Raw genomic sequence first — 57,671 nt, 5'->3', positions numbered from 1 at the left:
AACTTGCTCCGCCGGAATGCCGAGCGACGCCGACAGGGCGTGTCGCTGGCGCTCGGCACACCGCGCGAGGCTCCTGGCCGTGGACACCACCGGCGGCGCCGCACAGGAAATCGACCAGTACTGACCGTTCCACTGTGCTGAGCTCACGTACCGCTGCCGTGTCGTGCTCATCCCGCCGGCCCCGCCTGGTCAGCACGATGCCTGACAAACCGGCCCTTCGCAGGAACGACGTCAATCAACCCACGTTCAACGAGCACGTCCATCGCACGCCGAACAGTACTGACCGAGACCGCGTACTGCTCAGCGAGCGCCACCTCCCCCGGCAGACGTGCGCCCGGAGACAACTCACCCAGGGCGATCTGCTTCTCAACGTCGCCGGCGAGCCGGACGAAGAGATATCCAGGCGTGTCTGCATCAGGTTCGAGCGGATGCAAGCCCTCATTCACCGCTACCACCGCCCCGCGAATACTTGCTCGGCCTTGTCGGCAGCTGCGTTCAAAGCTGTCGCCGCGGCCCGCACGGCGTCCTCGCCGTCAAACACGACACGGGCGTCCAGGAAGCACGCGACAACCTTGCGATGAAACCAGTCCAAGTAGACATCGAACTCTCCGGAGTACAGCTCCTCCAGGATCGGTTCACATGCGCTCATGCGCCGACCATCGATGGTGGCGAAGATCCGGCCGATTGGTTGCAGCTTGAGCCGCTCCAACGCGCCACGGAAGTCTTCGCCGTCATACAGCTCCGTGTATGCGACCAGGTCCATCGACAGATCTACAACGCGAATGGCCTGTCCAGATGTCCTAGCCGTGTACATCGGCAACCGCCTCGGCTAACAACCGTCCTCGCCGCATGCGGTCCGGGACGACCGTCACTCGCCGATTGCCGTCCGGCCACATCAGTACGACGAGTTCCTCGCTCGGCTCGATACCGGGACAGGCAGGGTCAGATACCGTACCCATTGGGTCTCCTCCTGCTAGCTCAGGTGGGGATCAAGGGACCGTTCGGAGCGCCAACTCCGGGCGGTCCCGCTCTTCACTTGTCGCCCGTCACATCCGAACGAATAGGACGAACACAAGTGACTATACGGCGACCCGCCGTACGGCGCAACGCTGCACTCTATTCTTGGGCACGTGCCGGAACAGGAAATCTGGAGCGTCGCCGAGGTCGCTGAACACATCGGTACTACCCCAAGCACCGTACGGACTTATCTCAGCCGCGGCCAGATGCCTGATCCCGACTTCCGACCCGCAGTCGGCCCCCTATGGTGGCCGTCAACGATCAAGACCTGGCACCAGAACCGCCCGAGCCAACTCACCGAGCGACATAAACGCCCGGAGTAGCCGGATAAGCACGGCTGTCAACCAGTTCCCTGTGCGAGATCGATTGCTTCATGGGACCGAACATGCACCGGTGCAATCGCCGCAGCGCCACTCACGACTGACCTCCCGCGCCGCGTACCTTCCAGGGGCCTAGACCAGAGCATGTGTGCGCCCTGCGACGTCTCCCGGCCGGTGCGGGGACCCGCGAGCCGCGAGCCCCAAAGGCGAGGAGGGCAAGTGAGCACGTACAAACGCTGCAAGTGCAAGGACGAAGGCGGTCGCGAACTGGGAAGTCAGTGCCCGGATCTGAGACGCGACGACGGCTCGTACAGCAAGACCCACGGGCGTTGGTATTTCCAGGTGGAGCTAGACCCAGAGCCACTGTTAGACACAGACGGACGGCCAGTGTTTGGCCCGGATGGACTGCCCGCGACGCGTCGTCGAAAGATCCGCCGCGGCGGATTCCCCACACGCACGGCCGCGAAGGACGCGGAGGACGAAGTCCTGTCAAAAGTCCGCAAAGGTGTAGATGTCGCCCGGAAGTCGAACTTGGCAGAAGAGTTCGACGCCTGGCTGGCCGGCAAATCCGATCTCCGCAAGACCACCCGCAACACTTACGCCAGCCACGGAAAGAACCACATCAAGCCTCATCTGGGGCGAATCGCACCAGACAAGCTACGTAAGCGCGATGTCGACCAGATGTTCGCCGCCATCGACGCGCGCAACGAGGCGATCCGCGCAGGCAGGAAAAAGGGGCGAACCGTTGGCCCAGCGGGCAAGCAGAGGATCCGCGCGACTCTCCGGGTCTTCCTTGGCGACCTTCAGCGAGAGAGCATTGTCGAAGTGAACGTGGCAAAACTGGTCAAGCTCCCCTCGGGAAAATCTCCGAAGGGACGAACGTGGACGGACGCCAGGGTCCGGCAGTGGTCGGCCCAATTCGAGCGGCGCCTGGCGACCGCGCGAGCGACCGGCCGCAAGGTAGACGAGTTCGCCGTCTGGCACGACACCTCCGCGCGCCCCTCCCCTGTGATGGTGTGGACACCTGCCCAAGTCGGCCACTTCCTGGACCACGCGACGGGTCACCCGTTGTACGCCCTGTACCACCTGACAGCGTTCACAGGGCTGCGCCGCGGAGAAGCATGCGGTGTCCGCAGGCAGGATCTCGACCTAGACGCCGGGACCCTAACGGTTGCATGGCAGATCACACAATCGGATTGGGAGACCATCGAGGGCGAACCCAAGACAGAGGCCTCCGATGCACCCATAGCCCTCGACTCCGGCACCATCGAGGTACTCAAGCGTCACCTCGCCTCGCAGGATGCGCTGCGCCTACGACTGGGACGCGACTGGGTCGAGACACTCTACGTTTTCACCCAAGATGACGGCAAACCGCTGATTCCCGCCAATGTGACTGACGAGTTCGAGCAGCTCGCGTTCGCTTCGGGCCTGCCACCTATCCGCTTACACGACCTTCGCCACTCTGCCGCATCAATCATGCACGCGGCCAAACTCGACATGAAGATCATCCAGGCGCGGCTCCGCCATTCGTCTGGCGCGCTGACTCGCGACACCTACACGAGCGTCTTCGAAGACGTCGACAAAGAGGCTGCCGAAGCGGCCGCCACAGTGGTCCCGCGGACACCACGAGCGACGTCCGGGCTCCCCGCGGGCTCCCCAGCGGAGTTCAATACCGCCGACCACGGCCGCGGAGAAGGCATCACCGCAGGTGACGACCATATTCGTAAGTGGGCGCAGCTGGGTTCGAACCAGCGACCCCTGGTTTGTAAGACCAGTGCTCTTCCACTGAGCTATGCGCCCGCGTCTGTACTGCCGTCCAGACCGCTACCACCATACCCAGTCGATTCACCGGGCCGACGCGGAGGTTCGTGGCCTGGCGTAACGCTCCGGACCTCCAATGAGGCTGCAAGCGTTACGGGAGGCCACGAAGCTTCGGGTGGAGCGGCCAATCCGAGCTGGGCGGTTCCGATTACCGTTGCCGGTTCCGGCGGAACCGTGCACCCTTGTTCCGCTTGTCGTCCGGCTGCCGGCCCCGTCCCTGCCCCGGTTCGGAACCGGACCGCGGTGGGCCGGCCCGGGAACCGGGCGAGGAGTCTTGATGATCCCCGTACTGCATGGGTTCTGGGGCGGGAAACTCCGCTCCCGCATCGCCGTCTTCCGGCGGCCGTTTGGCGTGCCGGCCCAGGACCCGGTCCAGCGCGGTGGCGACCTCGGCCGTCAGGTCTCGGCCGTCGTCCGGGCGCCGGTGTTTGCCCGGCGCGGCACCGACGGCGATGCCGCGGTCCATGGTGCTCTCCACTGCGAGGAACTCCGCGGTGGCCGACGACTCGCACGAACGGCAGACGGTCTGCCCAAGACGCCGGACCAGATTGGTGCCGTTACAGGCCGAGCAGTGATCAACCTCGGTCGACCAACTACTGCTCTGCTGGCAGTCAGGGCACACAAGCACCTGGACGTCGGACCTTACGGCACGCACCCACAGGCGGGCCCCACGGGCCGGATCAGCCTCCCGGGCACCACAGCGGTAACAGGGCATGGCACCTCCTCCCGTTCGCTCTCACGCCGCTGTCAACTCTCTCAGCGCGCGCCGGTACTCCTCGACGTTGCGTGCGACCGGGCCGTTGTTGACCACGCTCCACCTCACGACGCCGTCGGCGTCGATGAGAAACGTGCCGCGCCGGGCACAGCCGCGTTCCTCATCGAAGACACCGTACGCCGAAGCGACCTCCCCATGTGGCCAAAAATCCGACAACAACGGGAAATTCAGCGCTTCGTTCTCGGAGAACACCCGCAGCGCGAACATGGAGTCGCACGACAACCCGACGACCTCAACGGTGTCGGCAACAGATGGAACGAAATCGTCTCGCAGCTCATGTAGCTCTCCGGTACACACACCCGTAAAAGCAAACGGGTAGAACACCAGGACAACCGGCCGGCCATGGTGCGCCGAGAGCCGCCATCCCGAGCCATGCTGATCCTTCAGATCAAAATCCGGGGCCAACTCGCCGATCAAACTCATCCGGTCAGATTAGCCCTTAGGTGCGACAAGCTTGGTTCCAGACCATTCCTCAGTCACCGCGACTGTGGTGGTGGTCGACAACCCTGCAGTCAGCGCGGCGTCAGCCACGTCGCTGGGATCCACGTGCCCGTTCCGTCCAACCTTCGGAGTCAGCAGCCACACCACGCCGCCAGGAACCAGCTCTGTGACGGCGTCGACTAAGGCATCCGTGAGGTCGCCATCGTCGTCACGCCACCATTGCAGAACAGCGTCTGCGACCTCGCCGCTGCCCTGATCGATGAGCTCGTTGCCGGTCGTGTCCTCGATATCGATCCGCAGATCATCATCGCAGTCCTCGTCCCAGCCGAGCTCTTGAACGATTTCTCCCGCACGGAACCCAAGCCTGCTGGCCGGCCCGTCGCCTTGAGCCGACTGGCCCGCGGTCTGGCCCACCGATTGTCCTCCTCACATCGTGTGATCCGCCCCATGCGGACCACCCTCCGCCACGTAGTCCACCCAAGGACGCCCAATTGCGCAAGTGAACCCGCCGAAAGGTTCGAGCACAAAGCATGTGTACAGCCTGGCATGCCGACCCCGCAACAGGCGCACCGGGAGGCCTGATAAGTGGCCCAGTACCTACCCCGATGGTGACGAACGGCGACAGAGCGAGCAGGATAGGACGTGAATACCAGTGACCCTGAACATTTGAGGCGCGGCCTGGAACTCAGTGCCGACGCTGACCGACCTCGAAGGGATCGTCGTGGCAGACCGCTCCCCGATCATCATCAACGGCCTCCCCAGTCAGCTTCCTGATGCCGACACGGAGGAGACGCAGGAGTGGCTGGACTCGTTGGACGCCGCCATTGAACACGGCGGAAAGCACCGAGCCCGGTATCTGATGCTCAGGTTGCTCGAGCGCGCCGGCGAGCGGCAGGTCGGCGTCCCTAGCCTGCGGAACACCGATTACATCAACACCATTCCGCCGGAGTCGGAGCCGGAGTTCCCGGGCGACGAGTTCGTCGAGCGCCGCATCCGCGCATACGTCCGGTGGAATGCCGCCATGATGGTGCAGCGGGCGCAGCGCCCGGGCGTCGGCGTCGGCGGGCACATCTCCACCTACGCGTCGTCGGCCAGCCTGTACGAGGTCGGCTTCAACCATTTCTTCCGCGGCAAGGACCATCCCGGCGGCGGCGACCAGATCTTCTTCCAAGGCCACGCCTCGCCCGGGATGTACGCGCGCGCGTATCTGGAAGGCCGCCTCGGTGAGGACCGCCTCGACGGATTCCGTCAGGAACTCTCCCATGCCGGCTTCGGCGGCGGGCTTCCGTCGTATCCGCATCCACGGCTGATGCCGGACTTCTGGGAGTTCCCCACCGTGTCGATGGGCCTGGGCCCCATCAATGCCATCTATCAGGCACGCTTCAATCGGTACCTGCACAACCGTGGCATCCGCGACACCAGCCAGCAGCACGTGTGGGCCTACCTTGGTGACGGCGAGATGGACGAGCCGGAAACCATCGGAGCCATCGGTGCGGCAGCCCGCGAAGAACTCGACAACCTGACCTTCGTGGTCAACTGCAACCTGCAGCGTCTCGACGGCCCCGTCCGCGGAAACGGCAAGATCATCCAGGAGATGGAGGCGCTGTTCCGGGGCGCCGGATGGAATGTGATCAAGGTCATCTGGGGCCGCGAGTGGGACCCGCTGCTCGCTCAGGACACCGACGGCGCGCTGGTCAACCTCATGAACGCCACCCCTGACGGCGACTACCAGACGTACAAGGCCGAGTCCGGCGCTTACGTACGCGAGCACTTCTTCGGCCGTGACGAACGCACCGCCAAGATGGTCGAGCGTCTCAGCGACGACGAGATCTGGGGCCTCAAGCGCGGCGGCCACGACTACCAGAAGCTCTACGCGGCGTACCGGGCAGCGACCGAGCACACCGGACAGCCCACCGTCATCCTCGCCAAGACCATCAAGGGCTGGACGCTGGGTTCGCACTTCGAGTCCCGCAACGCGACGCACCAGATGAAGAAGCTGACCGGCGACGACCTCAAGCTCTTCCGCGACCGCCTCTACATGGAGATCCCCGACTCCCAGCTCGAGGACGTCTACAACCCCCCGTACTTCCATCCGGGCAAGGACTCCGACGAGCACGCGTACATGATGGATCGCCGGTCCAAGCTCGGCGGATTCGTCCCCGAGCGGCGCACCGCGGCCAAGCCCCTGGTGCTGCCTGGCGACAAGGTCTACGAGGTCGCCCAGCGCGGCTCCGGCAAGCAGGCCATCGCCACCACCATGGCCTTCGTCCGGCTCCTCAAGGACCTCCTCAAGGACAAGGAGATCGGGCCCCGGCTGGTTCCGATCATCCCCGACGAGGCCCGGACCTTCGGCATGGATTCGCTCTTCCCCACGCTGAAGATCTATTCGCCGCACGGGCAGAACTACACCTCGGTGGACCGCGAGCTGTTCTTGTCGTACAAGGAAGCCACCGACGGCCAGATCCTGCACGAGGGCATCAACGAGGCCGGCTCGGTCGCGTCGTGGACCGCTGTGGCGACGTCGTACGCCACCCACAGCGAACCCATGATCCCGATCTACATCTTCTACTCGATGTTCGGGTTCCAGCGCACCGGCGACGGCTTCTGGGCGGCGGCGGACCAGATGGCCCGCGGCTTCGTCCTGGGGGCAACAGCCGGCCGGACCACGCTCAACGGTGAGGGCCTCCAACACGAGGACGGCCACTCGGTCCTGCTCGCCGCCACCAACCCGGCCGTCGTGCACTACGACCCGGCGTACGGCTTCGAGGTCGGCCACATCGTCAAGGACGGACTGCGCCGGATGTACGGCGAAGACGCGGAGAACGTCTTCTACTACCTGACCGTCTACAACGAGCCCTACGTGCAGCCGCCGGAGCCGGAGAACCTCGATGTGGAGGGCTTGCTCAAGGGCATGTACCTCTACAAGCCCATGGAGGTCGCGCCCGGCGACAAGGTGCCGCACGCGCAGATCCTCGCCTCCGGCGTGGCGATGAACTGGGCTCTCGAGGCACAGCAGCGGCTGGCCGACGAGTGGCAGATCGCCGCCGACGTGTGGTCGGTCACCTCATGGAACGAGCTCCGCCGCGAGGCGCTGAACTCCGATGAGTGGAACCTGCTCAACCCGGACCAGGAGCCACTGGTGCCGTATGTCACGCAGCGACTGATCGAGACCAAGGGTCCGGTGGTCGGTGTGAGCGATTACATGCGTGCCGTACAGGACCAGATCGCGCCGTATGTCCCGAGCGACTGGGCGTCGCTGGGCACTGACGGCTTCGGCATGTCCGACACCCGTGCGGCGCTGCGCCGGCACTTCAAGGTGGACGCGCAGTCGATCGTGGTGAACGTGCTCACGCTTCTTGCCCGGCGTGGCGAGATCAGCTGGGACGTCGTGAAGAAGGCGCAGGAGCAGTACAAGCTCGAAGATGTGAACGCCACCACCGCTGAAGAGGCGGGCGGCGAGTCCTGAGCGGATGCCTTCTTGATCATTGTCCTCGTTTAGGTGCTATAACGCCTAAACGAGGACAATGATCAACGGCCGACGTGTGCGTGCATCTCCCACACGATGATCTCGGCCGCGGTCACCGCCCTCACCCGGCGTCCGCCCTCGTCGGTCATCCGCGCCGCGTCGCCCTCACCCAGCTGACCGACGCCTTCGACCTGCACAACCCCACGCGCCACGTACACATGGACGAACGGCGCCGCGGGCAGAGTGACGCCCAAGTCCGTGCAGCTGTCGCCCAACTGTGCCACGTGCATCGCTGCCGAACTCTGTCCCAGACCGATCGCGGCTTCTCCGGCATGGCGGGGCATCCCGGAAGCGACCACGACCAACCGTCCGCCCGACAGCTCAGCTCTCAGGTCGCGCTGCTCGTAGCGGGGCTCCATGCCCGGCTCGTCCGGCGGCACCCACATCTGGACGAACCGCAGAGGCGCTGTCGGCGTTCGGTCGCCGGACGATGACGCCTCGCCCGCGACCGACGACGAGGGCGCGTCGTTGAACTCCGAGTGCACGACGCCCCGCCCCGCGCCGAGCCGTTGCGCCAAACCCGGGTGGATCACACCTCCGGCACCGGTTGAATCGCGGTGCGCCAGAGCGCCTTCGAGCACCCAGGTCACGATCTCCACGTCGCGATGCGGGTGGGTGGCATACCCCGCCCCCGGCTGCACAACGTCGTCGTTGTTCATGACCAGCATGCCGAATCCGACATTGGCCGGGTCGTAATGCCGCCCGAAGGAGAAAGAATGCCGCGACACCAACCCCGGCTCGCTGCTCACGAACCGGTCGATCCCACGCATCAGTTCCACGTTCGTCACCGCGCCATTCTCGCGTACGCGATCACCTCGATCGGAGCCGGAAGGCAGAGGTCAGTGAGCCGGCATACCAACCCCGCACGGCGCGGCGAGTGTTCTACAGGCCAGTTCGGGCGCCGTTAGCCTCGAGACGGTCTTTCCACAAGTCCAGCCTGGACCTGGTAGGCCCGAGAGACAACAGCGCCGCGGTGGCGAGGATGCCGCCCACCATGGCCGGCATCCAGGCACCGACCACGAAGCTCACCACAACCCCGACGAGCACCGGCGTCTCCGCCAGAGCCAGTGCGAGCATGCTGCTGGTCCGCAGCGTGCGGGCCGCCTCGGCCGGGTCGGCCCGCTGGCCCGGATCCAATGGCTTCAGCCGGGTTGTGGGCAGCAGCCACGCCGCGACGAGCGGCGGCAGACCGAAAACGAGGACGGCGGAAAGTTCGACAGCTGTCCCGGTCTCTGTGAACGTCAGCAGGACCACGACGATCATCAGCACCGCTCCCCCGGCCAAGGCCAGGATGACAGGGCGGAGCTGGGTCCCGAGCGTATCCAGCGATCGCTGATCGCGCGACCGCCCCGAGGGCGCCGAGGTGGACATAGGGCGTCAGCCTAGCGGCGACGCTGGCCGGTTCCTAGTGGCCATTCAGCCGAAATTGGTGCCACAACACCGCAATTGTGCCTTTACCACAATGTGCGGTTCCCAGACGTGGCGAGCGGCCGCGTACGCTGCCGCATATGTCTGCACGCCGCGACACGAAGCGTCACGAACGTACTGTCCACTTGCTCGAACGCGCGACTGGCCCGCTGGCCACCACTGCGATCACCAAAATGGAGGAGGAGCTCTCGTGGTACCGGGCAATGCCACCAGAGCAACGTTCCTGGGTCGGCTTGCTCATCCAGGCCGGCATCGCGGCGTTCGTCGACTGGTACCGGAACCCACAGCACGCCCGCCCGTCGCCCACCACGGACATCTTCGGCACCGCGCCCCGGGACCTGATCCGGGCGATCAGCCTGCAGCAGACCGTCGAGGTCGTCCGGGTGGCCATCGAGGTAGTCGAGGAGAACGTCGTCGACGTGGTGGGCGACGACGACGCGCCGGCCGTTCTCGAAGGCGTCCTACGGTATTCGCGGGAGGTCGCCTTCTCCGCCGCCCAGGTGTACGCGCGTTATGCCGAAGCACGTGGTTCGTGGGATGCCCGGCTGGAAGCAACCGTCGTCGACTCGCTTCTGCGCGGCGAAGTTGACGAAGGAGTACGTTCTCGCGCCTCTGCCCTGGGCTGGACCGCTCAGAGCGGCGTCGTCGTCACCATCGGCCGTCCCCCTGCGGTCAGAGACAACACCGTCGATGACATCCGGCGCAGCGCCCGGAAGGCGGGTTACGACGTGCTCACCGGCGTGCAGGGAGATCGGCTCGTAGCGGTCCTGGGACGCGTCGAGGACCCGGTACGCGCGGCCGAATGCCTGATCAGCCATTTCGGTCCGGGTCCGGTGATCGTCGGCCCCCTGGTGCCTGACCTGGTGTCCGCCGCTGTGTCGGCGCGAGCCGCGGTCTCCGGGCTCGTGGCGGCTGACGGCTGGCCGGAGGCACCCCGGCCGGTGGCGGCGTCGGCGCTGTTGCCCGAGCGTGCGCTGTCCGGCGATGCCGATGCGATCCGGGAGCTCATTGCCGAGGTCTATCTGCCGGTGGCTGAGGCAGGGCCGGTGGTGCTCGAGACGCTCGCCGCATACCTGGAGACCGGCGCCTCGGTCGAGGCCGCGGCGCGGTTCCTGTTCGTGCATCCGAACACGGTGCGGTATCGGCTGCGCCGGGTGACCGACGTCGTCGGCCTCACACCCACCGACGCGCGCGACTCATACACGCTGCGCATCGCGCTCTCGCTCGGCCGCCTGGACCCACCCCACTCCGACTGACGCTCCCCTAAATGATCATGTTTGGTGGGTTTTCGTGTGCGTTGACAAGCCTGCAGGCATGGTGGTGCACGAGAAAACCCACCAAACATGATCATTTGGGGAGCGGGTGGCGCTTTTGTGGGAACCGCCCAAAGTTACTAGGAAGACCTTGTGAGCGTGATCGACGCTCCTACGGACCGGTAACGAGCAGGCTGGAAGGGTGTTGGTCATCGTCGCGCCCGGACAGGGTTCCCAGACTCCAGGCTTCCTCGCCCCTTGGCTGGAGGAGCCGGCTTTCGCCAACCGCATCGAGTGGCTCTCCGCGGTCGCCCAGGTTGACCTGGTCCACTACGGAACCGAGGCCGACGCCGACACCATTCGCGATACCGCCATCGCACAGCCACTGCTGGTCGCGTCGGGCCTGGTCGCTGCCGTAGCCCTGTTCCCGCAGCCTGCCGACGCATTCAACACAGTCGCCGCGGTCGCCGGACACAGCGTCGGCGAGATCACCGCCGCGGCCGGTGCCCGCGTCATCACCGCCGAGCAGGCGATGGTGTTCGTCCGGGAGCGTGGACGCGCTATGGCCCAAGCATCCAGCACCACCCCCACGGGCATGACGGCCGTCCTGGGCGGCGACACCGAACATGTCCTGCAGGTCCTGGAGAAGCACGGGCTGACCCCGGCCAACGTCAACGGTGCTGGTCAGATCGTCGCCGCCGGCACCTTGGCCCAGCTGGACGCGCTGAAGGAAGACCCTCCGGAGGGAGCCCGGCTACGCCCGCTCCAGGTCGCCGGCGCCTTCCACACCCACCACATGGCCCCCGCGGTGGAAACACTGCGTAACTACGCCAGCGCCATGACCACCCGCGATCCGCGTACGCGGCTGCTGTCCAACCGGGACGGCCACGTGGTTCATGACGGCCGCGATGTCCTCAACCGCATCGTCGAGCAGGTTTCCAACCCCGTGCGCTGGGACCTCTGCCAGACCACGATGTCCGACCTCGGCATCACGGGCCTCCTCGAAGTGCCGCCGGCAGGGACCCTCAGTGGCCTTGCCCGCCGCGCCCTGCCCGGCATCGAGACCTTCGCGCTGAAGACGCCCGACCAGCTCGACGACGCCCGGAAGTTCGTCGAGAAGCACGGCGACCCGAGTCCCATGACCGACAGCCCTACCTGGCGCCTCGTCGTCGCACCCATGAAGGGCACGTTCAAGGCGGCCTCGCTCAAGGCCGGCAGTCAACTCTCCCCTGGCGACCTGGTCGGCAGCGTGAACTCGTTGCGGGATTCCCAAGACGTCCACGCCAACCACGGCGGCACAGTGCTGGAATGGCTGGTCGAAGACGGCGACCCGGTCGCTCCGGGACAACCGTTGGTTCGGCTTCACCCGGAGGCGGTCGCATCATGAGTGGCTCGATCACAGTTCCCCCGTCGCTGCGGGCCAGCAAGGTGCTGGGGATCGGCGGCTACCGGCCCACCCGGATCATCACCAACGACGAGATCATCGACAAGATCGATTCGTCCGACGAGTGGATCCGCACCCGCTCCGGCATCGAGACCCGCCGCTGGGCCTCCGATGAAGAGACAGTCGTCAACATGAGCGTCGCGGCGGCCGGCAAGGCACTGGCCAATGCCGGTGTCCGGCCGGAACAGGTCGACTGCGTGATCGTCTCCACCGTCACCCACCTTTATCAGACGCCGTCCGCCGCGGTGGAAATCGCGCACAAGCTCGGCACCAACTACGCCGCGGCGTTCGACGTCTCGGCGGCGTGTGCTGGTTTCTGCTATGGGTTGTCGCTGGCGTCGGACATGGTCCGTTCAGGCACCGCCCAGCACGTCGTCGTCATCGGCGTCGAGCGACTCTCAGACCTCACTGATCAGTACGACCGTTCGACGGCGTTCATCTTCGCCGACGGAGCCGGCGCGGCCGTCGTCGGTGCCGGCAACGACGGCGACGAGGCCGGGATCGGCCCGGTGGTGTGGGGCTCCGACGGCGAGCACCTGAACCACATCCGGCAGAAGAAAGAGTGGCGCGAAGCCCTGTTCGGCGCGGACGGGCCTGAGATGCCGCATCTGGTCATGGACGGCAACCCGGTGTTCCGGTGGGCGTCATACGAGATGTCGAAGGTCGCCCAGCAGGCGCTGGACGCCGCAGGCGTCAGCGTCGACGATCTCGACGTCTTTGTGCCACATCAAGCCAACATGCGCATCACCGACGTCATGGTCCGCCAGCTCAAACTGCCGGAGCACGTGGGCATCGCGCGCGACATCGCCCAGCAGGGCAACACCTCGGCGGCATCCATTCCTCTGGCGCTCGAGCGGATGATGGAAGCAGGCGAGGCCAAGAGTGGTGATCTCGCTCTCATCATCGGTTTCGGCGCGGGCCTCGTCTACGCCGGCCAGGTGATCCGCGTACCCTGACCGAGCAGCCGTGCGCCCGACGACGTGCGTGCCGACTTCGGACAATCAGCAGTATCAACCAAGGAGAAAACGAAGAGATGGCCAGCAACGAAGAGATCCTGACCGGTCTCGCAGAGATCGTCAACGAGATCACCGGCGTTCCCGCCGCGGACGTCCAGCTCGACAAGTCCTTCACCGACGATCTCGACATCGACTCCCTGTCGATGATCGAGGTTGTGGTCGGCGCTGAAGAGAAGTTCGGCGTGAAGATCCCCGAGGACGAGGTCAAGAACCTCGCCACCGTCGGCGATGCTGTGACCTATATCAAGAACGCAAGCCCGGAGGCCTGATCACCATGCCACGTTCCCAGGTACCTGTCGTCGTCACCGGGCTCGGCGCGAGTACGCCCGTCGGAGGCGATGCCGCGTCGACCTGGGACTCGCTGCTCGCAGGCCGCTCCGGCGTGCGGCCCCTGACCGAGGAGTGGGTCGCGGACTCACCGGTGCGCATCGGTGCGCCAGTAGCCGTCGACCCCTCTGAGGTGCTCCCCCGCGTGCAGGCCCGACGGCTCGACCGGTCGGCGCAGATCGCCCTGATCGCAGCGCGCGAGGCGTGGGCCGACTCGGGTCTCGAGGGCAAGGCGTCGGAAACCGGCATAGATCCGGACCGCTTGGGCGTGGTGTGCGCCTCGGGCATCGGCGGCCTGCACACGCTGCTCGGCAACTACGACCAGCTACTCGCGCATGGCTCACGCAAGGTGTCGCCGCTGGCGATACCCATGCTCATGCCGAACAGCCCGGCCGCCAACGTCGGCTTGGAACTGCAAGCACGGGCCGGTGTGCACACACCGGTCAGCGCGTGTTCCTCGGGTTCTGAAGCAATTGCCTACGGCCTGGACATGATCCGGTCCGGCCGCGCCGACATCGTCGTCGCAGGTGGGACCGAAGCCGTGATCCATCCGCTGCCGATCGCGGCGTTCGCCAACATGATGGCGCTGTCCAAGCGCGACGACGACCCCACCGCCGTCAGCCGCCCGTTCGACAAGGACCGCGACGGCTTCGTCCTCGGCGAAGGCGGCGCACTGTTCGTGCTCGAATCTGCCGAGCACGCCGAAGCCCGCGGGGCCCGTGTCTACGTGGAACTCGCTGGCGCCGGGATGAGCTCCGACGCTCACCACATTGCCCAACCGGAGCCGGACGGCATCGGCGTGATGGCCGCGACGCGCAAAGCCTTGGACGACGGTGGTCTGCAGCCCAACGACGTCGCGCACATCAACTGCCACGCCACCTCCACACCCGTGGGTGACGCCGCGGAGGCCCTGGCCTTGCGCAAGGTCTTCGGCGACGCCATTTCCGGCATCCCGGTGACCGCACCGAAATCGATGATCGGCCACCTGCTCGGCGGGGCCGGCGCCGTCGAGGCGATGGCGACGGTGTTGACCCTCCACCACGGGCTGGTTCCGCCCACCATCAACCTCGACCATCTCGACGAGCAGATCGGCCTGGATGTCGTTCACGACGGACCGAGAAAACTCGGCAACGGCTCCATCGCCGCACTGAACAACGCATTCGGCTTCGGAGGCCACAACGTTGTGCTTGCTTTCAGGAGGCCGTAATGACCGCGGTTGCCGGTCGGGCCGTGCCGGCTCAGCCGGCCGGCAAACCCGCCAAGCCCCCTCGTGAGCAAGACCCACGGAACCCGAACCACCGGCTCACCGCTCTGCTGGACGACGGCTCCCTGGAGCTGATCAGCCCGGATGACACGAGCGGCATGCTGGCCGCCACCGGAACCGTACACGGCACGCCCGTGGTGGCGTTCTGCTCCGACCCGACGGTCATGGGCGGGGCCATGGGCGCCGACGGCTGCCAGGTGGTTGTAGAGGCGTATGAACGCGCGCTGACCGAGGGCGTGGCGATCATCGGGCTTTGGCACTCCGGTGGCGCGCGCCTGGCCGAGGGTGTGCTGTCGCTGCATTCCGTCGGGCGCATCTTCGAGATCATGACCCGCGCGTCGGGGAAGATCCCGCAGATCTCGGTGGTGCTCGGCCCGGCCGCCGGGGGTGCCGCTTACGGGCCGGCGCTGACCGACATCGTGATCCTCGGCCCTGAAGGCCGCGTGTTCGTCACCGGTCCCGACGTCGTGCGCTCGGTCACCGGTGAGGACGTCGACATGCTGCGTCTCGGCGGACCCGAGCCGCACGGCCGGCGCTCCGGAGTTGTCCATGTAGTCAGCAGCACCGAGCGCGAAGCCCTGGATCGCGCCGGGCAGCTGGCTTCGCTGCTGGGTAGTCAGGGCGACATCGACGTGGACGGCATCGCCGACGTGGATCTCGGCAGCCACCTGCCCGAGTCGGCCAGACGTGCCTACGACGTCCACCCGATCGTCGACGATCTACTCGACGACGACACGGCTCTCGAACTGCACGCTCGCTGGGCGCCCAACATCACGACGACGCTCGGCCGGCTGGGCAAGCGCACCGTAGGCGTGATCGCCAACAATCCGCTGCGCCTCGGTGGTTGCCTGGACTCGACGTCGGCGGAGAAGGCGGCCAGGTTCGTCCGGATGTGCGACGCACTGGGTGTGCCCCTTGTGGTGGTCGTCGACGTGCCCGGGTACCTGCCCGGTGTGGGCCAGGAATGGGACGGTGTGGTCCGCCGTGGCGCGAAGCTCCTGCATGCCTTCGCCGAAGCGACGGTGCCCAGGGTGACGCTGGTGACCCGCAAGGCCTACGGCGGCGCGTACATCGCCATGAACTCGCGGGCGCTCGGCGCCAGCCGCGTGTTCGCGTGGCCGACGGCCGAGGTGGCCGTGATGGGCGCGGTGGCAGCGGTGCGGATTCTGCATCGGCGCAAGCTCGCGGAGGTCGACCCCGAACTGCGCTCGCAGGTCGAGGCCGAGCTGGCCGAAGAACACGAGCGGGTGGCCGGTGGTCTGAGCCGTGCGATGGAGCTTGGTGTCGTGGACGAGGTCGTGGAGCCGGTGGCAACGCGCTCCGCGCTCGGCCGGGCCCTGGCCGAGGCACCCGAGCGGCGGGGGCAGCACGGCAACATCCCGCTGTAGGCTCCCCGCGGACCCGCCGGACTCCAGCTGGTTCGCTTCAGTCCAGCTGCTCCGCATAGACCAGGTATGTTCCGGCCAGTGCCCCTTCTCGGGAGATCTTCGTCGACACCCAAGCGACGAAAATCCGGTCCCCTACGGCGAACGACGGCGCCATTCCGTTGACATCCCGCACGGCCAGGGTGCCGCATCCGGTGCTGACGGGGCCGCCGCAGAGGTGGCGTTGTCAACGGCCCACGTTGCAGTTACCGTAGTGATTGCAGGACTCGTCCCCAAGGATCCTTGGGGGCCTCCCGCACCGCCTTACGCCCCGCCCTGTGCGGGGCGTTCGTGCGTCTCGTGCTGCGCACCGCAGGCGCAGAACACTACGGCGTCCATTCCCGTTCATGAACCACGCGCCCTGCAACACGGCCCCAGAGCTGCGCGTTGACCCGCTCGGCCCGCTCGTCCGTTTCACGAATGGTCATCCGTCGACGATGCAAGAAGGCCACGAGGTCAGCAGCTTGGATAAGACGGCTTGCATGTGATGGAGCGAAATGGATTGTGTCGACGATCCGCTCCAACCGGCTGGACCGGTAACCCGGTGTCCCGTGCTGGCGGTAATGCCAGAGGTGGCGCCGATAGCCATCCTGCCCGTCGATCTCGTCCGCGATCAGCAACACACGCTCGGGAGGAGCACAGCGGCGAGCGTGCAGGTTGATTCTCTCCATCAGGTGCTGAAGCACGAGGACATGTGGTCTCGTGGTCGGCCCGTATCGGGCGTGGAGCCGCCGCACATCGACGCCGCGCAGGATGAGCGAGACCTCGTGGCCTCCGATCGCTTGCATGGCTGCGTCGTAAATGCCAATGCGTGCACGGAGGAGTTGTTTCATACCCACCCACTCATCATCGGCATGAAAGATCGAACGGCCATGGAGTTCGGCACCCGCCGCTACCTTGTACTTGGCCGCGGCGACGCGAACAACCTCGTCCAAGGCCCGAGACAGGGAGACCACTTGATCATCTGGGCAGCACAGTGCGGCCATGTAGTAGTGGTCCTTGGTGTAGGACTCGTCCAGATATGTCAGAAGCATGCCACCCAGCCCTCTGTTCACCCTGCGAAGAGATGAAACGAGGCTAAGGGCGGCGACTGACAGTCAAAGCTGTCTAGGCAAAGCTAGACACAGGCAAACTAAGGCTAATGCTAAGGTAAGGAACAGGTGATCTGGATGCCACAACGGAAATGAGCCAGAAACGCGTCGTGGCCCGGCTCAACCCTCTCGGGGAGCCGGGCCACTAACGTGGTGAGGCCGCTGTATTTCCCGGATCACCGGGCCGGGGAAATCACCGGTGCCGGAGCGGCCACGAACTGGAGGTTTGTCACCTGGATGTGACCATACACGCGCCTTGGCAGGTTGTGAAGACCCTAAGACAACCTTTCTCAGACCACCTGATGCAGCCAGCGCACCGGAGCACCTTCGCCGGCGTACCGGAACGGCTCGAGCTCGTCATCCCAGGGTTTGCCGACAAGCCGGCACAGTTCATCTTCGAGTTCGATCTCGCCCGCGGCGGCCTTGACTATCGCCGCCTTGATGCGGTCCTCAGGAATCAGGATGTCGCCATGTACGCCGGTGACCGCGTGAAAGATCCCGAGTGCGGGCGTGTATGCATACCGCGCCCCCTCCGTGCCAGCACTTGGTTCCTCCGTGACTTCGAAGCGCAAGTGCAGCCATCCACGCAAGGCGGACGCGATACGCGCGCCGGTGCCGGCCTCACCTTGCCAAGACAATTCGGCACGGAACGAGCCCGGCTGGGCAGGTTGAGGTGTCCAGTCGAGGCTGACGCGCACCCCGAGGGCGCCGGCGACGGCCCACTCTACGTGCGGGCACAACGCCGACGTGCTGGCGTGGACGTACAGTACGCCACGTGTCGTCGTCACCGGTTCCTCCTGTGGGTCGAGGGACGCCTTCCCCTGCGGCCTCTTCCCCATCCTGACGGACCGGTAGACGCTCCTATTCTGCACGATCCGGAGGCAACTCGCCACGCAACCCCGATTATCGCCCCCTTGGCGTGTCACAGAGCCCGCTCCCGAGCGCTGATTCGTCGCTGTTGAGGAACAGCCGCCCAGCCCGCGCCAGTTGTGCTCGGCCGCAGAACTCCGGGCACCTTGGATCCTTGTCACCCCGTGTACAAGGGCGGCGTGACCTGAGCCCTCCCTGCCGGATATCGTTCGTTGATGGTTGAAAACCCCTTCTTCCGCGAGAGCGACCTGCCCTACGCGCTACCCCCGTTCGAGCAGATCGACGAGTCGCACTACGCCCCCGCCTTCGAGCGAGGGATGGCTGAACATATCGCCGAGATCGACGCCATCGCTTCCAACGCCGAGCCGCCGACCTTCGAGAACACAATCGTCGCGCTCGAACGTAGCGGCCAGATCCTCGATCGGGTTTCGGCCGTCTTCTTCAACCAAGCGTCGTCCAACACCAACGACACCATCCAGGCCCTGCAGGCTGACATAGCACCGAAGCTGGCCGCGCACAGCGACGCCATTCACCTCAACCCGGCGCTGTTCGCGCGGATCGAGGCGGTTCGGGCCGCAGATCCCGACCTCGATCCAGAGTCCCAGCGCCTACTCGAGCGCTACCACCTCGAGTTCGTCCGTGCCGGCGCCGCGCTCGACGACGACCAGCAGGCGAAACTTCGTTCGATCAACGAAGAACTCTCCGCGCTGTCCACCACGTTTCAGAAGAAGCTGCTGGACGACACTAATACCTCGGCCGTCGTCGTCGACGATGTCGCCCAGCTGGACGGTGTATCCGCCGACTCGATCAGCGCCATGGCCGAATCGGCGCGTGAACGAGGCCTGGACGGCAAGTATCTGATCACTTTGATCCTGCCGAGCGGCCAGCCGATTCTGAGCTCGCTGACCAACCGTGCACTCCGCGAGCGCATCTACCGCGCCTCCATCTCTCGTGGAAGCAACGACAACGAGCACAACACCGCCGCCACCATTGCCCGGATGACGGCGCTGCGAGCGGAACGGGCGGAACTGCTGGGGTATCGCACACACGCCGCCTACGTGCTCGAGGACAGCACCGCCGGTTCACCTGAAGCGGTGCACGAGATGCTCAGCAAGTTGGCACCGGCCGCCGTCGCCAATGCGCGGGCCGAGGCCGCCGAGTTGCAGAAGTCGATCGGCGACCAGTTCGAGCTTCAGGGGTGGGACTGGTCGTTCTATTCCGAACAGGTCCGCCGCGCCACCTACGACGTCGACAGCGCCCAGCTACGTCCCTACTTCGAGCTCGAACGAGTGCTTCAGGACGGCGTCTTCTTCGCTGCCAACCGCCTGTACGGCCTGAACTTCACCGAGCGCGAGGACCTCGTCGGCTATCACCCCGAGGTCCGGGTCTTCGAGGTCACCGAAGCCGACGGTTCACCAGTGGGATTGTTTCTCGCCGACTTCTACGCCCGTGCTTCAAAACGAGGTGGCGCCTGGATGAACTCGTTCGTCGAGCAGTCCGCGCTGCTCGACACCAAACCCGTCGTCATGAACAACCTGAACATCGTCCGGCCTCCGGCGGGCGAGCCGACGTTGCTGACTTTCGACGAGGTCACGACGCTGTTCCATGAGTTCGGGCACGCCCTGCACGGCCTGTTGTCCGACGTGCGATACCCGAAGCTCTCCGGCACCAACGTCCGCCGCGACTTCGTCGAGTTCCCCTCGCAGGTCAACGAGATGTGGATGGTCTGGCCGGAGGTACTCGCCAACTACGCCCGTCACCACGAGACCGGCGAACTGATCCCTCAGGATCTCGTTCAGCGCCTGCTGGACTCGCAAATCTGGGGCGAGGGGTTCAAGACAACGGAGTATCTCGGCGCCGCACTGCTCGACCTCGCGTGGCACGAGATCGAAACCGGCACTCCCACTGGAGACGTCGCAACGTTCGAAGCGGCCGCCCTGGAATCGGCGGGCGTGGCGGTGGCGGAAATCCCACCGCGGTATCGCTCCACGTACTTCGCGCACATCTTCGCCGGCGGGTACAGCGCGGGATACTACTCGTACATCTGGAGCGAAGTCCTCGACGCCGACACCGTCGAATGGTTCAAGGAGAACGGTGGGCTGAACCGCGAGAACGGCGAGCATTTCCGTCGCACACTGCTCGCCCGTGGCGGTTCGATTCCGGAGATGCAAGCCTTCCGCGAGTTCCGTGGCCGCGACCCGCAGATCGATCCGCTGTTGGAGCGCCGGGGCCTCAACCGCTCTTGATCACAAGATCCGACTCCACACCGCGATGAGCCGCTCCGTCGCGTCGCGCCGTCGGATCCACTTCATACCCGCCACAGCTTTGGAGAGTGCGTCATCGCAATACAACACATCGATGTCTCGGCGACGACGACTGCCTCGGCGGACACCACGTACGCTCTGCTGGCCGACGGGACAAGCTGGCCCACGTGGTCGCCCATCGAGTCCTTCGAGCTGAGCCGAGCCGGTGACGACGGCGGCGAGACCGTCGGCGCCGTCCGCGTATTCCGAACGGGTAAGGTCCGAAGCTCCGAGCAGATCATCGACCTGGTTCCGGGCAAACGGCTGAGCTATGTGCTGGTGGACGGCCTGGCGATCCGCGACTACCGCGCCGACGTCGAGCTCAGTGAAGGTCAGGACGGCACCACAACCATCAACTGGAGCTCCAGCTTCCGTCCCAAGATTCCCGGGCTCGGCGGGCTCTACCGGCGCACACTGACCACGTTCATCCAGCGGTGCGCCACCGGGCTGGCCGAGCATGCCGCCGCGATTGAGCGCCCCAGCCCGTAGCACCCGCGCGAACAGGGGCGCCGGCACCTGGCTTGCCACCCGCCGGGTGCGTCCACCGGTGTCATGCCCGCGCCTGAGGGTACGGGGTTTAGTGTCGGGAAGTATGAAGAGTCTGCAACAGATCGAGGAGTGGCCCGTCGACCACGCCGCTGCCGCGGTGGTATCGGCGGCGGGCGAGACACTGGGGAGCTACGGAGAAGCCGACCGGGTGTTCCAGCTCGCCTCCGTCACCAAACTGCTCACCGCCTACGCCGCGCTGATCGCCGTCGAGGAAGGAGTGGCCGAGCTCGACGATCCCGCGGGTCCGGAAGGTTCCACGATCCGGCACCTGCTGGCCCACGCCTCGGGGCTCAATCTCAACGAGCACACCAGCATCGCGCCCGTGGGTCAGCGGCGGGTCTACTCCAGCGCCGGGTTCGAACAGCTCGCCGACACACTCACCGAACGTTCCGGCATCCCTTTCGCGGACTACGTGAAAGACGGCCTGCTCACGCCGCTCGGCATGACGTCGACGACGTTCGAGGGCTCACCAGGCCACGGCGCGTCGTCCACCATGGCTGATCTCATCAGGTTCGCGGCCGAGTTGCAGCGGCCCGCGCTGCTCGACCCACGAACCCTGGCCACCGCCACCGAGGTTGCCTTTCCCGGCCTCGCCGGGGTGCTCCCCGGGTACGGCCGGCAGGATCCGAACGACTGGGGGCTCGGGTTCGAGATACGTGATGGCAAGCAGCCGCACTGGACCGGTACGCGGAACTCGGCACGCACGTTCGGGCATTTCGGCCAGTCCGGGACGTTCTTGTGGGTCGATCCCGACGCTGAGGTGGCCTGCGTCGCGCTGGCCGACCGCGACTTCGGGGATTGGGCCATCGAGGCGTGGCCGTCGCTGTCCGACGCCGTGCTCGACGATCTCAATCCGTGATCATGAACACTTTCCTGCGCGATGGCACGGGAAAGTGTTCACGATCATGAGGGGCGAATAGTCTCGAACAGATCAGCGGACCAACGAACGAATAGCGGGTGAAACACTTCATGACCGTCCCCACCATCAACCTGAACGACGGTATGGCTATGCCGCAGCTCGGCTTCGGGGTCTTCCAGATCCCAGCACCGGAGACGGCCGATCTTGTCCTCACCGCCATCGAAACCGGATACCGGAGCATCGACACCGCCGCCATCTACGGCAACGAGGAAGGCGTCGGCCAGGCCATCACGCGCACCGACGTGCCGCGTGACGATCTCTTCGTGACCACCAAGGTCTGGAACGACGACCAAGGCTACGACGCCACCGTCAAGGCATGCCGGAACAGCCTCGACCGGCTGAACCTCGACTTCGTCGACCTCTACCTCATCCATTGGCCGGCTCCCGGGCAGGATCGGTACGTCGACACCTGGAAGGCCTTGATCGCCCTGCGCGACGACGGCCTCGTCCGGTCCATCGGTGTGTCCAACTTCGAGCCCGAACACCTACAACGGCTCAATGACGAGACCGGCGAATTGCCTGCGATCAACCAGGTCGAACTGCACCCGTGGTTGCAACAGAACGCGCTGCGCGAGTACAGCGACGAACACGGGATCGTCCTCGAGGCCTGGGCGCCGCTGGCGAAGTCGAGGCTGTTGGAGGAGCCGGTCATCGTCGGGATCGCCGATCGCCTCGGACGTACCCCCGCGCAGGTCGTGCTGCGGTGGCACCTTCAGTCCGGCCATGTAGCGATCCCGAAGACGGTCCGGCGCGCGCGGATGCAGGAGAACTTCGACGTGTTCGGCTTCCAGCTCAACGCGGCCGACATGGACGAGATCGCCGCCCTGGACAAGGGACACCGCACCGGCCCGCACCCGAACGAGTTCGGCGCCTGACCAACAGACGACGGGTTAGCAACCTGCTGCTAGTGGCTCCGGCGCATGAAGTCTCTCCATGGCGTGGTGGGCATCACCGATGCGCAACCATCAACAAACGAGGGACGCCGACGGACCAAACCCTACCCAAACAGGCGCGGCACAACCTCAGGCAGGAGGTGTCTCTCCATGGTGCGGTGGGCATCAGCGAGGGAGCGACGGGCGAAGCCCTCTCTCCGACCGAGTCTGCGGGCAAGGAGAGACACCTCCTGCCTGAGGGGATATCAGTCGATCAGTTCATAGGCGGGCAGGGTCAGGAAGTCGGCGAACTCGTCGGCGAGTGCCACTTGTTCGAACAAGGTGCGGGCTTGGGCGAAGCGCTGTTCGTCGTACGCCTCGCCGTAGGCGTCCCGGATAGCGGCCAGTTCTTCGTCGAGCACACTGCGGACCAGGTCCGGCGTCACCGTCGCGCCGTCCTCGAGCTGCACTGATCGATGTGCCCACTGCCAGATCTGCGCCCGGGAGATCTCTGCCGTGGCCGCGTCCTCCATCAGGTTGTTGATGGCGACCGCGCCGTTGCCACCCAGCCAGGCAGCCAGATACTGCAGGGCCACCGAGACGTTGTTGCGCAGGCCGGCTTCGGTGGCAGCTCCCGGCGTGGAAGCGACGTCGAGCAGGTCGGCAGCGCTCACAGTGACGTCGTCTCGGAGCCGATCCACCTGGTTGGCCCGCTCCCCCAGCACGGAGTCGAAGACCTCCTGGCAAATGGGCACCAGATCCGGATGTGCCACCCACGAGCCGTCGAACCCGTCACCGGCTTCACGTTCCTTGTCGGCGCGCACCTTGGCCAGGGCCTGCTCATTGACCTCCGGGTCGCGACGGCTCGGCACGAAGGCCGCCATACCGCCCATGGCGAACGCTCCGCGCGCGTGACAAGTGCGCACCAGCAGCTCGGTATAGGCGCGCATGAACGGCGCCGTCATCGAGACAACGCCGCGATCCGGCAGGACGAAGCCGGCGCCCGCGTCCCGGAAGTATTTGATCATGCTGAACAGGTAATCCCACCGTCCCGCGTTCAGCCCGGACGCGTGCTCACGCAGTTCGTAGAGGATCTCGTCCATCTCGAATGCCGCCGGGATGGTCTCGATCAGCACCGTGGCGCGGATACTGCCCTGCGGCACACCTAGAGCCGTCTGGGCCGCGACGAAGACGTCGTTCCACAATCGCGCCTCGAGATGGCTCTCCAGCTTGGGCAGGTAGAAGTACGGTCCGCTTCCGCGCGAGAGCAGCTCCCGCGCGTTGTGGAAGAAGTAGAGCCCGAAATCGACCAGTGCGCCGACGGCCGGTGAACCGTCGACGACGACGTGGCGTTCGTCCAGGTGCCAGCCGCGTGGGCGCATGACGATCACCGCCGCCTGACCGTCTTCACGCAGCCGGTACTCCTTGCCTTCCGGTGATGTGTGCTGCAACGTGCCGCGCACGGCGTCGCGCAAGTTCACCTGACCGGAGACGACGTTCGCCCAGTGCGGCGTGTTGGCGTCCTCGAGGTCGGCGAGCCACACCTTTGCACCGGAGTTCAGCGCGTTGATCGCCATCTTGCGCTCGGTGGGTCCGGTGATCTCCACCCGCCGATCCGCCAGGTCGGCCGGGGCCGGTGCGACCTGCCACTGTCCGGTCCTGATCTGGGCCGTTTCCGGCAGGAAGTCGAGTTGCCCGGTGCGAACGACCTCGTCACGGCGCTGAGTGCGAAGTTTCAGTAATTCATCCCGGCGGCCCCCGAACTCACGCTGCAGGCCGGCGACGAAATCCAGCGCTTCCGGAGTGAGCACCTCTTCGCCTCGTTCCACTGCAGCCCCTCGAACTTCTACACCCGACATGTGCTTCGACCTCTCTTTGCCCGTCATACGTTGACTACCTGCTACGACTCACGCTACGCCGAGGTACAGGTTCTGTTTTTCCTCATCCGCGAGCAGCTCCCTGGCCGGCAGATCCGCCGCGATCCGCCCGTTCACCATCACCAGGATGTGGTGCCCCAGCTCCGCCGCGAAGCGCAAGTTCTGCTCGATCAAGAACACACTCTGCCCCTCGGCGACGACCATCCGCAGGGTTTCGGCGAGGTGTTCCACGATGGCCGGCGCCAGCCCTTCGGACGGCTCGTCCATCACGAGCAGACTCGGGTTGGTCAGCAGCGCCCGCCCGATGGCGAGCATCTGCTGTTCTCCGCCGGACAGATTCGCGGCGCCCACGTCGCGCCGTTCGGCCAGCCGTGGGAACAGGTCGTACACGGCGTCGATGGTCCAGCGGGAGCCGGCTTTCGCCCCCACCATGACCAGGTGCTCGTGGGTGCTCAGCGACGGCCAGATCCGCCGGCCTTGCGGGACATAGCCGATGCCGGACTTGACGATCTTGTAGGGCTGTGAGCCGAGGATTTCCCGGCCACCGAATCGCACCGACCCCGAGCGAGCTGGTTGCAACCCCAACAGCGCCTTGGCGAGGGTGGTCTTACCCATACCGTTACGGCCCACCATGGCCACGGGTTCCGTGCCGATGGAGAAGCTGACGTCCTGCAGGATGTGGACCCGGTCGTAGTACACGTTGAGGTTCTCGACCGTCAGCCGCGCTTCATCGCTCATGATCCGACCTCCTCCCCTCCGGTGATCGACAGCACGTAGTGGCTGCTATTTGGTGATCGTCAGGGCGATGTGGTGGTGGTTTCACGACCACATCGCACTGACGATCACCGGGGTTAGTGGGCATCGAAGGCGCCTCCCAGATAGATCCGGCGGACCAGCTCGCTGCTGCGGATCTCGTCCGGCGTGCCCTCGAGCACCTTCTCACCGTCGGCCATCACGACGACGCGCTCTCCGACCACCAGCGCGATATCCATGTCGTGCTCGATGAGCACCAGCGTGATATCACGGCTCAACTCACTCAGCACCTTGGTGAGCGTGCCTCGCTCGGCCGGCGACAACCCGGCGGCCGGTTCGTCGAGGATCAGCAGCCGTGGCTCGGAGGCCAGTGCCATCGCGAGCTCCAGCTGACGCTGCTCCCCGTGTGAGAGTTCGCCGACCTCTGTGGCCAGCTTCGCCTCGAGCCCGGCCGCCCTCGCCAGTTCACGCGTACGGCTTCGGCGCCGTTCGTCACCATCGGCCCGACGTAGCCGCCGCACAGAACCCGGCTTTCCGCACAGCGCCAGGTACAGGTTGTCGTCCACCGTCATGGTTGTGAACAGCTTCGACGTCTGGAACGTCCGCGCCAGTCCGCGATGCGCTCGTACTCGCGCCGACGTCCGGGTCAGGTCGTCGCCGAAGAGTTCGATCCGCCCCGCCGTCGGCCGGTAGTCTCCGGCGATCAGATTGAACAGCGTCGACTTACCGGCACCGTTGGGTCCGATCACGGAGACCCGCTCGCCGTGGCTGACGTCGAGCTCGACGTCAGCCACGGCGTGCACGCCGCCGAAGTGTTTGGCCAGCCCTCGTAGAGCCAGGACCGGGCCGTTGCTTGGCGTCACCACGGCGGAATCAGGGGCAGGCATCCAGGCGTTCCCATGGTGTTCCAGGCTGCGGCACCTGCTCGCCGACCTCACGGAGCTCAGTGGTCAACTCCCCGTCGTCGCCCTCGATCACCTCGAAGACGAACACGTCGGTCTCTGCCTGGCGGTTCTCGTTCAACGAGAGAGGACCGATAGGCGAATCCCAGGACAAGCCCTCCATGGCGGCACGCAGCGACTCACCGTCGTCCTCCTCGACGACTCCCCCGGCCTCCTCGATGCCGAGCAGCAGCGACTTGAAGCTGTTGTAGTACAGGATCGCGAAATTAGACGGCGTTTCGAAACCCTCGTCGCCGAACATGTCGCGGTAGCGGGCGATGAAGTCCTGCCATTCGTACACATCGGCAGTGGCCGGCGGGTAGACGGTGGAGGAGACGATGCCCAGCGCGGATTCCCGGATCTGGCCCTCGGACTCCAGCACGTCGGCGCCGACCAGGATCGATCCGCCCAGGATCGGCACGTCCAGCCCGAAGTCGATGGCCTGGGACAAGAAGTCCACCGCGTCCGATCCACCGAGTGAAACGAACATCGCGTCGATGTCGTCCGGGATCGACGCGATCACCGAGCTGTAGTCGCTCTCGCCCAGCGGCACCCAGTGGGTGCTGGCCAGATCGCCGCCGGCCGCGCAGAATCCTTCGAGGAAGCCACCCACCTGGGCGTGCGGGAACGCGTAGTCCTCAGCCAGCGTGGAGACTCGCTCGTAGCCCAGCTCTTCGATCGCGTACGGCCCGAGCGGCGCGGTCCACATCGCGCCCTCGGAGTGCCACCGGAAATAGTTGGATGCCGGATTCTCCAGCGTGGTCGGAGTAGCGCCGGATGCCGCGTCGACGATGGTCAGGTGCGGCGTGTCATGGGCGTACGACGCCAAGGCCACACCTTCCGCGCCGGACAACGGGCCGTGGATGACGTGGACGCCATCCTGCTCGACCAGCTTGCGAGCCCGGTCCGTGGCCGTCTCGGGAGTGGTGTCCGAGCTCTCGACGATGGTCCGGATGGGCCGGCCGGCTACCTCGTGGCCGAACTCTTCCAGCACCATCTGCACACCGCGCTCGCCGTCCTCGGCACCAGCGGCGAACGCACCCTCCAGAGCGCTGATCCGGCCGATCACCAGCTCCTCGCCATCAGCTTCGGTGGCGTCGTCGGGAGCGTCGTCGTCCGCGTCCTCGTCGTCGTCCTCCTCGACCTGGCCTTCCAGGTCCGGGGTGCCCAGCTCAGCGTCGTCGTCGCCGGACTGACAGGCGGCGAGGACGAGCGCCAGAGCAATGGGAACCGCCCATAAGCGGCGCCCGATCCGAGCATGTTGTCGCATTGTGCTCACCTCTCTTTGGTGGGACGTTGCAATCTGCGCTTGGCCATCCGGCCGTATTCGCGCAGCTGGCGCGGCAGGTCGACCATCCCGCCGCGGAAGAACAGCAGAACGACGACGAACACGACGCCGGTCAGCGTGATCCGCCTCACCGGTATCCAGCCCGACTGCGCGAAGTTCTGCAGCATCGTCAGCCCCACCGCGCCGAGGAACGCCCCGACCAGTGAGTTGATGCCGCCGAGCACGGACACGATGAGGATGTCGATGGAGCGGAGCAGGTCGATCGCTCCTGGGGTGATGCCGCCGTGGTAGAAGAACGCCAGCGCGCCGGCGACGGACGCGATGAACGCCGCGAACGTGAAGGCCGCCACCCGGTACAGGTAGACGTTGTAGCCCAGCGCCCGCATGCGGTCCGGGCTGTCCCGGATTCCCTGCAGTGCCAGCCCGAACGGGGTGCGGGACACGTACCGGCACAACAGGAAGGCGCCTCCGGCGATCGCCAGCGCCAGGAAATAGAACACGTTGCGGTTGCCGAGCGACAGCCCGAAGATCTCCGGCCGGGTGATGTTGCCGATGCCCTGGTAGCCGCGGGTCAACGTGGACGCGTTCAGCACCAGGAAGAACACCAGCTGCGACACGGCGAGCGTCAGCATCAGGAAGTACACGCCCTGAGTGCGCACCGCGATCATGCCCACTAAGGCGCCCACCACCGTCGCCAGCAGGATGCCGGCCGGGATCGAGATGATGTACGGGACGTCGTTCCTAGTGGTCAGGATGCCGACGGTGTAACCGGCGATGGCGAAGAACGCCATCTGCCCCAGCGACAGCATCCCGGTGTACCGGGACAGCCAGATCAGGCTGAGCGCGACCACGCCCATCCACAACGCCCGGATACCGATACTGACCACCCAGAACGACGGCCGTGGCACGACGAACGGGAACGCGATCAGGAACACCACGATCGTGAGCGCTAACACCACACCTGCGCGGCCTCTGGGCATCCGCCACGACACCTTCCAGCGCCGGTTCCAGCCGCCGCCACCGGCCGCGGCGTCGCCCTCGCCGGTCTTCTGTCCGTCTTTGCTGCTCGTCAGCGTCTCCGGCCGGTTCATGCCGCCCTCCCCAGCAGGCCCTGCGGCCGCACCGCGAGCACGGCGATCATCAAGCCGAAGGTCAGAATGGAGGCGATCTCAGGCATGTATCCGAGCGCGAACTGTGACACCAGGCCGACCAGCAACGCGCCTATCGCCGCTCCGGCGATACTGCCCATGCCGCCGACGATCACCACGATCAGCGAATACAGCAGATACTCCACGTCCGTTCCGGGTGCGAGCGAGAATGCTCCGCCGCCCACCGCGCCGGCCAGCCCGGCCAGCGCCGAGCCGATGAAGAACACCGCGGCGAAGACGATGCGGACGTTGATGCCGGTGGCCGAGACCATGTCGCGGTCGTCGACGCCGGCCCGGATGATCATCCCGAAGCGGGTTCTGGTGATGAACAGCCACAACGCGATACCGACGACGATCGCCAGTGCCAGAATGAAAATCCGGTACCGCGGATACACGATGTCCGCGACACCGAGTTCAACCCCGCCGCGCAGGAAGTCCGGCGGAACCACCGAATAGGCGACTCCGCCGTAATGGACGAGCAGCTGGTCAGCGAGGATCAGCGAGACACCGATGGTCACGAGCGCGACCCGCATGTCTTCGTGTTCGATGGCGCGCAGCAGCACTTGATGCATGACCACGCCGAGCATCCCGACCGTGACCACGGCCACGAGGAGTCCGACACTCCATGAGTCCGACGCCCGGAGCACGCTGAACGCCACGTAGCCGCCGAGCAGGTAGAAGGCGCCATGTGCCAGGTTGACGATCCGCATCATCCCGAAGATCAGCGTGAGCCCGCTGGCCACCAGGAAGTACAGCGACGCGACCGTCATCCCGTTGAGCGCGATGGTGAGAACCTGACGCATGCTTCAGCCACCCAGGTTTCTGATGAACGTGGGCACCGAGCCAGGCGGGACCTCACGGTAGTCATCCAGTTCCGCCAAAGCTTTCTCCTCCGCGCCACCTGGGTTGTACAGCGCGATCAGCCGCAGCGGAGACCAGCCGGTGTTGAGTGTGCCGTGGAACATGCCCTTGGGGACGTAGATGACGTCGCCGGCATGGACCGGGAACGGTTCTTCGTCGTTCAGCATCTGCTCGCCGGATCCGGAGAGCACGTAGAGCACCTCCTCGGCCGTCGGGTGGTTGTGCCGCTCGTGTCCTTGCCCTGGGTTGAGGACCACCTCACCGAAGGAGAGGGTCGCGCCTGGCGTGGTGTCCGGCTGGACGAACCACTTCACCGTCCCCCAGTCGAAGGTCATGGTCGCCCGGGTATGCGGGTCGATCTGGCTGAGCTTCATGGGCCGTACCTCCTGCTTCACATCTCCGGTGATCGACAGCGCGTTGTGGTTGCTCTGAGGTGATCAACAGTGGGTTGTGGCTGCGGTTCAACAACCAAAACCCACTCTCGATCACCGCTGAGGGCGCAGCTCCTTGAAGCGGCGCATGTTCTCCGTCATGGCGACTTCGGTGGGCAATCGCTCCATGCTGGAAGCGCCGAAGAAGCCGACGACGCCGGTAGTGCGTGCGAGAACGTACGCCGCGTCGTCGGGCTCCGCGATCGGCCCACCGTGACACAGCACCAGCACGTCCGGGTTGACGTTCACGGCGGCGTCGCACATGGCCTGGACTCGTTCCACGGACTCGTCGAGCGTCAGCGCCGTCTTGGCCCCGATGGTGCCGGACGTCGTCAGGCCCATGTGCGGGACCAGTACGTCGGCGCCCGCCGCGGCCATCTTCTCCGCGTCCTCGGGGGTGAACACATACGGTGCGGTCAGCAGGTCGAGCTCGCGGGCCTGCCGGACCATCTCCACCTCGAGGTCATAGCTCATGCCGGTCTCCTCGAGATTGGCCCGGAACACGCCGTCGATCAGGCCCACCGTCGGGAAGTTCTGCACGCCGGAGAACCCCAGCGCCTTGAGCTCGCGGAGGAAGACATCCATTTGCCGGAACGGGTCGGTGCCGCAGACCCCGGCGAGCACCGGCGTGTTCCGCACGATGGGCAGTACCTCGCGCGCCATGTCGACGACGATCGCGTTCGCGTCGCCGTAGGGCAGCAGCCCGGCCAGCGAGCCGCGCCCAGCCATCCGGTATCGGCCGGAGTTGTAGATGATGATCAGGTCGGCGCCGCCGGCTTCGGCGCACTTGGCCGACAATCCAGTGCCTGCTCCGGCGCCGATGATCACCCCGCCGTCGCTCTCGGATGCGTCGCTCGACAACTCACTCGCGCTGCCCGTTCCGCCTACACCCGCCGCTCCACCTACACCCGCTCGGCCGCTTCCGGCGACGACGGCGCGCAGGCGGGCGAGTGCCTCATCCCGGTTCATCGGCTCTGCCCCCTCATTCCCCGGTGATCGACAGTGCGCTGTGGTCGTGAACTTGCGACCACGACCCACTGTCGATCACCTCCGGGCAACCACAACCCACTGTCGATCACCGGGGCTCCTCTCCTCGGGTCATCTTCACGAAGCGCTCCGCCATCGCCGCGGCGAACGCCGGATCATTGATGTGGGTGTCGATCTCCACAAGGTCGACGACGGCCGGGTCGGCGCTCTCGCGCACCGCGGCGAACAACGCGTCGTCGGCCTCCGGATCGTGGAACAGCTGCCCTTCCACCGCGATCGACGACACACCACGAAGCGGCACGAACAGCGCGACCGGTCCGGCTGAGGCACTGAGCTTGGTCGCCAGCCGCCGCCCCAGTTCCGCGCATTCCTCCGGCTTGGTGCGCATCAACGTGACGTTCTCGTTGTGCTGATACAGCAGGCGGTCGGTATACCGCTTCGGCACTGTGTCGATCGGGCCGAAGTTCACCATGTCGAGCGCTCCGAGCGAGACGACCTGCGGCAACCCGAGCCGGCCCGCGACCTCCAGCCGGTCCGGCCCGGCGCTCATCACGCCACCGGCCAGCTCGTCGGCGAGTTCCGTGGTCGTGACGTCCAGAACGCCGGTGAGGAACCCATCAGATACCAGCGCCTCCATCGACTGGCCGCCGGTGCCGGTGGCATGGAAGACGAGCACCTCGTATCCGGCACCCTCGAGATGCTCACGCGCGGCCGTGACACACGGCGTGGTGACCCCGAACATGGTGGCGCCCACCAGCGGACGGGTCACGACGTCGGGTGGTTCCGCGCCGGCCATCCCGGCCACGGCCGCCGCAGCGTTGGTCAGAATCCGCGCCGACAACCGGTTGATACCCGCGATGTCGACGACGGAGTACATCAACGTGATGTCCCGCGCACCGACATAGGGCCGGGTATCGCCCGAGGCCACCGTCGAGACGATCAGTTTCGGCACCCCGATGGGCAACGTGCGCATCGCGTGCGCGGCCAGCGACGTGCCACCCGAGCCGCCCACCGCTAGAACGCCGTCCAGGCGCCCGTCTGCCTGGAGCCCTGCGAGCACGGCGGTAGCCCCCTCGGACATGGTTGCCATGGCCCGGCCGCGGTCGCCCGCGGTACGCAACTCGTCGAGCGATGTGCCTGCCGCTCCGGCGACATCGTCGGCGCTGATGTCGGGTTCGACCGCGTTCGGGCCGAAGACGCCACAGTCGACCAGCACCGTGTCCGCACCGGCGTGCCGCAGCCGGTCACGCAGAAACTGATATTCCACGCCTTTGGTGTCGAGGGTGCCCAGCAGAGCCACCGTCGCCATCAGCTCTCCTCTCCTCGATTGCGGACCCCTTGGTCGGTGATCGTCAGTGGGTTGTGGCTGCTGTGGGGGTGATCGTCAGTGCGTTGTGGTCGTCGGAGCGCAGCCACAACCCACTGACGATCACCGCCGGGGAGGGCGGCGGCCAGGAGCTGTACCGGGTGCACGACGGGGCGTTGCCGGCCGAGTTCGCGACCGATCTGCAGTGCACAACCAGGGTTCGTCGTCGCCACCATCTCGGCGCCGGTCGCGGTCAGCGCCTCGGCCTTGCGCCGCCCCAGCTCCCCGGCCGCCTCCGGCTCCACCAGGTTGTATATCCCGGCCGATCCACAGCACATGCCGTCGTCCAGGACCGGCCGGACCTCGAGACCGGGGATGCGGCTCAGGACGGTTCGCGGCTCAGCACGAATACCTTGGGCGTGTGCCAGGTGGCAGGCGTCGTGATAGGCCACGGACGCGTCCAGCGGCTCGTACTCCGCGCGCGGTTCGAGGCCGGCCAGCACCTCGGTGACGTCGCGGATCTTCCCGGCGACGACGGCCGCCCGCTCGGCGTACACGGGATCGTCGGCCAGCAGCCGGCCGTAGTCCTTCAGCGACGACCCGCACCCGGCCGCGTTCACCACGATCGCGTCCACATCCAGGGAGGCGAAGACGTCGACGACGGACCGGGCGCGGGCCAACGCCGATTCCTCCCGGCCGCCATGCAATTCCAGGGCCCCACAGCACCCCTGTCCGGGCGGCGCCACCACCTCACACCCTTCAGCGGCCAGCACCTGCACGGTGGCATCGTTGACGTCGCCGAAGAACACCTCCTGCACACATCCGGTCAGGAATCCGATCCGGCGGCGCCGCCCCCCTCGAGCAGGCGTCAGCCGCGGTGTCCGGCGCGCCACAGCACTCAGCGCGACGTCGGGCATGATCGACTCAAGCGCTCGCAGCCTGGCCGGCAGCCGGTCGCGCAGCCCACTGCGGCGCAGCAGCGCAGCCGGGCCGAGCCGCTGATAGAACCAGCCCAGCAGCGCGGCCACCCGGAGCCGGCGCGGCCCGGGGAACATCCGGAAGATCATGGACCGGAACAGCCGGTCCCGCCAGGGGCGCTGGTACTCGTTCTCGATGGTCGCCCTGGCCGACTCGATCAGCTCGTCGTAGTGAACACCGGATGGGCAGGCGGTGACGCAAGCCATGCAGCCGAGGCAGGCATCCATGTGCCCGACCCAGGTGGCGTCGATCGTGCTGGTGCCCTCCTCGAGTGCGGTCTTCATCAGGTGGATACGCCCGCGCGGTGAGTCCATCTCCTCGCCCCACAGCGAGTACGTCGGGCATGCGGGCAGACAGAACCCGCAGTGCACGCAGTCGTCGATCCGTTCGCGATCCATCAGCGTCTCGCCTCACACGTCTGTTTCCGGGGACCTCGTTCGCGTGTTCGCACCGCTATAGCCCTCCCACGAATCGGCCGGGCGCGAAGCGCCGTTCCGGATCGACCGAGCGCTTGACCGCCTCGGAGAGGTCAAGTAGCCGGGCCGGGCCCAGCTGACCCCACGGATCGACGTGCTGATCCAGCTCCGGCGGGCGTTCCCGGACGACGACACTGCCACCCAGCGCCGCAACCCGTCGCCTCCACTCGCGCACCAGGACCGCCTGCGCGGCAGTGTCCCCACCACGAAGGACGAGATCGTGCAGGCCGAGCCCGGCGTGGCTGTGCAACTCGCTTTCCACATCGGCACCGCCCGGCGACGAACCCGCCGCAGCGTGCCCGGCCTGGTCTAGTGCTGCTGCCACGTGCCCGAGCCGGTCCGGCAGCGTTGCCGCGCGCACTACGGTGTCGCCCGGCCGTCCAGCATGCGCCTCGCGCCAGTGATCCAGGACGCCGCGCGTGGTTGAACCGTCGTCGCCGGTCGTGTCGTCCTCGTCGCCGGCGGCGTCGTCGTCAGCATCGTCGACCAGCTCCGCGGACAACCCATGCCGCCGGGCAAGCGCCGCGACGGCGTCCACGCGGGCGGGGAGCCCGTCCGAGCGGCCCTCGAATCCCAGCAGGAGAACGCCGCCACCGACGCTGGTCCATTCCACGACGCTGCACTCAGCCGGGCTGGCCAGCAAGTCGGCGATGAACGACGACGCGGTCTCCGCCGTCGCGGGGATGCGCAGCGCGCGGCTGGCTTCGGGGAGTGGATGCAGCCGGACGATCAGCTCGACAACCAGTCCCAGGGTGCCGAGCGAGCCGCACCACAGCTTGTTCAGGTCATACCCCGCGACGTTCTTGATAACGCTGCCGCCGCTGCGGCTGATCGTGCCGTCGGCCAGGACCGTCGTCGTACCGATCACCAAGTCGCGGATGCCGCCGTAGCTGAACCGCAACGGCCCCGCGTCGTTCGCGATGTAGGCGCCGCCCACCGTCGGCCCGCCTCCCCGGCGGGGCGGGTCGACGGCGAGCTGCTGACCAGCGACGGCCAGCTCGGCCCGCAGCCGGGCGAGGGGGATACCCGCCTGCACGATCGCGGTCATGTCACCTGGTTCGTGGTGGATCAGCGCATCCATGGCACGGGTGTCGATGGCCGACCACGCGCGTCCGGTCGAGTCTGGGCGCGCGCCCCAGGTGAGTTTGGTGCCACCACCGTGGATGATCACGTTCGTGTCGGCTTCTCGCGCCGCGACGACGGCATCGCGCGCGGCGGCCAGGTCCGACGGGCGATGTTGGGCGCTGAGCTCGCTGATCGCCGCCGACGCTGCGACCAGGTGGGCACTGCCGTCGTCGGTCACGGGGACGTCGTTCTTCCGGGCGTCGTTCGTCCGAGATTCGGGGCTCATCGTCGTCACAGCCGCTCGATGATTCCGGCAGCTTCGAGCGGATGCGGCCGGTACCGTCCCGGCTTCTCGCCGCACAACCGGGGCGTCGGGAGGACCTTGTCCGGGTTGCAGCGTCCCTCGGGGTCGAACGCCGCCCGCACCCGGTTCATGACGTCGAGATCGTCGGCGCCGAACATCTTGGGCATGGAGCACGCTTTGTCCGCACCGATACCGTGCTCGCCCGAGAGCGAACCGCCGAAGGCGACACACAGCTCCGCGATGCCGGTCGACAGCGCTTCGGCACGCTCAGTCTCGCCTGGGCGCGAGCTGTCGAAGAGCACTAGCGGATGGAGGTTTCCGTCGCCGGCGTGGAAGACATTCGCCACGCGGAGGTCCGCCTCGGCAGCCATTTCGGCGATCCGCGCCAGGCACTCCCCCAGCCGGGTACGCGGAATGACGCCATCTTGTACCAGGTAATCGGGGGCTAGGCGGCCCATCGCGGCGAACGCGGCCTTGCGGCCTTTCCACACCAGCGCGCGCTCCTGGGGGTCGTCGGCGAGCCGGATAGCCGTAGCGCCGCTCTCCTGGCACAGCATGACCGTCTGGGCGAACGAGGCGTCGCATTCGGCCGAGGGCCCATCGAGCTCAACGATCAGCGCCGCCCCGGCTTCGGTGTCGAAGCCGGCGGCCGCGTCGGACTCGCAGGCCTGGATGGCGAGATTGTCCATCATCTCGACCGCTGCGGGCACGATACCGGCGGCGATGATAGCGCTAACAGCCTCACCTGCCGTCGCTGGATCGGCGAAGTCCGCGACCAGCGTTCGGACCGCTTCCGGCCGGCGAAGAAGGCGAAGTGTCACCTTCGTGACCACTCCCAGCGTTCCCTCCGACCCTACGAGGACTCCACGCAGGTCATAGCCGGGTGGATCCAGTGTCGGCCCGCCGACGTCGATGATCTCGCCGTCCGGCAGTACCAGTTCGGAGGCCAGGACGTGATGCGTCGTGAAGCCGTACTTGAGGCAGTGGGCGCCGCCAGAGTTCTCAGCGACGTTGCCTCCGATGGAGCACACGATCTGGCTGGACGGATCCGGCGCGTAGTACAGGTTGTGGGGTGCGACCGCGCTGCTGATGGCCGCGTTGGTGACGCCCGGCTCGACGGTCACGCGCTGATTCACCACGTCGACATCGATGATGCGGCGCATCCGCGACAGCACGATGAGAACACCTTCGGGATGGGGCAGCGCACCTCCGGACAACCCTGTGCCGGCACCCCGGGGCACTAGCGGCACGCCGTGATCGGCACATATGCGGACGACGCCGGCCACCTCCTCGGTGCTTTTCGGCAGCGCCACGAGCGCCGGAATCGCGCGGTAGGCGGTAAGTCCGTCCGACTCGTAGGTACGCCGCTGAGAGTGCTCCGCCACCAGGCCGTCTGCGCCCAGGACGCCGAGAAGGTCGCGCTGAAGATCCCCTGGTGCCACGCCGGACTCCCTGGCTTATCCGTTATATGGATACGCTTTATCTAAATGTGGATAGGATGTTACGGTCACACGACGCAACGGGTCAAGGGTCGCCGGCCGATCGAATCCGCTCCGTGACCCGAGGCGAACCACAACAGGAGGCAGACGTGGCCAAGAGCAAGAACGCGGGCAGCGTGCAGTCTGTGGAACGAGCCCTGGACCTCCTCGAGGCCCTGGCGCAAGCCGACAGCGCGCTTGGATTGACAACACTCATCCAGGAGACCGATCTGCCGCTCGCGACCGTCCACCGGCTCTTGAGCACTCTGGGAGCACGCGGATACATCCGGCAGGACCCGGAGTCACGCCGTTACCTGCTAGGCCCCAGCGTGCTGAAGCTGCGCGAGCCTTACACCCGGCTGTTCGGCGTGTGGGCCCGGCGCCACCTGGCCGAGCTGTCCGAGATCAGTCAGGAGACCGCCAACCTCGCCGTCCTGGACGGCGATTACGTCGTCTACATAGCCCAGGTGTCCGCACCCCGCAGGCTGCGCATGTTCACCCACGTCGGCAACCGCGTCCTGCCACACTCCAGCGCCGTAGGCAAGGTCCTGCTCGCCTACAGCCCACGCGAGGACGCCGAGCGGATCATCGACCGCACCGGACTGCCCCGGCGCACCTCCACCACCATCACCGACCAGGACCAGTTCTTCGCCGAACTCGACACCGTGGCCCGCCAGGGTTATGCCATCGACGCCGGCGAGGAGGAAGAGGCGGTGCGCTGCATCGCCGTGCCGGTGTTCGTCGTCGGCCAGCCCGTGGCGGGCATGTCCGTATCCGGACCCGCGGCCCGGCTCGAACCGCGGCAGCAGGACCGGCTGATCGCCGAGATGACGCGGATCGCGGCAGCACTGTCCGCTTCGCTACGCGCAGGCAACGCTGACGGGGAGGCTTTTCCGCAATACGGATAACGTCCGCATCGCGGCAACGCGGTTCCGCGTTCCGCGAAGCGGCCAAAATCAGCATGAGACCAGCCCCGTCCACATGACACGATGGGCCAGTGCAACTCACGATGATCCGGCCCCCCGGGGAATCGCATTCCCAGCCAGCCAGGCAGCGATTCGACCGATCACCCGGCACGATCTCGACGCGGTCGGCCGGCTGTACGCACAGTGTCTTCCGGACGACGAGGTAGGTACGTCCGACGCCGCGATCGCCGACATCCACGCAGCCTGGAACGGCGAGTACGGAACCTGGCTGACCGGCGCCTCGTTCCTCGCCGACGTCGACGGCGCCCCCAAAGCCGCGGTTCTGCTCGTCGACTCCCCGCCCTGGGACGATGTGCGTCACCTTGTCTTCATGATCGACCTCTTCACACATCCCGAGCACCGGCGTACCGGGCTGGGCGAGGCGCTCTGCCGCGCCTCGCTCGCAGCAGTACCGGAGCGCACCGTCGGCCTGCGCGTAGACGACGAGAACCACGCCGCACTGGGCCTCTACCAGAAGCTGGGCTTCGTGCCCATGGCGTGATCTCCAGCGGGGTCGGCGGTTCACCCGCCCTCGCAGCTTCTCGGTGCTGCTTCTCTGTGCCGCCTTCCACCCTTCTCCGTGCTGCCTTCCGCCCACCTTCTCGGTGATCGTCAGGACGCTGTGGTCGTCCTGGGGTGATCGACAGTGTGGTGTGGTCGCCAACCAACAACCACACCGCACTGTCGATCACCCACTGAGGCCGAGCGATGTCTCCGGTTTACAGATGGGGTTATCCACAGGCATCAACTGCCAGGCTTCTTGGTTGTCCACAGTTTGCCTCTGCTTGCTGGCGTCCGGCCTCTTCTGCTCGCATATTCCTGCGCATGACGATGAAGTTCTCGAAGACAGAACTGCTTTCCGGCCAGTACGCCCTCCTCACCCATGCCCAGGCGCGCGCCGCCGGCCTGAGCCGGGCAACCATCCGGAATGCCATCAAACAACGGCGATGGCAGGTCGTCCTTCCTGCCGTCTACGCCACGTCCAACCGCGAACTCACCGACGACGACCGCCTCTACGCCGCTGTCCTCTACGGAGGTCCGTCCTCCGTCATCACAGGGGCGGCCGCGTGCACACGCCACGGTCTGCACTACGTGCCCACCGACCCATATGTGCGGCTCGCCGTACCGGCGACCGCAAGACCGAGCAGCCACGCTTTCGTGCGAGTCACGTGCACTCGTCGGCTGCCCGAACCGGTGCTCTGGGTACCCGGGCCCGCCTCACCGGCCGTCGCCACGAACATGACGGTGCCGCTGGCTCCGCTAGCGAGGGCCGCGCTAGATTCCGCACGAGACGTTGGCCTCGAGGTCACCCGAACCGTGCCTCATTTGAGCAACGGCCGACCGGTTCTATCCGCTTCCGGAGCTCGCGTCCACTACGACCACGCACTCCGCGCTGTACGTGCGCTGATCTGCGAAGCTGCTCAACCCGGATTGGCCAGCACAGAGGATCTCGTCCGGGAACTCGAGGAAGGCCCGCGACACGGCTCTGCGCTGGCGCGAAGAGCAATCGACGACGTCGTCGCCGGCTGCCGGTCGGCGCCCGAGTGCGAGTTGCGCGACTTACTGGCCCTGTCCGACGTCCTACCACCGGCGGTATTCAACGAGCTGATCCCTGGACTTAGGCGGCTGCGACCCGACGCATGCTGGCCGGTGCGACGGCTGATCGTCGAGATCGACTCGGCCGAGTGGCACCGCCGTGGCGATGCATACGAGCGAACCGAACAGCGACGTGCCTACTTGGCTTCACAGGGGTGGATCGTCATTCCAGTCTCGCCGCAGCGGCTTCGGGCCTGCCCGCACGAGGTGCTTGCGGAGATCGAAGCGGCGTACCTGGCTGCGCCGGTCGCCGCCTGATGCCCGTATCCCCCCACCCCACCCTGGTGATCGTCAGTGCGTTGTGGTCGCGCTGAGGTGATCGTCAGTGCGTTGTGGCTGCGGCTCTACGACCACAACCCACTGACGATCACCGATACGCGGAGCGTCCCAGAAGGGCACGCGGGGCTCTGCGCCACTAGACGTACTGCGCCACTAGACGTACTGCGCCACTAGACGTACTGCGCCGCTAGACGTACTGCGCCGCTGGACCTACTGCGCCGCCTACACCGAGCCTCGAGATCCGCGGCCGGCGTTCTGGGCGGCGGCGCGGTTGATGTCCCGGCCCTCCCGGGCGGTGATCACGCCGTCGTCGACGAGCTGGCCAGTGACCTCGCGGACGTGCCGGACGAACGCGCCCTGGTTCGGCCACTCCTCCCGGTCGACGATGAGGTCATTGATAGTGCAGCCGTTGCCCACGTCCCGGTTGACAACGCCGCTGTCCACACCGCCTACGACGACGGTCTCCCGGTCATCCGGCTCCGGGCACTCCAGCGGAGCGACGTCGAAGGTGACCTGCTGCCACTCCTCGACGTTGCCGGCCACGTCCACCGACCGGAACTCCACCGTCTGTTCGCCCTCGCCCATCACGACGAACGGCTCGTCGTACTCGACGGGCTCGTCGTCGCCGGCCATCCGGTAATGCGTCTCGCCCACACCGGAGGTCGCGTCCTCGGCCGCCAACGTCACGGTCACCGGGCCGACATAGCCGTCGCCGTCCTCGTCGCCGTCGAGCGTCGCCGACGTCTCCGGCGGCGCCTGGTCCAGCGAGACAGACACCGAGCCCACATCGGATGTGCCGGACTCGTTCGATGCCCGGTACTCGACGGTGTGCTCGCCATCCTCGTCCACGGTGACCGGCTCGTCGTACTCGAGCCACTCGTCGCCGCCCAGGCGGTACTCCACGTCGGCGCCATCATCGGCCGTCAGCGTCACGGTCACCGGCGAGACGTACCAGCCGGCGTCGCCGTCCGGCTCGTCCGGATCGAGTGCCGCCGAGACCTCCGGAGGATCACCCGGATCATCCGATTCGGGGCACACGTCCTCGTCCTCGCCCGCGAGAGCGAAGCACTGCCAGCTGACGGTGATCTCCTGGTCGTCCTGCTGCGAGGAGCTACCCGTGGCATAGACACCGAATGCGGGATCCTCCAGGCTGATCGACGGGCTGCTCGGGAATGTCGTCCACTCGGCTGTGCTGTCCGGGCGCCACTCGAACGTGTACGTGTCGCCCTGCTTGGTCAGCCGCAGCCACCAGTCGTCGACGTCGTCCGGTGCGGCGTCGTTCGTCACTTCAGCGGCGGCGCCGACCTCGGCCACCACCTCCGCGCTGACCGCACGCGGTTCACCCGGCTGGTTCGTCGCGACAAACCCGGCCTTCAGGTAGTTGTCATCGTCGTCGTAGACGAGTAGCCCCGCGTTCTGCCAGTTGCGCTCCAGCGGAGCATGCATCTTCGTCTCGACGCTCCAGTCACCCTCCGGTGCCTCCTGAAGCACCAGGTTCGGCAGATCCGTGTTGTTTCCGCCGAAGATGTCCTGGTCCGTCGTGGTGATGTGCAGCGCGCCGTCGGAGACATCCAGCAGATCCGTGTCGTAGCGCACGACGCGGTCCCACCGGCACCCGTCCAGCTCGCTGCCGGAGAAGTCGTCGCTGACCGAACGCTCCGCCGCATCGCCGGCGAACTCCAGCGAGAACCAGTTGTACGACGCCACAGGCGGCTCGGTCGCGTCCGCGCTGGTGGAGTTGGTGGCGTACACACCCACCGACGGATCGTCCAGACCGCCCAGATCGGTGGTGCCGATGCTGGTCCACGAGTCGCCGTCCGCCGAGAACTGCGCTTCGAGCGTGTCGCCGTCGTACACATAGCGCAGCTGGAACTCACTCGGGAAGTCGCCGCCCACGTTCACGTTGCCCTCGAACGACGGACTGCCACTCACCTCCTTGATGAGCTCGAACGCACGGCCGTTGTTGTGGACCATGCCGGCCTTCACATAGTGCTCCTCGTCGACCCACACCACGAGCCCGGCGTTCTGGTAGTTCTGAGCCGGCGTCCAGTTCATCGAGGTCGTCGCGGTCCACGCGCCGTCCGGCAAATCTTGAACGACGACGTTGGGCAGCGTGCCGTCGCCGGCGAAGAAGTCGCGGCCCAGCACGGTCTGGATGTTCAGCTGCCCATCCTCGACCGACAGGTTCTCAGCATCCGGTTCGACGACGGTCCACCGGTTCTCGTCCAGGCCGTCACCTTCGAAGTCGTCCCGGTCGACAACCGTCTCGTCCTCGCAGATCGGCATCTCCGGATCATCCGGGTCACCCGGGTCGTCCGGCGGGTCGCCGAACTCCATCCAGTTCACCCTGGCCTGGCCCTCAGGGAAGACCAGGTGCAGCGGGAACGTCCCGCTGGTCTCGGCCAGGTCGAAGGTGACATTCGCCCAGGAAGCGATCGTGTCGGACACCGCGATGGTGGCGTGGTTCTCCTGCGCCGACGAGTCGAGCGCCGTCGTGCCGCCGTCCTCGTCGAACTGGTACCAGGCCACGTTGCCGCCGCCGACGTCGCCACCACCCGGCGCCGCCATCAACGACTGGATCTCTTCCTGGCTCAGCGCGTGATCGAAGATGTTGAAGTCGTCCACGGCACCGTTGAGCAACGGGTCGGCCGCCCACTGGGACTCGCCGATCCAGTTCTGCTCCGTCGCACCCAAATCGGACGGGCTGAGCGTCATGTTGGTGTTGGTGCCGACCGGTTCACCGTTGAGATACAAGGTGCCCGTGGTACCGGACTGTGTGACCGCGACATGTTGCCAACCGTCGGTCGGTAGCGGCTGCTGGGCGTTGATCTGGTTCTCTGCCGCGCCACCGCCCGAGGTGGTGATCCCATATCTCATGTTGCCGGTTCCACCCGCGCTGGGGGTGAGGAACATGTACGTCCCTGTGCCGGAGCCGAAGTCGAAGATCCTCGTCCACGTCTGGCTGCCGTTCCAGTCCACCCAGGCGGAGATAGTGAAATCGTCGACGTCGCTCACAATGCCTTCGGGCATCTCAACATACTCGAGCGGCCCCGAGCTGTTGAGCCGCACGGCACTGCCGAATCCGTCCGGGCCGTCGACCCGGTCGACGCTCACCGTGCCGTCGATATCGGCGGTGCCGAGCAGTTCGCCATCCGGTGCATCGCGGCGTACCTCGACCGTGGTGTCGCTCAGCGCCGACGCGCGCAGCGTCAGCTGGTCGATGCCGTCGAGGTTGTACGGCTCATAGGAGGCCCAGTCGCCGTTCTGGCCGGCGATGGCGCTGGTGCCGCCGGTCTGGGAATCGTTGGCCGCGGACACGCTCACTCCGTCGGACGCGTCGTCGAAGAACTGAGCTTGCTTGCGCTTCGGCTGCAGCAGGTGAGTGACCCCACCGGTGAGCGGCTGGGCATCGGGATGGTCGCCGGTGTCGGTGTAGCTGGCCGTGATCACGGTAGCGATGTCGGCGTCCTCGCCGTGGTCCGCGTCGGCCTGGGTCTGGATCACACCCTCGCAGCCGGTCTGCGTCGGTCCCGGGTGCACGTGTGCACTTTCACCGGTGGAGTGCCACAGGCCGCGCTGGACGGTGACCTCGTCGCAGCTGATGCCGCCGTCGTCGGTCGAGCCTTCCTCGGCGTCGACGACGGTGACCTCATACGGGATCTCGTCGCCCCACTCGAAGATCTGGCCGTGGTGGGGGAACTCGATAGTCACCTCCGGCCGCGTGTTGCCGACGGTGATGGTCAGGCTCGAACTGCTCGACCGGTCCGTGGTGTCGGTGACGACCAGCTGTACCGGGTAGACCCCAGGCTCGGTGTAGGTGTACGTCGGGTTCGGATCGTCGCTGGTCGTGCCGTCGCCGAAGTTCCACTGGTACGTGATGTCCTCACCGTCGGGATCGAAGCTACCCTCGGACGAGAAGCTCACCTCTAGCGGCGGCTGGCCGTTGTCCGGAGTCGCCGACGCACTCGCCACCGGCGTCCGGCCACCCTTGACATAGCTGATCCGGTACAGCCCAGAGTCCGGGTTGACCCCGCCACCACCGAAGTTGAACGAGTCTCCCCATTCGATCAAGTACATGTTGCCGTCCGGGCCGAACTGCAGATCATGCGGCTTGCGGAAGCGCAACCCGTCGTCCATCCGGTAGCCGAACATGAACTCCTCGAACGAGCCCGGCACGTACTCGCCGTCGTCCATCGTGATACTGGCGATGATGTCGCGTTCCCACTCGATGACGAACGGTTTGCCGTCGTAGTACTCCGGGAACTTGCCTTCGGCTTCCAAGCCGGCATCGAAGTGGTAGACGTCGCCCATAAAGGCAGCCCGGCCGCAGCCGTAGTTCTGCCCGCCGGAGACGTTTCCACTCGGGATCTCCGGGAATGCCGGCGGCGCGGTGTACGGGCAATACGGATACCAGAGCGTGCGCGGAGTCGCCGGCGGCAGCTGTTCGAGGCCGGTGTTGCGCGGCGAGTCGTTCACCGCGCCGTTCTCGCAGTCATAGAAGTCGCCCGCCGGGCCGCTGGGGAACGTCCACTGCCGGTAGGGCTCCTGGGCGATGTAGCAGAACGGCCAGCCGTAGTTGCCGGCCTCGGTGACCTTGGTCCACGAGTCGTAGCCACGGGGGCCACGGTTCGGATCGGACCCGCCGGAAGGATTGGAGTCCGGGCCGACGTCACCGATCCAGAGCTCATCGGTCGCGGAGTCGATGCCGATGCCGAAGGGGTTGCGCAGACCCATCACATAGATCTCGGGGCGGGCCAGGTCGGCGTCGTACTCACCGTTCGGGAAGAGGTGATGATAGGCGTCGTTGGCCTCGGTGAACAAGTTGTCGTCAGGCACCGTGTAGGTGCTGCCGAGACCGGGCTCGTCACCCGGATCGTCGAGCGGCGTGATCCTGATGATCTTCCCGCGCAGGTCATTCGTATTGCCCGAACTGCGCCCGGCGTCCCAAGGCGCCCGCCCGTCGCGGTAGTCGATCGGGGCGAAGTTCTGCGACCCGAACGGGTTGGTGTCGTCGCCCGTGGACAGGTAGAGGTTGCCCTCGGAGTCGAACTTCAGGTCACCCGAGGAGTGGCAACATTCCTGCCGTTGGTGCGGAAACTCCAGGATGGCGACCTCGGAGTCCATGATCAGCGTCTCCCCCACCGGATCCAGTTCGAACCGGGAGATCCGCTGCAGCCCGCCCGCGGTGTTGTCGACCTCCATGCTGTCCGGATCGCTGTAGAAGAGATAGATGTGGTTGTTCTCTTCGAAGTCCGGGTCCAGCGCGATGCCCATCAGCCCGTTCTCGTGGTCACGGTAGACATCTAGCTGCCCGGCAACTCCGATCCCTTGAGTGTCCGGATGCCACACCTTCAAGGTGCCGGCCAGTTCGGTGTAGAAGACCCGGCCGTCGGGCGCGATGTCCATCTTCATCGGGTTGGCGGTGTTGTCGTCCAACGCGACCTTCTCGAACGCCGCCTCGGTGGGGATGCCTTCACGTGGCTCGCCGCAGTCGCCGTCGACCACGCCGGCCGCCCACTCGATGCCGCCCAGGATGTGCTGGCGCATATCCGCATCCTGGTAATGACTACTCGAATGGCCGATGGCCGTGTAGAAGGTGCGGCCGCCGTCGAACTCGTTGCACCAGGCGATCGGGTGATCGTCGCCCATCTGGCCGCCGTTGTATGTGGACTCGTCGACCGTGAGCAGCACGTGTGCCCCCGCGTCGCGGGGGTTGGCGGTGAAGTTGTACCACTCGTCGTCGGGCCACTCCCACGTTTCACCGAGGTGCGCCGTGGCGGGGTGGTCACCGTCTTCGACGTGCATGGTCGCGCTCTGGATGGGCGGATGGTTGGCGAAGAATGCGTGGCCCATCAGGTCGGACCACCAAGGCCAATCCGTCTTGTCCATGTTGGACGTCGAATGTAGTCCCACAAACCCGCCGCCGCGGTGAATGTAGCGTTCGAATGCGGTCCGCTGAGACGCGTTCAAGGTGTTTTCACCGTCGGTGAAGAACACGACAGCCGCGTAATTGTCCAGGTTTTCGTCACTGAACACCGTGGGGTCCTGCGTCTCGGTCACGGAGAACCCGTGTTCCGCGCCGAGTTCCTCGACGGCCTGAATCGCGGCCGGGATCGAGTCATGCCGAAAACCGGTCGTGAGGTGGAAGAACAGCACTTCGTATTCGTCGTGGTCGCCGTCGTGGTCGTGTGCGACGGCAGCGGGGAGAACCGCGCCGACGATCGTCGTTGCTAGCAATGCCAACGTTGCTGTTAGCGCTAACAGGAACCGGTGGACTCGTCTCATGGCATTCTCGCCCATCCTTAGTGCCGACTAATGACGAATGAATCGCGCGGAGAATCCGGAGTTAACGTGCCCTAAACATTGATCGCCCGTCCGAAATATGTCAAGTTATCCAAACGGTGGAGGATATCCGCATTTCGGAAACTCGCTTCTACCACGGGCGACGGACATCGCCATGGCCACATTCCGGCTCGAGGACGATCGGCCCGGCTGCCCACTTTCTGCCCTGACCGTTGCCGGAGCGAGGACGGCCACCGAGTGCCCGGGGCAGGATCATTGGTGCCGTCCGGTGGCCGGCAGCGTGTTCAGATCGCCGTTTTGGAAGCCGTCTTCCGCTGCCGATCACCGGTGAGCGGCGCGACTGTGTGTTCGGCTACCCCGGGGCCCTGAGGTGGATGGCAGTTTCTGGCACGACGATCTTCACGACCGCACAGCCCACGAGTACCGGTGCCCGTCGCCATTCACGCGACGATCACCAGCACCCCGGCCAGCCACGGCCCCCCATCCCAAAGGCGCAAGGAACCGGACGGCTCGCGTTACCAGGGCTTCGCCTGCCTCACCCGGCCCGCAGGCATGGTGACGCTGGGGAAAACCCACCAAACATGATCATTCAGGGCTAGCCGGTGGTGAGGGTGAGTTCGAAGGTGTAGCGGGAGGCGCGATAGATGTGCGACCCGTATTCGACGGCGCGGCCGGTATCGTCGTAGGCCACGCGAGTCATCGTGAGCAACGGCGCGCCTGGACGCTCGTCCAGCAGGCGGGCCTCCGACGCCCGTGCCGCGCGGCCGCCTATGGACTGCGTCGCGATCTTCAGGCTGATGCCGGCCGCCCTGATGATGTCGTACAGACCTTGCTCGGACAGCGCTTCCCGAGTGAGCTCGAGCGGGCCGACGGGAATGTAGTTGTGCATGATCGACAACGGCTCGTCACCGGTGAACCGGAGCCGTTCGATCACGTACACGTCGGAGTCAGTCCCCACGCCCAACGCCTCGGCCACTACCTCCGACGGATGCTCCACCTCGAAACGGAGCACCTCGGTTCGCGGCTCCCGGCCCGAGGTGCGAAGGTCGTCGAACAGGCTGGACAACTCCACCGGCCGGCGAACCTTCGGCTGCACCACCTGGGTCCCCACACCGCGCTTACGCACCAACAGGCCGCGATCAACCAGATACTCGATAGCCCGGCGCATGGTCGGCCGCGACAACCCCAGCTGATCAGCCAGCAAGATCTCATTGTCCAGACGAGTCCCGGGCGGATAGACACCGGACTCGATCAACTGCTCCAGATGCTGTGCGACCTGGAAGTACAACGGCACCGGACTGGCACGATCTACCACTAGTTGCGGAACATTTTCGGCCATCCGAACCCCTCACCGTTGAACGCGTACGGACAACAATATGTTAAGACAAGATTGGCGGCATATCCGCCGTGCACCCGGCCCCTTGTTGTCTTCCACCGCAAGGTACCGACTCACCGTACGGTGAGGCTACCGCTGAATCACAGTTCGGCAGATGTTAGGCAAAGGCCTGGTCAGAGTTAAAAGGTCGTGACATCCTGACAGCCAGACGTTGTAGTCAGTTATCACGGGGGTGTCTCGTGAACCTCGACGCACAGTGACTAGATGAGGTCTCAGCTCAGCTGATTGACCCGCGGTCACTCTCGCCAAGCCACGATCGCACGGCACAGCGACAGTTGGAGGATCAATGAAGATCTACCGCAAACGAGGAATGCTCACGGCAGCCGTTCTCGCATCCGCGCTCGTGCTCGCCGCGTGCGGAGATGATGCCGACGCTGACGACCCCGACAACGGCGAGGCCGCTCCGGACGAGGAAGAACAGCCCGACGACGCCGCGCCCGTCACTATCACGCTGGCAGAGAACGCCATCCGCGGTGGCAAGAACACCGAGGCCGCCGAGTGGATCGAGGACTCAGCGATTCCCGAGTTCGAGAACATGATGGCCGACGAAGGCGTCGAGGTCCAGGTTGTCTTCGAGGGCAGCGGCGCCGACGACGAAGACTACAAAACCACCATTGCTCTCGACCTCTCCACCGGAGGAGGGCCGGACGTGATCGGCGGCTTCGACGGCATCTGGGTCGGCGAGTTCGCTCAAGCCGATTACATCCAGCCGCTGGAGGAGATCCACCCAGACTCCAGCGCGTGGGACGGATGGGACCAGATCCCAGAGGCCGTGCAGGAGAACATGTCGTTCGAAGGCCAGCGGTACGGCATTCCGGGCGGCACCGACGGCCGGGTGATCTACTACAACACCGAACTGTTCGCCGAGGCCGGGCTTCCGGAGGACTGGCAGCCGACCAGCTGGGCGGAGATACTTGACGCCGCCCGCGCACTCCAGCAACTCGATGGCGTCGTTCCCCTTCAGCTCAACGGCGGAACCGCCATGGGAGAAGCCACCACCATGCAGGGATTCCTCCCCCTCTTGGTGGGCACCGGCGCGCACATCTACGACGAGGACGCCGGCACCTGGCAAGGCGCATCGCCGCAAATGGAACAGGTGCTCGAGTTCTACGCGGCCGTTTACGGGGACGAAGAACTCGGCGACCCACTGCTCCAGCAGGAGGCAGCCGGACGCGACAACTCCTTCCTCATGTTCTCCGAGGGTGAGATCGGCATGCTGATCGAGGGTGACTATCTCTGGCGCTCGGTGATCAACCCGGGATCAGACCTCGCACCGATGGAGAACCGCGACGACGTCATCGGCTGGGCGATGATCCCGGCCATGGAGCCGGGGGCCGGCGTCAACGGCCAGGACTTCGTCAGCATGTCGGGTGGTGGCGGCCGCGTCCTGAACCCGAATTCGGACAACCCGGAGGTCGCCTGGCGGCTCATGGAGTTCCTCGAGTCTCCGGACGCGTTGTTCGAGAGGCATGCCGACGACCCGCGCATCACCTCTCGGATGGATGTGAACGAGCAGCTCATCGACGACGACATGATCAGCTTCATCGCCGAAGAGGTACTGCCTATCACGTTCTACCGGCCAGGACTGGAGGAGTACCCAGCGGTCTCGATCGCCCTGCAAGAAGCCACCGAAGCCGTGGTCACCGGCGTATCGCCCGAAGACGCGGCCGCGCAGTACCAGTCCGCGCTCGAAGGGATCGTTGGTGCCGACAACATCACCGACTGATCAGCTGCCGCAGGGGCCCCGCGACAGCGCCGGGCCCCTGCGCCGGCAGTCCAAGAGACGGCTCGACCCGGACGCTGCTGGGCTAGGCCGGGCACGGGCCAGCGCCTTCGTTGCACCCGCGATGGTTCTGATCGGCGTCTTTCTGGTCTTTCCGGCGCTGTGGACGCTCTACCTGGGGGTCACGAACTGGCGGCTGACCGGCCTGGCGGCGGCCGAACCCGAGTTCGTCGGGCTGGACAACTACATCGACGCGTTGACCGACGACCGTTTTCTCGGCTCGCTCTCGCGTACCTTCGTCTTCGTCATCGGCTCTGCCCTGGCCGGTCAGATGGTTCTGGGTTTCACCATCGCCTGGCTGATGCGAAGCGCCGGCAAGACGATGCGAGGCGTGGTCGAGACCTTGGTGTTGCTTGCCTGGATCCTGCCGGCGTCAGTGATCGCCTGGCTGTGGCTTGTTCTGCTGGACCGCCGTGACGGCACACTGAACATGATCCTGGGCACTGAGGGCACGGCGTGGCTGCTCGAGTATCCGATGCAGTCGATCATCGCGTTCAACATCTTCAACGGCACCGCGTTCTCGATGCTGCTGTTCAGTTCGGCGCTGGCCTCGGTCCCGCCTTCGCAGCTGGAAACCGCGCGGATGTCTGGTGCCCGCACCTTGGCCATCCTGCGTGATGTCGTGTTCCCCAACATCCGGGGACACATCCTGACCGTCATGCTGCTGGTGACCTTGTGGACGTTCAATGTGTTCACACCATTCCTGCTGACCGGCGGCGGTCCCGGGCAAGAGACCGAGATCTTCCCGGTGCTCATCTACCGGCTGGCGTTGCAGACCGGTGAGCTCGGCCGGGGTGCCGCATTTTCGCTGATCATGATCGTGATCAACCTCGTCATCGCGCTGATCTACCTCCGGGTGCTGAGGGAGCGACGTCACACATGACCATCACGGATCAGCCGGCACCGACCCGGCACCACGACGCCGCGAGATTCACTCGAGCCGCTCTCGGGCGAATCGGGCGCTACGTCTTCATCGGCTTCGTCATCGCCTTCTTCGCCTTGCCGGTGCTCTGGCTCGTCACGGCACCGTTCGACCGCGCCCCGGCGCTGCGGCTGTCCGTGCCGGAGTTCACCCTCCGGAACTTCCAGGTGCTGCTGGAGAACCCGTACGCGCTGCGCTCTCTATGGAACTCGGTGATCATCTCGCTGGGCACGATGGCGATCGTCCTCGTGCTCGCCGCGCTTGCGTCGTACGCCTTGTCCCGGGTGCGGGTTCCCGGGCGCGACCTGCTGCTTTACACCCTGCTCCTGCTCTCGGCGATCGTCACCGGAACCGCGGCGATGGTGCCCATCTTCGTCCTGATCACCGAGCTTCGTTTGATGGACACCTATCTCGCGGTGGTGCTCGTGATGGCCGGCGGCCTGCTCCCCGCCGCCATCTTCATCCTGAAAGACTTCATGGACAACACCCCGAAGTCTTACGAGGAATCCGCCCGGGTGTTCGGAGCCTCGTCCTTGCAGATCCTGCGCCACGTCGTTGTACCTATCGCACGGCCAGGACTGGCGACCATCGCCGTATGGGGTGTCGTGCAGGTGTGGGGGAACTTCTTGATCCCATTCATCCTGCTGCGCTCGCCCGATCAGTTCCCGGCGGCGGTCGTCATGTTCACCCTGTACACCGAGGGCGGTCAGCCGAACCTGGCCCTGATCTCAGCGTTCTCCCTGCTGTTCTCCATCCCCGTAGTGCTGCTGTATCTGTTCGTCAACAAGCGCTACGGGTTCCGTTTCTACGGAGGTATCAAGAGCTGATGGCAGCGATCACCACCCAGCAGTTGGTCAAGGAGTTCCCGGGCGGCGTCCGCGCCGTCGACGGTCTCGATCTCACCATCGAAGACGGCGAGTTCTTCGCGTTGCTGGGTCCCTCCGGATGCGGGAAGACGACGCTGCTTCGCACCATCGCCGGCCTGGAGGCCGCCACCGAGGGGCGGTTGTTCATCGGCGAGCGAGATGTCACCGATATGGAGCCCGGGCAACGTCAGATCGCCATGGTCTTCCAGGACTACGCGCTCTTCCCGCACATGACCGTCGCGGACAACATCGCCTATCCGCTCAGACTCCAGAAGGTGCCGCGCAAGAGCCGGCTGGCGACCGCTGAGGAAACCGCCGAAGGCCTGGCGCTACACGGCCTCGCCGGTCGGCGCCCCGGCCAGCTGTCCGGCGGGCAGCAGCAGAGGGTCGCGTTGGCTCGTGCGGTCGCGAGCAACCCCCAGGTGTTCCTGTTCGACGAGCCGCTCTCCAACCTCGACGCCCGGCTTCGCCTGGAGGCCCGGACATTTCTCAAAGGGCTGCAGCGCGAACTTGGCGTCACCACCGTGTTCGTCACCCATGACCAAGCCGAGGCGCTCGCCTTGGCCGACCGGATGGCCATCATGAAGGACGGCCGGATCCAGCAGATCGGCAGTCCGCGCGAAGTCTTCGCCCGGCCGGCGAATACGTTCGTCGCCGGTTTCGTTGGCTCCACGCCGATGAATCTGCATTCGGCCACCGTCTCCGGCGACCGAGTCAAGGTGGCGGGCTCGACGCTGCCACTGCCATCGTCCGCGGAAGGACAGGTCGACGACGGTGACCAGGTCACCTGGGGCGCACGCCCGGAGTACCTGCAGTGGTCCCCCACACCGGTTGATGACGCCATCGAAGGAACCGCCACCATCGTGGAGAACCTCGGAGCCGCCGCACTGATCACGGTGGAGACCGACGAAGCCCGGATCCAAGTGGTGGTCGACGAAGACGAGGAGCCGCCCTCCGGTACACGCGGCTGGGTAGTGCCCCGCCGCGACCGCACGCTGCTCTTCGACGCCTCCGAGGGCGCGCTGATTCACGGCTGAATGCTGCGCTATACCCGGCACCGCAACGCACGTCGCGGGCCGCAATGAGGAAGCTTATGGCTGCCCCAGCAACCATAAGCTTCCTTATTGCGCCTACTGGCGCCGTCACGCTTCCTTGTGGTGGTTGAACTACAGACTCGCCGGCCGTGGTTATCCACAGATCCGTCATCGGCGTTCCATCTCGGGGGATGCGTTGCGAGGATCGGCGCATGCAGATGTCACCGGCGTTGCGCGCGCTGGCTTCCGCGCAGGACGGGCTGATCACGAGGCGGCAAGCGTTGCAAGCCGGGCTGAGCCCGGCCGCTATCCGGCATGCCTTGGGTCCTCGCGGACCGTGGCAACGCTTCTTGCCGGGTGTGTATGTGACGTTCACCGGGCCGTTGCAGGAGCGGCATCGGGTGCGAGGCGCGCTGCTCTACGCCGGTGAGGAGGCTGTGCTGACCGGATCGGCCGCGTGCCGTGGATATGGCATGCGGTATGTGCCCGCCACGCCAGGAGCCGTGCTGCTCGTGCCGCCGTATGTGCGTCGAGCCGCGATCCCCGTCGCCACCATTCGCCGGGTTCGCTCGATGCCCGTGGCCCGCGTGATCCGCGGTATCCCGTGCGCGCCGCCCGAGCGAGCCGCGATCGACGCAACCCATGAGGTGGACGGCCTCCGGGACGCCAGGGCAGCGCTGTGTGAGGTCGTGCAGTGCGGCCTGACAACAGTCGATCGGCTGGGAGCCGAATACGTCCGGATGGATCCTCGTGGGCTGGCATTCGCCCGGCAAGCGCTCGCCGACGTCCGAGCTGGTTGCCGGTCCGCGCCCGAATGTGAGCTCCGTGACCTCGTCCGCGGTAGCCGCGACCTGGACGAGCCGCGGTGGAACGAGCCCTTGCCCGACGCGCCGGACCTCGTGCCCGACGCCCACTATGAGAGCATCCGACTGGTTCTCGAGGTCGAGTCGATCGAGTGGCATCGGTTCGGCGACGCCCCGGAGGCGACCGAGCGGCGTCGTGCCCGCCTCGCCAGCCTCGGCTGGCGGGTCCTGCCGGTATCGCCGCGCCGGATCCGCGAAGAACCCGGTGCGGTGCTCAGCGAGATACGGTCAGCCATCAACCACCAGCTCCGCCACGCGGCGTAAGGCCGGACCCAGCGCGCTGCCAGCATGTCACCGCACCGCAATGAGGAAGCTTGTGGTTGCCCCAGCGACAATGAGCTTCCTTGTTGGCAGCCGGTATATCAAGCTTCCTGGCAGCACGCGGCCGGCCTGAGCGAGTCTTGTTCGATCACAGTTGGGCCAATGTTACGCGGAGGTCTAGACCAAGTTAAAAGGTCATGACATGCTGACAGCCTCATGATCGGTGTAGGCCGACATCAGTTGGCCCACTGTGCTGGCTGGAGGAAGAATTGAAGACCTACCTCAGAGGTAGCAGATTTGCCGCTGCGCTGTTCGCTTCCGTGCTTGTGCTCGCTGCTTGCGGCGGCGACGACAACGACACGTCCGACGACAACAACGCGGCCCAGGAAGCGCCCGAACCCTCGGACGAGCCCGTTCACCTGACAATCTCTCACAACGCCGTACGCCCGGACGTCGTCGCCGTCTGGATCGAGGACTACGTCATCCCCGAGTTCGAGGCCAAGATGGCCGACGAGGGCCGCGAGGTCACCGTAGAGCACATCGAGGGCGGGGTGGACGACTACAAGACACAGCTCGCCCTCGACCTCTCGGTCGGTGAAGGGCCGGACATCACCTCGTTCGACCAGTTCTGGACCGCTGAATTCGCCGCCGGCGGGCTGATCGAGCCACTGCACACCGTCGTCGGCGACGTCGTCAACGACTGGGAGGGCTGGGAGCAGATTCCCGAGGCGGTCAGCGGATCCCTGGACGTCGACGGCGAACGCTACGGCATCCCGCTCGGCACCGACGGCCGGGTGCTGTTCTTCCGCACCGACCTGTTCGAGGAAGCCGGTCTGCCCACGGACTGGCAGCCGACGTCGTGGGACGAGATCCTCGACGCGGCCCGTACCATCCAGTCCGAGCTTCCCGACGTCATTCCGATGCAGCTCAACGCCGGGGTGAACATGGAGGAAGCCACCACCTTGCAGGGCTTCATCCCGATCCTGCTCGGTGCCGGCGGCGATCTCTACGCCGACGACGGCTGGCAGGGCGACACCCCTGAACTACGGGAGACACTGGAGTTCTACTCCACCGTGTTCGACGAGGGCTTGGCCGACTCCGATATGCAGCTGGTCACCGACGGCCGCGACCGGTCGTTCGAGGCGTTCGCGGACGGCAACCTCGCCATCATGATCGAAAGCGACTACCTCTGGCGAGGTGTCATCAACCCCGACGGCGGATTCCCGATCGAGAACCGGGAAGACCTCGTCGGCTGGGCGTTGATTCCTGCCAAGCAGCCCGGCGCCGGTATCAACGGCCAGGACTTCGTCTCGGCGTCCGGCGGCACGGGCCGGATCATCAACCCGAACACCGAGCACCCGCTCGAGGCCTGGGAGCTGCTGTCCTTCATGGCCACCTACGAGGCTCAGCTCGACTGGGTCGAACGTGAACCTCGCATCACCGCACGAGAGGACGTCAACGAGATCGGCATCGCCGACGACCCCATGCAGACCTTCGTCGCCGAGGAAGTGCTGCCGCTCACCTGGTACCGACCGGGCTTCGAGGAATACCCCCAGGTCTCCGAGGCGATCCAGCGGATGGTGGAGAACGTGATCGCCGGTCGTTCCGATGTTGACTCGGCCGCGCAGGAGTTCCACTCCAACCTCGAGGGAATCGTCGGCGCCGAGAACGTCTCCGGCGGGTGAACGGCGATCCCCGACACCATGCGATCTCTTCCCACTGAACCGGCTGTCCACCGAAGGACCGCCGAATGACGGCCGACGACGGGCGCCGCCGCAACGACGCGGCGGCGCCCGGACATGACGTCCCCACCGGCGCCGACGGCGAACAGCCCGGCCCCGCCGGTGGCGGTACCGTCCAGCCAGTCCTCGCCGACGAGGGCACCACATCCGTTCCCGAACCCGAACCGCGGCCGAAAGCCGACGCGACGGCCGAGGTCGCGGTGATCAACAAGCCGACCGCGATCGGTTTCGTCGCTCCCGCCCTGGGACTCATCGGCGTCTTCATGATGTTCCCCGCGGTCTGGGCGCTTTACCTCGGGCTCACCAACTACCGGGTCACCGGAACCGCGGCCCGCGAACCGGAGTTCGTCGGCACCGACAACTTCACGCGGGCGCTCGAAGACCCACTGTTCACCAGCTCACTGTGGATCACGCTGATCTTCATGGCGTTCTCCGGTGTCGTCGGCCAGATGGGCCTCGGTTTCACCCTCGCCTGGCTGTTCCGGCGGTGGCGAGGCTGGACCCGGCGCACCATCGAAGTCCTGGTGATCATGTCGTGGATCATCCCCGGCTCGGTGGTGGCATTCCTGTGGCGGGCCTTCCTCGACGGCGAGGGCGGCACGCTCAACGCGCTGATCCCCGGTGACGTCACCACCGAGTGGCTGCTCCGGCAGCCGCTGCTGGCCATCATCGTCTTCAACATCTGGCGCGGCACGGCCTTCGCCATGCTGTTGTTCGACGCCGCGCTGAACACCCTGCCGCCGTCGCACCTGGAGACCGCCAAGGTGTCCGGCGCCTCCACCTGGCAAACGCTGCGCGACATCGTGTTCCCGGCCGTACGGGGGCACATGCTGACCACCGCGCTGCTGGTCAGCATGTGGACGTTCAACCTGTTCACGCCGTTCCTGCTGACCGGTGGCGGCCCGAACTACCAGACCGAGGTGCTCGCCATCTACGTCTACCGGGTCGGTTTCGGCCAGGGTGACTTCGGCTTCGGCTCGGCGGTGTCGGCCGTCATGCTGGTGATCAACTTGATCATCGCGCTGGTCTACTTCCGGGTGCTGCGCGATAGGAGGAAAAAGGCATGAGGCTGATGTCCTCCTTGCAGATCGACGAGACCGATCCCATGACCACGGTCAAAGCATTGCTCTCCCGGATCGGACTGTACCTCTTCGCCGTCATCGTCGGGCTGTTCTTCGCCGTGCCTATGTTGTGGCTGCTGACGGCGCCGTTCGATGCCACGCCAGGGCTGAACGTGTCGTGGCCGTCGTTCACGCTCGACAACTTCAAGGGTGTGTTCGAGAACCCTCGGGCGGTGACGTCGCTGCGAAACTCGCTGGTGCTGGCGGTGATCGCCACCGGATGTGTGGTGGTGTCGGCAGCCTTCGCCGGCTACGCGCTGTCCCGGGTGCGGATTCCGGGCCGGAACCTGCTGCTGTACATGCTGATGCTGTTCTCCGCAGTGGTGAGCGGCACGGCGACCATGGTGCCGACGTTCCTGCTCATCTACGAGATCGGGCTGATCAACACGCACACCGGGGTGGTGCTCATCCTGACCGGAGGTATGCTCCCCACCGCGTTGTTCATCCTCAAAGACTTCATGGACTCCGTCCCGCGCAGCTATGAGGAATCGGCGCAGGTGGCCGGCGCGTCGTCGATCCAGATCCTGAAGGACATCGTCGTTCCCGTGGTCCGGCCCGGGCTGGCCGTCATCGCGGTGTGGGCGCTGGTGAACATCTGGGGCGACTTCCTCACCCCGTTCATCCTTCTGCGCAGCGCCGACCTGTACCCGGCGGCCGTGGTCATCTACAACTTCTACGACGAGACCGGCCGCCCAGATCTGAGCTTGGTGTCCGCCTTCGCCTTCCTCTATTCGATCCCGGTGGTGTTGATGTATCTGTTCGTGAATGCCCGCTACGGCTTCCGCTTCCACGGAGGAATCAAACGATGACGGCGAGTGTCACACTCAGCTCCCTCGTCAAGGAGTTCCCCGGTGGGGTCCGCGCTCTTGACGGGATCGACCTGACCATCGAGGCAGGTGAGTTCTTCGCGTTGCTCGGCCCGTCCGGCTGTGGCAAGACGACCATGCTGCGGACCATCGCCGGGCTGGAAACCGCGACGTCGGGAAAGATCCTGATCGACGACCGCGACGTCACCAAGGTGCCGGCCGGCAAACGCAACGTCGCCATGGTGTTCCAGGACTATGCCCTGTACCCGCACATGACCGTCGTCGACAACGTCGCCTATCCACTGAAGGTCCGCAAGATAGGCAAGGAAGAGCGGCGTAAGACGGCGGCCGAGGCGGCCTCCAACCTCCAGCTGGAGAAGCTGCTGGAACGTCGCCCCGGCCAGCTCTCCGGTGGGCAGCAGCAGCGTGTCGCGCTGGCCCGGGCCGTGGCGTATCACGCGAACCTCTTCCTGTTCGACGAGCCGCTGTCGAACCTGGACGCCCGGCTGAGGCTGGAGGCCCGCACGTTCCTCAAGCGGCTGCAGAAAGAACTGGGGATCACCACCATCTACGTCACCCACGACCAATCGGAGGCGCTGGCGCTGGCCGACCGGATCGCGGTGATGGAGCTCGGGCACCTCCGCCAGCTGGACACCCCGGCCGTGGTGTACGAGCGCCCAGCGTCGCTGTTCGTGGCGTCGTTCATCGGGTCGACCCCGATGAACCTGGTGCCAGGTGTGGTCCGCAACGGCGACATCGACATCAAGGGCACGCCGTTCCCGGTGCCGTCGTCGGCGGCGGCGCATGTCACCGAGGGTGAAGAGGTGGTGCTGGGCTTCCGGCCTGAGCACACCGAGGTCACGACCGAACCCGGAGCGTCGTTCGAGGGCGAGGTCGCCGTCGTCGAACTCCTCGGCATCGACCATCTCGTGACGGTCGAGCGGGACGGCGTCTCCGTTCAGGCCACCACCAGGGTGCCACCACAGGTGGGCGAGCGGGTGCGGCTCGCGGCGCCGCAGGAGCACACGCTGCTGTACCGCGCCGGAGACGGCGGGTTGGTGGGTTCGCCGCGGCTGGAAGTAGCATCGGCGGCCGTCACTGGGTCTGCGGTGTCGTGATGAGGGTCGAGTATCCGGGGGACGGAGTCTCTCCTCGCCCAGCAGACTCGGTCGGGAGAGGGG

General features: G+C 66.0%; 49 protein-coding genes, 1 tRNA gene and 1 pseudogene (1 of these 51 cut by a window edge). 24 read left to right on the top strand and 27 right to left on the bottom strand.

The features are described 5' to 3' along the window. The 4 genes in view from F7O44_RS07885 to F7O44_RS07870 are tightly spaced (at most 37 nt apart) and all read right to left on the bottom strand, a layout consistent with a single transcriptional unit that may run on beyond the window. Positions 1-171, bottom strand: partial view of a hypothetical protein gene (locus F7O44_RS07885; RefSeq protein ID WP_162449676.1) — the 5' portion only. 216 nt of this gene lie to the left of the window's left edge; only the first 171 of its 387 coding nucleotides appear in the window; the start codon lies at positions 169-171; its stop codon lies beyond the left edge, outside the window. Next, complete coding sequence (locus tag F7O44_RS07880) at positions 168-446, bottom strand: GntR family transcriptional regulator (protein WP_162449675.1); 279 nt, start codon at positions 444-446, stop codon at positions 168-170. Before F7O44_RS07880 ends, F7O44_RS07885 begins: the two co-directional genes overlap by 4 nt. A gap of 2 nt (positions 447-448) precedes the next feature. Further along, positions 449-763, bottom strand: a complete 315-nt coding sequence (locus tag F7O44_RS07875) for a hypothetical protein (protein WP_162449674.1) — start codon at positions 761-763, stop codon at positions 449-451. A gap of 37 nt (positions 764-800) precedes the next feature. Beyond that, complete coding sequence (locus tag F7O44_RS07870) at positions 801-959, bottom strand: hypothetical protein (protein ID WP_162449673.1); 159 nt, start codon at positions 957-959, stop codon at positions 801-803. A gap of 522 nt (positions 960-1,481) precedes the next feature. Here F7O44_RS07870 and F7O44_RS32285 point away from each other — a divergent pair. Beyond that, positions 1,482-2,891, top strand: a pseudogene (locus F7O44_RS32285) (site-specific integrase); the annotation flags it as partial. Positions 2,892-3,065: 174 nt separating this feature from the next. Here F7O44_RS32285 and F7O44_RS07860 read toward each other — a convergent pair. The 4 genes from F7O44_RS07860 to F7O44_RS07845 form a co-directional block, all read right to left on the bottom strand. Next, positions 3,066-3,137: transfer RNA gene (locus tag F7O44_RS07860), tRNA-Val, on the bottom strand. Positions 3,138-3,306: 169 nt separating this feature from the next. Next, positions 3,307-3,873: a hypothetical protein gene (locus F7O44_RS29410; protein WP_187361165.1), complete on the bottom strand. Its 567-nt coding sequence runs from the start codon at positions 3,871-3,873 to the stop codon at positions 3,307-3,309. Positions 3,874-3,894: 21 nt separating this feature from the next. Beyond that, entirely contained in the window at positions 3,895-4,356 is a 462-nt protein-coding gene (locus F7O44_RS07850) for a peroxiredoxin (RefSeq protein ID WP_162449672.1), read from the bottom strand. A gap of 9 nt (positions 4,357-4,365) precedes the next feature. Continuing rightward, on the bottom strand, positions 4,366-4,788 hold the full coding sequence (locus tag F7O44_RS07845; protein WP_162449671.1) for a DUF3052 family protein: 423 nt from the start codon (positions 4,786-4,788) through the stop codon (positions 4,366-4,368). A 301-nt stretch (positions 4,789-5,089) separates the two neighbouring features. Between F7O44_RS07845 and aceE the strand changes: the two genes are divergently transcribed. Then, a complete protein-coding gene (gene aceE, locus F7O44_RS07840) occupies positions 5,090-7,840 on the top strand; it encodes a pyruvate dehydrogenase (acetyl-transferring), homodimeric type (protein ID WP_343073853.1) in 2,751 nt (916 codons plus the stop codon). Positions 7,841-7,902: 62 nt separating this feature from the next. Here the strand turns inward: aceE and F7O44_RS07835 are convergent, their stop codons facing one another. Together F7O44_RS07835 and F7O44_RS07830 are read right to left on the bottom strand one after the other, a co-directional pair. Further along, positions 7,903-8,670: a pirin family protein gene (locus F7O44_RS07835; RefSeq protein WP_162450055.1), complete on the bottom strand. Its 768-nt coding sequence runs from the start codon at positions 8,668-8,670 to the stop codon at positions 7,903-7,905. 112 nt (positions 8,671-8,782) lie between these two features. Beyond that, entirely contained in the window at positions 8,783-9,271 is a 489-nt protein-coding gene (locus F7O44_RS07830; RefSeq protein WP_162449670.1) for a hypothetical protein, read from the bottom strand. 137 nt (positions 9,272-9,408) lie between these two features. Here F7O44_RS07830 and F7O44_RS07825 point away from each other — a divergent pair, with 137 nt between their 5' ends. From F7O44_RS07825 to F7O44_RS07800, 6 genes are all read left to right on the top strand, one after another. Then, positions 9,409-10,584, top strand: a complete 1,176-nt coding sequence (locus F7O44_RS07825; RefSeq protein ID WP_162449669.1) for a PucR family transcriptional regulator — start codon at positions 9,409-9,411, stop codon at positions 10,582-10,584. 199 nt (positions 10,585-10,783) lie between these two features. Next, positions 10,784-11,968, top strand: a complete 1,185-nt coding sequence (locus tag F7O44_RS07820) for an acyltransferase domain-containing protein (RefSeq protein ID WP_162449668.1) — start codon at positions 10,784-10,786, stop codon at positions 11,966-11,968. After that, a complete protein-coding gene (locus F7O44_RS07815; RefSeq protein WP_162449667.1) occupies positions 11,965-12,981 on the top strand; it encodes a beta-ketoacyl-ACP synthase III in 1,017 nt (338 codons plus the stop codon). Before F7O44_RS07820 ends, F7O44_RS07815 begins: the two co-directional genes overlap by 4 nt. Positions 12,982-13,058: 77 nt before the next feature. Further along, a complete protein-coding gene (locus F7O44_RS07810; RefSeq protein ID WP_162449666.1) occupies positions 13,059-13,310 on the top strand; it encodes an acyl carrier protein in 252 nt (83 codons plus the stop codon). Positions 13,311-13,315: 5 nt separating this feature from the next. Then, a complete protein-coding gene (locus F7O44_RS07805; RefSeq protein WP_162449665.1) occupies positions 13,316-14,575 on the top strand; it encodes a beta-ketoacyl-[acyl-carrier-protein] synthase family protein in 1,260 nt (419 codons plus the stop codon). Next, positions 14,575-16,020, top strand: coding sequence for a carboxyl transferase domain-containing protein (locus F7O44_RS07800; RefSeq protein ID WP_162449664.1), 1,446 nt, complete (start codon positions 14,575-14,577; stop codon positions 16,018-16,020). Before F7O44_RS07805 ends, F7O44_RS07800 begins: the two co-directional genes overlap by 1 nt. Before the next feature lie 37 nt (positions 16,021-16,057). On the opposite strand, the gene F7O44_RS30975 is transcribed toward F7O44_RS07800, so the two are convergent. From F7O44_RS30975 to F7O44_RS07790, 3 genes are all read right to left on the bottom strand, one after another. After that, positions 16,058-16,192, bottom strand: a complete 135-nt coding sequence (locus F7O44_RS30975; protein WP_281353463.1) for a hypothetical protein — start codon at positions 16,190-16,192, stop codon at positions 16,058-16,060. 190 nt (positions 16,193-16,382) lie between these two features. Then, on the bottom strand, positions 16,383-17,090 hold the full coding sequence (locus tag F7O44_RS07795; protein ID WP_162449663.1) for a DUF3800 domain-containing protein: 708 nt from the start codon (positions 17,088-17,090) through the stop codon (positions 16,383-16,385). Positions 17,091-17,437: 347 nt separating this feature from the next. Beyond that, positions 17,438-17,986: a DUF3145 domain-containing protein gene (locus F7O44_RS07790; RefSeq protein ID WP_162449662.1), complete on the bottom strand. Its 549-nt coding sequence runs from the start codon at positions 17,984-17,986 to the stop codon at positions 17,438-17,440. Positions 17,987-18,232: 246 nt separating this feature from the next. Between F7O44_RS07790 and F7O44_RS07785 the strand changes: the two genes are divergently transcribed. The 4 genes from F7O44_RS07785 to F7O44_RS07770 all read left to right on the top strand — a co-directional run bounded on the left by F7O44_RS07785 (position 18,233) and on the right by F7O44_RS07770 (position 22,663). Further along, the gene (locus F7O44_RS07785) at positions 18,233-20,263 is read left to right on the top strand and encodes a M3 family metallopeptidase (RefSeq protein WP_162449661.1); all 2,031 of its coding nucleotides are present in this window, start codon (positions 18,233-18,235) and stop codon (positions 20,261-20,263) included. Between the two features lie 93 nt (positions 20,264-20,356). Then, positions 20,357-20,809, top strand: coding sequence for an SRPBCC family protein (locus tag F7O44_RS07780; RefSeq protein ID WP_343073852.1), 453 nt, complete (start codon positions 20,357-20,359; stop codon positions 20,807-20,809). Positions 20,810-20,912: 103 nt separating this feature from the next. Continuing rightward, the gene (locus F7O44_RS07775) at positions 20,913-21,728 is read left to right on the top strand and encodes a serine hydrolase domain-containing protein (RefSeq protein WP_162449660.1); all 816 of its coding nucleotides are present in this window, start codon (positions 20,913-20,915) and stop codon (positions 21,726-21,728) included. Between the two features lie 110 nt (positions 21,729-21,838). Further along, a complete protein-coding gene (locus F7O44_RS07770) occupies positions 21,839-22,663 on the top strand; it encodes an aldo/keto reductase (RefSeq protein WP_162449659.1) in 825 nt (274 codons plus the stop codon). Between the two features lie 263 nt (positions 22,664-22,926). Here the strand turns inward: F7O44_RS07770 and aceB are convergent, their stop codons facing one another. The 12 genes from aceB to F7O44_RS07710 form a co-directional block, all read right to left on the bottom strand. Further along, complete coding sequence (gene aceB / locus F7O44_RS07765; RefSeq protein ID WP_162449658.1) at positions 22,927-24,519, bottom strand: malate synthase A; 1,593 nt, start codon at positions 24,517-24,519, stop codon at positions 22,927-22,929. A gap of 48 nt (positions 24,520-24,567) precedes the next feature. After that, on the bottom strand, positions 24,568-25,275 hold the full coding sequence (locus tag F7O44_RS07760) for an ABC transporter ATP-binding protein (protein ID WP_162449657.1): 708 nt from the start codon (positions 25,273-25,275) through the stop codon (positions 24,568-24,570). Positions 25,276-25,388: 113 nt separating this feature from the next. Then, positions 25,389-26,177 (bottom strand): ABC transporter ATP-binding protein, encoded by a 789-nt coding sequence (locus tag F7O44_RS07755; protein ID WP_162449656.1) that lies wholly within the window; start codon positions 26,175-26,177, stop codon positions 25,389-25,391. Next, positions 26,164-27,501 (bottom strand): ABC transporter substrate-binding protein, encoded by a 1,338-nt coding sequence (locus F7O44_RS07750; RefSeq protein ID WP_162449655.1) that lies wholly within the window; start codon positions 27,499-27,501, stop codon positions 26,164-26,166. The genes F7O44_RS07755 and F7O44_RS07750 overlap by 14 nt, the downstream gene beginning before the upstream one ends. A gap of 5 nt (positions 27,502-27,506) precedes the next feature. Continuing rightward, a complete protein-coding gene (locus F7O44_RS07745) occupies positions 27,507-28,610 on the bottom strand; it encodes a branched-chain amino acid ABC transporter permease (RefSeq protein WP_162449654.1) in 1,104 nt (367 codons plus the stop codon). After that, positions 28,607-29,470: a branched-chain amino acid ABC transporter permease gene (locus tag F7O44_RS07740; protein ID WP_162449653.1), complete on the bottom strand. Its 864-nt coding sequence runs from the start codon at positions 29,468-29,470 to the stop codon at positions 28,607-28,609. The genes F7O44_RS07745 and F7O44_RS07740 overlap by 4 nt, the downstream gene beginning before the upstream one ends. A 3-nt stretch (positions 29,471-29,473) precedes the next feature. Then, a complete protein-coding gene (locus F7O44_RS07735; protein WP_162449652.1) occupies positions 29,474-29,902 on the bottom strand; it encodes a cupin domain-containing protein in 429 nt (142 codons plus the stop codon). A gap of 111 nt (positions 29,903-30,013) precedes the next feature. Continuing rightward, positions 30,014-30,928 carry a phosphoenolpyruvate hydrolase family protein gene (locus F7O44_RS07730; protein ID WP_162449651.1) on the bottom strand — a complete coding sequence of 305 codons (915 nt, stop codon included), beginning with the start codon at positions 30,926-30,928 and terminating at the stop codon, positions 30,014-30,016. Between the two features lie 106 nt (positions 30,929-31,034). Then, the gene (locus tag F7O44_RS07725) at positions 31,035-32,255 is read right to left on the bottom strand and encodes a Tm-1-like ATP-binding domain-containing protein (protein WP_162449650.1); all 1,221 of its coding nucleotides are present in this window, start codon (positions 32,253-32,255) and stop codon (positions 31,035-31,037) included. Then, positions 32,255-33,628 (bottom strand): (Fe-S)-binding protein, encoded by a 1,374-nt coding sequence (locus F7O44_RS07720; RefSeq protein WP_162449649.1) that lies wholly within the window; start codon positions 33,626-33,628, stop codon positions 32,255-32,257. The genes F7O44_RS07725 and F7O44_RS07720 overlap by 1 nt, the downstream gene beginning before the upstream one ends. 55 nt (positions 33,629-33,683) lie before the next feature. After that, positions 33,684-35,057: an FAD-binding oxidoreductase gene (locus F7O44_RS07715; RefSeq protein WP_162449648.1), complete on the bottom strand. Its 1,374-nt coding sequence runs from the start codon at positions 35,055-35,057 to the stop codon at positions 33,684-33,686. 5 nt (positions 35,058-35,062) lie between these two features. Then, positions 35,063-36,517 (bottom strand): FAD-linked oxidase C-terminal domain-containing protein, encoded by a 1,455-nt coding sequence (locus F7O44_RS07710; RefSeq protein WP_162449647.1) that lies wholly within the window; start codon positions 36,515-36,517, stop codon positions 35,063-35,065. A gap of 146 nt (positions 36,518-36,663) precedes the next feature. Here F7O44_RS07710 and F7O44_RS07705 point away from each other — a divergent pair, with 146 nt between their 5' ends. From F7O44_RS07705 to F7O44_RS07695, 3 genes are all read left to right on the top strand, one after another. Next, on the top strand, positions 36,664-37,461 hold the full coding sequence (locus F7O44_RS07705) for an IclR family transcriptional regulator (RefSeq protein WP_343073841.1): 798 nt from the start codon (positions 36,664-36,666) through the stop codon (positions 37,459-37,461). A 73-nt stretch (positions 37,462-37,534) separates the two neighbouring features. Beyond that, a complete protein-coding gene (locus F7O44_RS07700; RefSeq protein ID WP_162449645.1) occupies positions 37,535-38,020 on the top strand; it encodes a GNAT family N-acetyltransferase in 486 nt (161 codons plus the stop codon). Between the two features lie 323 nt (positions 38,021-38,343). Next, positions 38,344-39,372: a PDDEXK family nuclease gene (locus tag F7O44_RS07695; protein ID WP_162449644.1), complete on the top strand. Its 1,029-nt coding sequence runs from the start codon at positions 38,344-38,346 to the stop codon at positions 39,370-39,372. Positions 39,373-39,615: 243 nt separating this feature from the next. Here F7O44_RS07695 and F7O44_RS07690 read toward each other — a convergent pair whose 3' ends face one another. Both F7O44_RS07690 and F7O44_RS07685 read right to left on the bottom strand, forming a co-directional pair. Next, positions 39,616-45,678 (bottom strand): ThuA domain-containing protein, encoded by a 6,063-nt coding sequence (locus F7O44_RS07690; protein ID WP_162449643.1) that lies wholly within the window; start codon positions 45,676-45,678, stop codon positions 39,616-39,618. Between the two features lie 613 nt (positions 45,679-46,291). After that, on the bottom strand, positions 46,292-47,035 hold the full coding sequence (locus F7O44_RS07685) for a GntR family transcriptional regulator (protein WP_162449642.1): 744 nt from the start codon (positions 47,033-47,035) through the stop codon (positions 46,292-46,294). Between the two features lie 343 nt (positions 47,036-47,378). On the opposite strand from F7O44_RS07685, the gene F7O44_RS07680 reads away from it, so the two are divergent. From F7O44_RS07680 to F7O44_RS07640, 9 genes are all read left to right on the top strand, one after another. Next, the gene (locus F7O44_RS07680; RefSeq protein ID WP_162449641.1) at positions 47,379-48,818 is read left to right on the top strand and encodes an extracellular solute-binding protein; all 1,440 of its coding nucleotides are present in this window, start codon (positions 47,379-47,381) and stop codon (positions 48,816-48,818) included. Further along, on the top strand, positions 48,796-49,758 hold the full coding sequence (locus tag F7O44_RS30100; protein WP_222851164.1) for a carbohydrate ABC transporter permease: 963 nt from the start codon (positions 48,796-48,798) through the stop codon (positions 49,756-49,758). Before F7O44_RS07680 ends, F7O44_RS30100 begins: the two co-directional genes overlap by 23 nt. Continuing rightward, positions 49,755-50,624, top strand: coding sequence for a carbohydrate ABC transporter permease (locus tag F7O44_RS07670; protein WP_162449640.1), 870 nt, complete (start codon positions 49,755-49,757; stop codon positions 50,622-50,624). The genes F7O44_RS30100 and F7O44_RS07670 overlap by 4 nt, the downstream gene beginning before the upstream one ends. Then, on the top strand, positions 50,624-51,700 hold the full coding sequence (locus F7O44_RS07665) for an ABC transporter ATP-binding protein (RefSeq protein WP_162449639.1): 1,077 nt from the start codon (positions 50,624-50,626) through the stop codon (positions 51,698-51,700). Before F7O44_RS07670 ends, F7O44_RS07665 begins: the two co-directional genes overlap by 1 nt. 209 nt (positions 51,701-51,909) lie before the next feature. Beyond that, the gene (locus tag F7O44_RS07660; protein WP_162449638.1) at positions 51,910-52,824 is read left to right on the top strand and encodes a hypothetical protein; all 915 of its coding nucleotides are present in this window, start codon (positions 51,910-51,912) and stop codon (positions 52,822-52,824) included. Positions 52,825-53,090: 266 nt separating this feature from the next. Continuing rightward, complete coding sequence (locus tag F7O44_RS07655) at positions 53,091-54,506, top strand: extracellular solute-binding protein (protein ID WP_162449637.1); 1,416 nt, start codon at positions 53,091-53,093, stop codon at positions 54,504-54,506. A 65-nt stretch (positions 54,507-54,571) separates the two neighbouring features. Continuing rightward, complete coding sequence (locus F7O44_RS07650) at positions 54,572-55,630, top strand: carbohydrate ABC transporter permease (RefSeq protein WP_222851163.1); 1,059 nt, start codon at positions 54,572-54,574, stop codon at positions 55,628-55,630. After that, a complete protein-coding gene (locus tag F7O44_RS07645; protein WP_222851162.1) occupies positions 55,627-56,493 on the top strand; it encodes a carbohydrate ABC transporter permease in 867 nt (288 codons plus the stop codon). Before F7O44_RS07650 ends, F7O44_RS07645 begins: the two co-directional genes overlap by 4 nt. Further along, positions 56,490-57,608, top strand: coding sequence for an ABC transporter ATP-binding protein (locus F7O44_RS07640; protein WP_162449636.1), 1,119 nt, complete (start codon positions 56,490-56,492; stop codon positions 57,606-57,608). The genes F7O44_RS07645 and F7O44_RS07640 overlap by 4 nt, the downstream gene beginning before the upstream one ends. Positions 57,609-57,671: the final 63 nt, after the last annotated feature.

Source organism: Phytoactinopolyspora mesophila (assembly GCF_010122465.1).
GTDB classification, from domain to species: domain Bacteria; phylum Actinomycetota; class Actinomycetes; order Jiangellales; family Jiangellaceae; genus Phytoactinopolyspora; species Phytoactinopolyspora mesophila.
The sequence above is the reverse complement of the archived record's forward strand: the minus strand, read 5'-3'. Positions and strand labels throughout refer to the sequence as shown.

Excerpts from the sequence above, each read along its gene's own strand:
- F7O44_RS07875 (WP_162449674.1), bottom strand. The coding sequence starts at position 763 with ATGGACCTGGTCGCATACACGGAGCTGTATGACGGCGAAGACTTCCGT.
- F7O44_RS07870 (WP_162449673.1), bottom strand. The coding sequence starts at position 959 with ATGGGTACGGTATCTGACCCTGCCTGTCCCGGTATCGAGCCGAGCGAG.
- F7O44_RS29410 (WP_187361165.1), bottom strand. The coding sequence starts at position 3,873 with ATGCCCTGTTACCGCTGTGGTGCCCGGGAGGCTGATCCGGCCCGTGGG.
- F7O44_RS07850 (WP_162449672.1), bottom strand. The coding sequence starts at position 4,356 with ATGAGTTTGATCGGCGAGTTGGCCCCGGATTTTGATCTGAAGGATCAG.
- F7O44_RS07835 (WP_162450055.1), bottom strand. The coding sequence starts at position 8,670 with ATGCGTGGGATCGACCGGTTCGTGAGCAGCGAGCCGGGGTTGGTGTCG.
- F7O44_RS07830 (WP_162449670.1), bottom strand. The coding sequence starts at position 9,271 with ATGTCCACCTCGGCGCCCTCGGGGCGGTCGCGCGATCAGCGATCGCTG.
- F7O44_RS07825 (WP_162449669.1), top strand. The coding sequence starts at position 9,409 with ATGTCTGCACGCCGCGACACGAAGCGTCACGAACGTACTGTCCACTTG.
- F7O44_RS07815 (WP_162449667.1), top strand. The coding sequence starts at position 11,965 with ATGAGTGGCTCGATCACAGTTCCCCCGTCGCTGCGGGCCAGCAAGGTG.
- F7O44_RS07810 (WP_162449666.1), top strand. The coding sequence starts at position 13,059 with ATGGCCAGCAACGAAGAGATCCTGACCGGTCTCGCAGAGATCGTCAAC.
- F7O44_RS07805 (WP_162449665.1), top strand. The coding sequence starts at position 13,316 with ATGCCACGTTCCCAGGTACCTGTCGTCGTCACCGGGCTCGGCGCGAGT.
- F7O44_RS07800 (WP_162449664.1), top strand. The coding sequence starts at position 14,575 with ATGACCGCGGTTGCCGGTCGGGCCGTGCCGGCTCAGCCGGCCGGCAAA.
- F7O44_RS07795 (WP_162449663.1), bottom strand. The coding sequence starts at position 17,090 with ATGCTTCTGACATATCTGGACGAGTCCTACACCAAGGACCACTACTAC.
- F7O44_RS07790 (WP_162449662.1), bottom strand. The coding sequence starts at position 17,986 with ATGGGGAAGAGGCCGCAGGGGAAGGCGTCCCTCGACCCACAGGAGGAA.
- F7O44_RS07785 (WP_162449661.1), top strand. The coding sequence starts at position 18,233 with ATGGTTGAAAACCCCTTCTTCCGCGAGAGCGACCTGCCCTACGCGCTA.
- F7O44_RS07775 (WP_162449660.1), top strand. The coding sequence starts at position 20,913 with ATGAAGAGTCTGCAACAGATCGAGGAGTGGCCCGTCGACCACGCCGCT.
- F7O44_RS07770 (WP_162449659.1), top strand. The coding sequence starts at position 21,839 with ATGACCGTCCCCACCATCAACCTGAACGACGGTATGGCTATGCCGCAG.
- aceB (WP_162449658.1), bottom strand. The coding sequence starts at position 24,519 with ATGTCGGGTGTAGAAGTTCGAGGGGCTGCAGTGGAACGAGGCGAAGAG.
- F7O44_RS07760 (WP_162449657.1), bottom strand. The coding sequence starts at position 25,275 with ATGAGCGATGAAGCGCGGCTGACGGTCGAGAACCTCAACGTGTACTAC.
- F7O44_RS07755 (WP_162449656.1), bottom strand. The coding sequence starts at position 26,177 with ATGCCTGCCCCTGATTCCGCCGTGGTGACGCCAAGCAACGGCCCGGTC.
- F7O44_RS07750 (WP_162449655.1), bottom strand. The coding sequence starts at position 27,501 with ATGCGACAACATGCTCGGATCGGGCGCCGCTTATGGGCGGTTCCCATT.
- F7O44_RS07745 (WP_162449654.1), bottom strand. The coding sequence starts at position 28,610 with ATGAACCGGCCGGAGACGCTGACGAGCAGCAAAGACGGACAGAAGACC.
- F7O44_RS07740 (WP_162449653.1), bottom strand. The coding sequence starts at position 29,470 with ATGCGTCAGGTTCTCACCATCGCGCTCAACGGGATGACGGTCGCGTCG.
- F7O44_RS07735 (WP_162449652.1), bottom strand. The coding sequence starts at position 29,902 with ATGAAGCTCAGCCAGATCGACCCGCATACCCGGGCGACCATGACCTTC.
- F7O44_RS07730 (WP_162449651.1), bottom strand. The coding sequence starts at position 30,928 with ATGAACCGGGATGAGGCACTCGCCCGCCTGCGCGCCGTCGTCGCCGGA.
- F7O44_RS07725 (WP_162449650.1), bottom strand. The coding sequence starts at position 32,255 with ATGGCGACGGTGGCTCTGCTGGGCACCCTCGACACCAAAGGCGTGGAA.
- F7O44_RS07720 (WP_162449649.1), bottom strand. The coding sequence starts at position 33,628 with ATGGATCGCGAACGGATCGACGACTGCGTGCACTGCGGGTTCTGTCTG.
- F7O44_RS07715 (WP_162449648.1), bottom strand. The coding sequence starts at position 35,057 with ATGAGCCCCGAATCTCGGACGAACGACGCCCGGAAGAACGACGTCCCC.
- F7O44_RS07700 (WP_162449645.1), top strand. The coding sequence starts at position 37,535 with ATGACACGATGGGCCAGTGCAACTCACGATGATCCGGCCCCCCGGGGA.
- F7O44_RS07695 (WP_162449644.1), top strand. The coding sequence starts at position 38,344 with ATGACGATGAAGTTCTCGAAGACAGAACTGCTTTCCGGCCAGTACGCC.
- F7O44_RS07690 (WP_162449643.1), bottom strand. The coding sequence starts at position 45,678 with ATGAGACGAGTCCACCGGTTCCTGTTAGCGCTAACAGCAACGTTGGCA.
- F7O44_RS07685 (WP_162449642.1), bottom strand. The coding sequence starts at position 47,035 with ATGGCCGAAAATGTTCCGCAACTAGTGGTAGATCGTGCCAGTCCGGTG.
- F7O44_RS07680 (WP_162449641.1), top strand. The coding sequence starts at position 47,379 with ATGAAGATCTACCGCAAACGAGGAATGCTCACGGCAGCCGTTCTCGCA.
- F7O44_RS07670 (WP_162449640.1), top strand. The coding sequence starts at position 49,755 with ATGACCATCACGGATCAGCCGGCACCGACCCGGCACCACGACGCCGCG.
- F7O44_RS07665 (WP_162449639.1), top strand. The coding sequence starts at position 50,624 with ATGGCAGCGATCACCACCCAGCAGTTGGTCAAGGAGTTCCCGGGCGGC.
- F7O44_RS07660 (WP_162449638.1), top strand. The coding sequence starts at position 51,910 with ATGCAGATGTCACCGGCGTTGCGCGCGCTGGCTTCCGCGCAGGACGGG.
- F7O44_RS07650 (WP_222851163.1), top strand. The coding sequence starts at position 54,572 with ATGACGGCCGACGACGGGCGCCGCCGCAACGACGCGGCGGCGCCCGGA.
- F7O44_RS07645 (WP_222851162.1), top strand. The coding sequence starts at position 55,627 with ATGAGGCTGATGTCCTCCTTGCAGATCGACGAGACCGATCCCATGACC.
- F7O44_RS07640 (WP_162449636.1), top strand. The coding sequence starts at position 56,490 with ATGACGGCGAGTGTCACACTCAGCTCCCTCGTCAAGGAGTTCCCCGGT.